This is a genomic window from Desulfosporosinus sp. FKB (genome assembly GCF_002196705.1).
In the GTDB taxonomy this organism is placed as follows: domain Bacteria; phylum Bacillota; class Desulfitobacteriia; order Desulfitobacteriales; family Desulfitobacteriaceae; genus Desulfosporosinus.
In genome coordinates, this window is record NZ_NADJ01000040.1 from 288358 (window position 1) to 346028 (window position 57671).

The following is a 57671-nucleotide window of genomic DNA, read 5'->3' on the forward strand; positions in this document are numbered from 1 at the left end:
GTCCAGTTTGAAATACAAAATATGAGTACTAAGAAAATACTGGAATCGCTAAAAATAGGGACAATTGAACTGGGAATTATCCGTTCACCATTTGAGACAAGCCTTTATGATTTTTATAATTTACCTGAACAGCCAATGGTGGCAGCACAAAATACTGAATACACTGATGTAAGTAATATCATTCAGCTTAGTGAACTTTCAAATAAACAGCTGCTCGTTAACTACCGATTTGCATCTATCATAGACGAAGCCTGTAAAGATGCGGGTTATGAACCCAAAATTTTATGTAAAGTTGATGATACACGATCAATTTTGACTTGGGCAAATGTAGGAATGGGTATAGCCATTATTCCGAAAGATTGGATTAATATTATTCCAGACTTAAATCTTTACTACAGGGAAATTAATGCACCATCTTTGAACACCCGTTCTGCTCTTGTATGGGTAAAAAAACGCACATTATCAGTTGTTGCACGAAATTTTATAGAGATTTTTAAAAATAATTTTTTAACCTAAATAGTATTAACCGGATTATGTTAAGCAATGCACATATTCAAGAAGTTGTTAACTACTTTTTTCTGTAACTTCATTTCAAGCATTCAATGTGTTACCAATATTCTTAGGGTAGAAGACCTCTTACACATGTCTAAGTGCATCAATCGGATTTAATCTACTCGCTTTTCTCGCAGGGGCTAAACCGAAAATAATTCCCACAACTGCCGCAAATCCTACGGCCAGTAAGACTGTCCAAGTTGTCAATATAAACGTAAAATTCATGAGTATAGATGCAGCTAAGGCAATCAAAATCCCAAGCAGCAATCCTAAAATGCCGCCAAATAAGGAAATAAAGATTGACTCGATCAAAAATTGCAATTGAATCTGTGCTGGCTCAGCTCCTAACGCCTTGCGCAGACCTATCTCCGTTGTGCGTTCCGTTACGGATACAAGCATCATATTCATAATCCCAATTCCACCTACAAGTAATGAAATGGAAGCAATCCCCGCCAATAAAAGGGCCATCATACCGGTAATATTACCAATCATATTTATGATATTCTGCATATTAATCACATTAAATGAATCCTTATAATAATTAAATGCTGTATTTAGGACGGTTGTAAGATCATTGGTAATCGCAACTGATTTACTGGAATCACTCATATAAACATCAACACTTTTTATGTACCCTATTTCCAATGTTTTCATAGCCGTAGTATAAGGAATCATGGCAAGTTTGTTGGTCGAACCCGCAATTGTGCTGCTTGAAGCTTTTAAAACTCCGACAATCGTAAATGTATTACCGTTAATCAGAATCTTTTGCCCAAGAGGATTGATTCCGAAAAAAAAATCTTTGACAAGATCGCTACCGAGAACAGCAACTTGATTTTTATCGTTCACATCCAGGATATTTATTCCCCGGCCAATTGCCATGATATCCGTTTCCTTTTTAAAGTATGTTTCATTTTTTCCTTGGACAGAAACGCCTGTTTCTACATGACTATCTTTCACAAGTGTAGCGATACCTGAAACCGTAGGTGAAACACCGCCGACCAGCTTGACCTGGGCAAGCTGCTTCAAATCCGCCTCACTAAGCCCTTGCTTTAGACGGGTACCCACGGCTTGAATGGTAATTTTATCTGCTCCAAGAGAAGAAATCTGGCTGGTGATACTTCCTGTAGCACCTTGTACAATAGTAATTAGGGCGATGATGGAGGATACGCCGATGACCACCCCCAGCACAGTCAAAAATGAACGCACTTTATTATGCGTAATATTACTCCATGACATTTTGATGCTTTCTTTCAGCACTGGCTCACACCCCCTCGCTTAAACGTCCGTCGAGTATATTGACAATTCTTTTGGCATGCCCGGCAATATCTTGGTCATGAGTAATCATAATAATTGTTCTTCCTTCAGCATTGAGGTCTTCAAACAATTCCATAATCTGCTTACCGGTCTTTTGGTCAAGTGACCCAGTGGGTTCATCGGCCAGCAGGATAGCCGGCTCGGTTACGACGGCACGGGCAATCGCTACACGCTGTTGTTGTCCACCTGAGAGCTGATTAGGATAGTTTTTCATTCTTTCTCTAAGGCCCACACGCTCAAGGATCTCTTCGGCCCTTTTTTTTCGTTCTTCCGGTGCTACTCTGGCATAAATCATTGGCAGCTCCACGTTTTCCAGGGCATTCAGCCTTGGCAGAAGCTGAAAACTCTGAAATACAAAACCGATTAATTTATTACGAATCCGGGCCAGTTCTATCTCATCCAAATCCGCAACATCATGGTCTGCTAAAACATATTTTCCGACTGTAGGAACATCAAGGCACCCTATGATATTCATCAAGGTGGATTTTCCTGAGCCAGAAGGCCCTAAAATAGAGACAAACTCTCCTTCATAAACTTTTAGACTGACCTCTTTAAGTACCGTAAACTCTTCAGCATCGAGATAATAGCATTTAACAATGTTCTGCATATTCAGTATTTCGCTCATTGCCCACTGCCACCTCCGGAGGTTCCTTGTTGTGCAGTGTTCGAACCTTGACGCATCTGTGAGCCCGGGCCGAAACCTGTGTTAGTGGTTGTCACAGGCGGTATTAGAATAATATCGTTTGTTGTCACACCGCTTTTGATCACAACATTGACACCGTTGTTAATACCAAGTGTAACCCCGACTTGTTTAGGCATATTACTGCTGTTTTTTAGCAGGACATATGGATTATTATCCACGTCGAACTGAATAGAAGACATGGGCAAAATAACAGCACCGGAAACACTTTGGTTTTTAATCTTTGCTTGCGCCGACATACCTACCCGAAGATCGCTCTCCTTGGGCAGGGAAATGGTCGCCGTAAAGGTAGAATAACCGTTTTGATAGGTACCTACTTGTGAAACATCCGTTATTTTTCCAGTGACATCTTTGTTCAAGGCATTAATGGTGACAGTGGCGTCTTTGCCAGTTGAAACAGCTGCTAAGTCGTTTTCATCAACCTGGGCTACCAATTGTAGATTTGAAAAATCAACGATGTCCAACAGTTTTGCCCCTGGCATCATTTGAGCATTAACATCTGCATAAATGGTTGTTATCTTCCCGGAAATATCCGGCTTTACTTCTATACCGTTTGTAGTCGTCATAAGTACAGTATCCGGCGTAACTTGGTCACCCTCGGCGACCTTTATATCCTTTATTTGCATAGCCTGACCCGCATAGACTGTCTGACTGTCCTTGGCTTCAACGCTGCCGGAAAAACTGTAGTAAGTTGTTAAACTGCCAACTATCGGTTTAATTTCGGTATAGTTCAATTTCTTGGGTAAAGCAAATCTTGCAACAACTAAAGCTACAACCACTATACCTAGGATTGACCAAATAATTGCTTTTCGATTTGACCTTTTCCTATTCTTCATTATCTTAAGCACCTTTCCAAGTTAAATTACATGGAATGACGAGTTTATACTATGGAAGATATTTTGCAGAGATTAATCGAAAATATGCATGACTGCTCTAATCTAAACGTAGCAAGTTTAGAATGATGACGCGTCCGACAAGAGTAGGGGTATTTTCGTTAATCGTAATTCTTTGCGGAAGGTAAGTTGGAAGTTTGATCGGAATTTTCGCGACACTATCTGCAAACGCAGAAGTTATCGAACCAAGTGCTATACTGAAGTTCGTTTTTCATCCGTTGGGTAGATAGGCTGTTTATATAAAGCCTTGTATCAAACACAAAGGAGCTGGATTTTCATCCAACTCCAATTATCTTTACGTGCCAGCTTTAAAAAATACCTTCAGGAATCACGTAAACGCTTGTCTATATCGCTGGCACTGTACAAAACGTTTGTAATGATTACCCGCTCTTCTCTAATATTAAAGAATACAGAAAAGTTATCAACAGACATTTGCCTGAGCCCCATCACATACTCTTCTTCTGTCTCCATTAACTTCACACGCTCCGGGAACGTAACAAGCGTCTCGATTGCGTCAGCTATTCTGTTATACTGTCCCATGGCTACTTCCGAGGCTTGTAGCTGTTCAGCGATATAATTATAAATCGCCTCCATATCGGCGAGTGCCCTGTTCGTTATTTGAATCCTATACTGCATCATGCATGTGTCTCTCGAAATCTCTGAAAGGCAGCAGATGCATCCAGTACATTACCTTTTTCGATATCGTTATATCCTTGCCTTAACTTCGCATAAATTTCGTCTGTTGTCATCAAATCAGCGTTTACGGAAATCGGTGCTTTCGGCAGTGTTACAGTAAAAGGTATTCCGCCGGTCATTGAAATCTGCTTCAGATAGATATCTATTGCTGTGGACATAGGGATGCCGAGTTGTGAAAGGACTTCCTCAGCCCTTCTTTTTACGTCAGGATTAACTCTTAGATTTAAAGTCGTAGTTTTTTCCATAGTAATCATCTCCCTATTATTATATTGTAACGCTCTCGTCGTTACCTTTCAATATAAAACATGGAGACAGTTTACAGGTTAGAGTGATCCTCATCTAATCTAAAATTTTCTCCACGGCCACTCCGGCTCATTAAATAATCTCAAACGCAAGATTTTCCAAATCTCTTTGAAACCCTCTTGAATACTTTCCGCACTATGGCCCAAGGCCCGTAAACAATAAACCTGTCTCTTAATTTCAGTTCCGGCGGTCAAAATCTTATAACGTTCAGAGATCTGTTCCAAAAAGCCGTCTTCATCTTCCGTGTGGCGCTGCAAAAGTTCAGCCATTACCCCCGGCAGATGCTGATCAATGGCCCAAAAGGTACCATAATGCGTATAGCCATGCATCGGGCCAAGAGAGCTGTTCCAAGTGTGTAAAAATAGAGGCAGCTTTGGCGGCTCCAGCTGAAACCGGTCACAGCAAATTAATTCACTATCCAAAAAAATCCGGGTCTGCTGATCCAGAAAATTATATTGAAAAAGCTCTTGGCGGGCAACCCGTCCAGGAGCCGTAATTTCCCAAAAAAAGGCTGATGCTTGACTGGAAATCCAGAGATTAGTGCGACTGAAAAAACATGCTTCGGCAAAGGGTATGACCACTTCCGGCATATATTCGAGTCTGGCCCCTTTCTCGACAATCAAGGTTGTTAATTGCCGGGAGAGATTTCCTTGCGGTGAGCGAAAGACCTTGGTCGCCCCTTGACCAAAAACAACGGCCTGTGCATCCGTCTTTACCCGTACAGAAATACTGTGCTGATCTCCTTGCAGAAGGCCGGCTGCAGGATTCATAATAAAGAAAAAAGCCGCTCTCTGATCATTGGCATAGAGGGGGGCTGAAGCATGCAGCGGCATTCTTTGCCGCAGAGAGCTGATATAACTCCTACCATTTTCTTGCTGAACTTCAATTTGAAGAATACCGTGTTTTAAGCTTGGAATCATAAAGCGATATCCTCCATAATCACGTTTTTCCGTATCCACAATAAAACTTGATCTAAACCTTCTTCTGTTTTTAGATTGGTAAACAAGAAAGGCCGTTCACCGCGCATGCGCAGCGAATCTTGAGTCATCACTTCCAGACTGGCCCCAACATATGGAGCGAGATCTGTTTTATTGATGATCAAAAGATCGGAGCGCGTAATTCCAGGACCTCCTTTGCGGGGAATTTTTTCTCCCTGGGCCACGTCAATAATATAAATCGCCACATCAACTAATTCCGGGCTAAAGGTCGCCGCTAAATTGTCCCCGCCGCTTTCCACAAAAATAAGTTTCACCTCTGGAAATCTTTCTTTAAGAATCTCAATCGCTTCCAGATTCATGGAGGCATCTTCCCTTATGGCTGTATGAGGACATCCTCCCGTTTCCACGCCAATGATTCGATCCGCCGGCAAAACCCCATTGCGGCAAAGGAATTCCGCGTCTTCTTTAGTAAATATGTCATTGGTTATCACAGCAACACTATAATCCGCTGCCAAATAGCGAGTTAGTTTCTCTACAAGGGCCGTTTTGCCTGACCCCACAGGTCCCCCTACTCCAATACGAATCGGCCACATAGCGAAATCCTCCTTTTATCCAGTTTTTTTAGAAAGCTCTTAAAGGCCTAAGACATAAAAATCCGGGAATATAATTGTTCATGAGCCATAGCGGCCCAATCGAAGGCCGGTGCACTGCCGCCCCAATCTTTTTCCGTAGCGGCAGCTGCCCACTGGATGCAAGTATTGAGCAAGGGTTGAAGCTGCGCAAGCACCTGCTGTCCGCTTGTTTGTCCCAACGGGACAGCCCGCACAGCGTTAGCAATCAGAGATGCTGTACTCATATGTGCAAAAGCAGCCAGCAGCAAGGGTAATTCGATTTTAGCGCTGGCTCCATAATGTCCCAGAATAATAGCATGATGACCAAAGGGGAAACTTAGGTCAACAGAGTAATCAGCATCAATTTCCGCAAGTAATTGGCGCAGCCTCTTCCCCATCTTGTGACTGCCTGCACGGCTTTCCGAGGGCAATTTCAGAGCATTTAACCGCCTGTCTAATAAAGCAAGCCGCTGCCTGTCAGATTGCCGGGCAGCATCCCAAGCAAGTTTTACCGCGAGTAAATCTGTAGGCCGCCAAGTGTAATATAGAAAGGTCCGCATAAAGCGGTTTAATTCTTCCTTGCTATTAATGTCCCCGCGCTGAATCAAAGTTTCCATTCCGAAAGATTGGGTAAACCCTCCTGAAGGAAAGGAGGAATCCGCCAGCTGCATCAAGCGCAGTCCTTTTTCCAAAGAAAATATGTCCATCATGGTGCGAAAACCCGGTTCTCTTTAACTGGGGACAAACCCAGCTTAATCAGCTGTTCGAAGAGTACCGAATTATAAGGGGTCAGCAAAGCATCGCTCTTAACCTCGATGGGGGCATGCATATTGCCGATGGCATGGGCAGCCAAACCCATTTCCTTCATATTCAGGACCGGAACATGCAAGACAGCTTCTTCCTTTACCCTTACAACAATGACGTGGTTATCTTCCCGGTGAAGAATATCCCCAGAATGCAGATGCCCGCTCTCCAGTTGGATTCCTATATCCCGGCCCACATCCGATATCTTGCGCAGAATTCTCTTCTGAAGTTCATCCCAGGAAAGGAAGACCTGTTCAACGGTTAAAGCCTCTTTTTCAGGCTGCTGATCTTCTTCCAAGTCTCTCAGCTTACCTACCACTTTCGTAACTATCATCAGCTTAAACTCCCTCCCATCCTAAAACATAAAGTAGCGCTGAGCCAGAGGCAGGACTTCAAGGGGTTCACAAGTCAGGTTCTCTCCGTCGGCAGTCACTTGATACGTTTCAGGGTCCACTGATATCTGCGGTGTCGCCGAGTTATGCTTCATATCGGCCTTGCCAATATTGCGGCAGTTCTTCACCGGAACAAGCTGTTTGGCCAGTTTTAACTCTCTGGCCAGTTTTTCTGAATCCGCTGCCCGAGATATAAACGTTAAGGAACAGGCGGCGATTGCTTGCCCAAAAGAAGCAAACATCGGCCGTTGGATCACCGGCTGAGGTGTGGGAATGGAAGCATTGGCATCGCCCATAGCGGCATACATAATAAATCCGCCCTTGATCACCATACTTGGTTTTACCCCAAAAAACTTCGGATTCCAAAGTACCAGGTCCGCTAATTTACCCTTTTCAACCGAGCCTACCAGATGACTGATTCCGTGGGTGAGGGCGGGATTAATGGTGTATTTGCTAATATAGCGTTTTATCCGGTTGTTATCATTCTCTCCGCTCTCAGATTCTAAAAAACCCCTCTGCAGCTTCATCTTATGGGCCGTTTGCCAGGTTCTGATGATCACTTCGCCAACCCGCCCCATGGCCTGAGAATCTGAAGACATCATGGAAATGACACCCAGATCATGTAAAATATCCTCGGCAGCAATGGTTTCCGGCCGGATGCGGGAATCAGCAAAAGCGATATCTTCCGGAACTCGTTTATCGAGATGATGGCATACCATGAGCATATCGAGATGTTCTTCCAGGGTATTCACCGAAAACGGCCGGGTAGGATTTGTTGAAGATGGCAGGACATTAGGCAACGAGGCTACTTTAATGATATCCGGAGCATGGCCTCCTCCCGCTCCCTCGGTATGAAAGGTATGGATCGTACGCCCGCCAATGGCAGCAATGGTATCTTCGACAAATCCGGCTTCATTCAGGGTATCCGTATGAATAGCGACCTGAATATCATAGTCATCGGCAACTTTCAGGCAGCAATCAATAGCGGCAGGTGTTGATCCCCAGTCCTCGTGCAGTTTGAGGCCCATGGCCCCGGCGTTTACTTGGGCTATCAAAGGTTCGGGCAGCGAATTATTCCCTTTCCCGAAAAATCCCATATTAATTGGAAAGGCTTCAGCAGCCTGCAGCATCCGGTACATATTCCATTCCCCCGGCGTACAGGTCGTAGCATTCGTTCCGGCTGCCGGGCCGGTCCCGCCTCCTAGCATGGTTGTAACGCCGGAAGCAATGGCCGTTTCAACTTGCTGCGGAGAAATAAAATGAATATGGCTGTCAATTCCGCCTGCCGTAACGATAGAGTTTTCTCCGGCAATCACCTCGGTCCCAGCCCCAATCGGCAGGTTAACTCCAGCCATTGTTTTAGGATTTCCTGCACGGCCCAAGCCATAAATCCGACCTTTCTTAATCCCAATGTCAGCCTTGATAATACCCCAATGGTCGATAACTACGGCATTGGTGATAACTACGTCCATAGCCTCGTTCAAGGCTTGAGGGTCCTGACCCATCCCATCGCGAATAACCTTCCCACCGCCAAATTTGGCTTCATCACCGGGGCTGGTCAAATCATCTTCTACTTCCAACCACAATTCCGTATCTGCCAAACGAATTTTATCGCCAGTGGTTGGTCCATACATATCGGCATGCTGACGGCGGGTCATATTCAATGTCACAGTTTCATTCCTCCTCACATTCTCAAGCAGGTCCTAACCATCACCTTATAAACCCTTGTTCTTTGGCCCGCTCTATACATGCTGACTTGTCCATACAGCCGGAACTTAAGTTATTAGCTCCCAACCAAGGCCCTTTACCCGAAAATTGAACAAGGTTTACCTTGCGGCTTTCCCCGGGTTCAAAGCGAACTGCAGTCCCGGAAGGAATATTTAAACGCATACCCCAGGCTAAGGCCCGCGCAAAAATTAAATACCTGTTTACTTCAAAAAAATGAAAATGCGATCCCACCTGAATGGGCCGGTCCCCGGCATTCTCAACGACCAGGGTTTCTGTTTTCAAACCTTGATTGGCCTCGATAATGCCTTTGGCCAATTTAACCTCTCCCGGTATCATTAACATTTACCTCCTTTAGCCAAAAACCTGGTCTCATCTTCAAACCCAAACCTGAATCTAAAGGATCGGATGATGAACGGTCACCAATTTCGTCCCGTCGGGAAACGTTCCCTCAACCTGAATTTCCTCAATCATTTCCGGAACCCCTTCCATAACCTGATCACGACTTAAGATCTTTAGCCCCAGTTCCATGAGCTGGGCGACGCTATAACCCTCCCGAATTCGTTCCAAGAGTTCGGCGCTGATCAAGGACACGGCTTCCGGATAATTCAATTTTAGGCCCCGGTTTAAGCGGTCACGCGCCACCTGTCCTGCAGTATAAATTAATAATTTATCTTTTTCGGCCGGACTAAGATGCATCCCCTAACCCCCTTTCCTGATCCGAATTTAAATGGCCAGGAGTCTCTGAATCTCCTCTTTATTGATTTCCCGAGTGAAACCTTTGGCCACGATGCGTCCTTTTTCCATGACGTAATAATAGTCAGAAACCTCCACGGCAAAGTCCAGATACTGCTCGACAATCAAGATCGTTAAGTTCTCATCCTGTTTCAATTGTTTAATGACCCGGCCGATTTCCTGGATCACAGAAGGCTGAATTCCTTCCGTTGGTTCATCGAGGATCAGTAATTTTGGCTTAGCTACCAAGGCCCGGGCAATCGCCAGCTGCTGCTGCTGCCCCCCGCTTAAGTCTCCCCCTTTTCGTTGCAGCATTGTTTTTAAAACCGGAAACAAGTCGTAAATCTTTTCATCAATACTTCCCTTGCCGCCAAGGGCCTCAAGACCAAGCAATAGATTTTCCTGAACCGATAACTGGGGAAAAATATCCCTCCCTTGAGGGACATAACTAATCCCTTGCCTCACTCTAAAATACGTAGGTTTCGCAATAATTTCCTGTCCGTTAAACTTAATGCTTCCCTTAGGGGTACGAACCAAGCCCATAATACTTTTTAAGAAAGTCGTCTTGCCCACCCCGTTGCGTCCGAGAAGGCAGACCACCTGCCCTTTAGGAACCTGCACATTTAAATGATTTAGGATGATGCTTTCTTCATAATTGGCCTCTAGTTTTGTTACATCAAGCATTCGCCTTCTCCACCCCGTCCAAGGTATACATCGATTACCTTTTGATTGCTTTGAACCTCAGAGACACTTCCCTCATCCAATATGGCCCCTTCATGCAGGACCGTAACCTTAGTGGCATAATCTCGGACAAATTCCATATCGTGTTCCACTACGATGATGGTACAATTTTGAGCTATTTTTTCCAAAAGTTTCCCGGTGGCATCCGTTTCGGAACGGCCCATACCGGCAACCGGTTCATCTAAAAGCATAAGCTTGGGCTCCTGGGCCAGAAGCATGCCAATCTCCAGCCACTGTTTTTCCCCGTGAGATAAGGCCTTAGGGGTGTTCAAGCGTTTTTTATATAAACCGATTGTCACTAAGATCTCTTCAATTCTCTCGTGTTGCTCTTTGTTCAGTTTGTGAAAAACAGACGAATATAACGACCTGTCTTTGACCACCGCAAGTTCCATATTTTCGTAAACGCTCATGTGCGTAAATACGGAAGGCACCTGAAACTTTCTGCCTATGCCGATATTAACAATCTCGTGTTCCGAATAGCGAGTAACGTCCAGATTGCCGGAAAACAAAACTTGTCCGGATTGAGGCTTAACCCGCCCACAAATGGCATCGAGCAACGTTGTTTTGCCGGCGCCGTTGGGTCCGATAAAAAAACGAATCTCACCTTTCTCAACCTCTGTCTTAACATGATTTACAGCCCTGAATCCGTTAAAACTGACCGTTAAATTATCAATTTGCAAAATGGAATCCATGTCCCCACCGCCTTTCAATTCTGTTGTTCTGCGGGTTAAGCCGCTTTATCGGTACTTAGGTGCTCGGTATGGTTAGGGGTTTGCTTAAATTTCCGAGCCATTTCTTTGACCAGCCCAACAATCCCCTGGGGCATTAACAAGACAACAAGGACAAAGGCTAAACCAATGAAGTACGACCAGACATCCGGAAAGCTGTCACTGATTCCGCTTTTCAAAGCATTGACCAAAATTGCCCCAATCACAGCGCCGATCAGTGTTCCGCGGCCGCCAATTGCCACCCAGATAACCATTTCAATCGAAGGCACTATCCCCATTTCCGCCGGAGAAATAATACCGACCTGAGGCACAAAGACAGCACCGGCAAGACCGGCAATGGCCGCAGACAAACAATAGACAAAAATTTTATAGGTAGCCGGATTATACCCCGAGAACCTTACCCGGTTTTCCCCGTCCCGGATGGCGACAAGGATCCTGCCGATTCTTCGTTTAACTAAAAAGTTGCAGAAGAGATAAGTCACAACAAGAAGAGCTAAGGAAATGTAATATAAAATAAGCTTTGTGGTATCGCTTGACAAAGAAAAACCCATGATGCTCCTGTAGTTTGTCAGACCGTTTGTTCCGCCGGTGTAAGCCTGTTGGCCAACAAAGAGCACACTAAAAATAATAGCCAAAGCTTGAGATAAGATAGAGAAATAAACTCCCCGAATACGATTCTTAAAGGTAAAAAAACCAATTACGAAAGCCAACCCAGTTGGAATCAAGATGGCCATGGCGAAGGCCAAAGCGCTGTTAGTAAAGGGTTTCCAAAACCAGGGGAGAGATTCCAAGCCGCTCCAGGACATAAAATCCGGCAGTTTCCCTTGGGCGGCTTCTAATTTGAGGTACATGGCCATACAATATGCTCCAAGTCCAAAGAAAACGCCATGTCCAAGACTGAGAATACCGGTAAATCCCCAAATCAAATCTAAACCAATTGCCAAAATAGCATACGCTATAAATTTTCCCAGTAGATTGATTCTAAAAATTGATAAAAATAAGGGAGCGAATACTAAAAGTAAAATAAGGAAAGCGAACACAAGCAACTCTTTAGATTTTATTAAACGTCGAAAATCAAATTGCGAATTTCGATCATTGGCCTCAGTCATTGTCATCCCCCTTTCCATCAGCAGCATCCTTAGTCATCTAAAGAACGGCTGCTGATATTGAACAACCCATTAGGCCTCCACTGTAATAAGGTAATAATTAAGATAAAGACCAGGACCTTACCCAGAGAAGCATTAGTCAAAAATTCAAGGGTCGTGTTCGCCGTCCCGATTAAAAGCCCCCCCGCCGCTGTTCCCACGAGGGTTCCTACTCCGCCCAGAACAACAACCATAAAGGTATCGACAATATAATTCGTCCCTAAGGTCGACCCTATGGAACCGAGCAGGGTTAAAGCACAGCCGGCAATTCCGGCAAACCCTGAACCAATAGCAAAAGTGTAAGCGTCCACTCTGCGAGTATTGATCCCCATACTCTCGGCCATTTCCCGGTTCTGCATGACTGCCCGGATTCTTCGTCCGGTTTTGCTTTTGTAAAGCAGGAGAAACATGCTGAGCAGACAAACAATGACCAAAACGATAATAAACAGCCGCTTATAAGGCAATTGCAGCCCTTGACTTAGAACAAGTCCGCCGTCCAGCCAGGCCGGACTTTTCACATCAACATTCGGTGCGCCAAAAATATTGCGGGCCAGCTGCTGAAGCACCAAGCTAACACCCCAGGTTGCCAGCAAACTGTCCAGCGGTCTATTGTAAAGGTGCCGTATAACTGTACGTTCCAGGACAAAGCCGACAAGACCGGAAACGATAAACGACGCAGGAATAGCCAAGATAAAGTAGAGTCCGAATAAGCTTTTAGGCAAATGCAGGAATTGATTCTGCATGAGATACGTTACATAGGCACCTATCATAATGAACTCACCATGGGCCATGTTGATGATTTTCATCAAACCAAACGTAATGGCTAGACCCAGTGCGGCTAATATAAGAATAGAGCTGACGCTGATTCCATTAAAAATTTGCAGGAGATAAGTTCCCATTCTTCCACCACCTTTTCCATCGCTTTTTCAAGGCAGAAAGTATAAGTCCAACTAGACGTTCGCCCTCACCAGAGACTCACAAGCGCGAAGGCAGTGTCTTCGGACGCCTGCCAAGTTTTCTTTATAAGGCTGGGGTTTAACGGCGGAAGGCAATAAGCCTGCACCGTTAAACCAACATTTAAACCATCATTAAGAACATGAATTCTTCTAATTGCTGAGTCCTTTAGCCCAAGGGTAGGATTTTAGATAAGGATCAGGTTTGACCGCCTTGCCGGTGCTCCAAATCTCCTTAATCGAGCCATCGGCGGCAACCTCACCAATTCTGACCGTTTTCCAAAGGTGTTGATTTTCACCCTCGATTTTAACCTGGCCTTCCGGTGCCTGGAACTCAATTCCTTTGGCAGCCTGCCGGACCTTATCCACATCGGTGGAGCCTGCTTTCTTGACAGCTGCTGCCCATAAATATACGGCATCATAACCTGCTTCAATCGGATCATCAGTTACACGGTCAGCCCCATATTTGGCTTGGTATTTCTTCACAAATTCTTTATTCTCCGGGGTATCGGTTGTTTGATAGTAGTTCCAGGATACCAATTGCCCGGCCATGTTGGCGGCGCCAATACCACGGACTTCTTCCTCAGCGACACTTACTGAAAGGGTTGTCAGGTCTTTAGAAGTGATCCCCGCATCCTTAAGCTGCTTAAAGAACGCAACGTTGCTGTCGCCATTCAAAGTATTGAAAACAACATCTGGTTTTGTGGCTTTAATTTTGTTGATGATGGTACTATAGTCGGTAAACCCAAGTGGTGTGTATTCTTCATCAACCACTTCGCCGCCTAAATCTTTAAGCTGGGCTTTAATAATCTTGTTGGCGGTTCTGGGGAATACATAATCCGATCCCAGCAGGAAGAATTTCTTGCCTTTATTTTTGAACAACCACTCTACCGCCGGAACGATCTGCTGATTAGGCGCAGCCCCGGTGTAGAAAATATTGGGGGATGATTCCATCCCTTCATATTGAACCGGATACCAAAGTAAGCCATTGTTTTCTTCGAATACAGGCAATACTGCTTTGCGGCTGGCCGAGGTCCAGCAGCCGAAGACAGTCGCCACCTTGTCTTGCTGCAACAGTTTCTTGGCCTTTTCAGCGAAAGTAGGCCAGTCTGAAGCGCCGTCTTCCACCACCGGCTCGATTTTTTTGCCTAATACTCCACCCGCCGCGTTAATCTCATCAATCGCCATCATTTCCGCATCTTTGACCGACACTTCACTAATAGCCATCGTTCCGCTTAAGGAATGAAGAATTCCAACTTTAATTGTGTTACCTGAAGTGTTCCCTGAACTTGTAGTTGCCGCCGGTTGACTAGTCTGAGCGGCTCCACAGCCTGTTAGCAGTAATCCGGCAACAAGTGTCAGGGAAATTACTCCCGTTAGGCGTTTTTTTAGTTGCGTCGCTAAAATCTTTTTCATATCTTCCATCCTCCCCTTGAGCTAAGACAGCATGATTGGCCGCGATCAATGCTGAAGAGTTGCGATAGCGCTATCGAACCAAGCAAAAAGGCGCTGTAAAAAATGTTTTCTCTACCTCGTAAGGTACAGAACATTTATTCTCAGCGCCTTTGCCAGTTAAACTATATTCATTTTTGCATTTATCCAAGAGAAATCAAACCTTACAAAACAGCTTTTTTTACCCTAAAAAAACGGTTAAAAAATTTTACTCTTCCAGCTTTCGAAACTGTAAAGGAGTAAAACCGGTGTAATTCTTAAATAGTCGGCAAAAATAATCCGGACTGCTGTAGCCAAGTTTTTCACTCACTTCATAGTTCTTATATTTGCCGGTTCCAAGCAAGTGCTTGGCATATTCCATTTTGACCTTTGTAGAGTAATCATTAAAGTTCACTCCAATTTTTTGTTTAAAAACCTTCCCTAGATAGTCTTTGCTCACGTGGACTTCATGGGCAATTGACTCGAGGGTAAGATCATCGCCTAGATGATCAATTAAGTATTGGCAGGCTTTTCTGAGCATACTGTCTCTCTGATGAAGCTCATATTTCTTTATCACATTGACCGACTCTTTAATGCGGTCCAGAAACTCCGATTTCAGTGCATACAAAGAATGGGTATCCTGAAGAACATGGTCAAAAGCCTCGTTTTCAACCTTCTGGAGCCAGGAGTATTCCTGAAATATGGTTCCGGTTAAGTTTAAAAGCATGATTTCCAGTAACTTGGCCGTCTTAAACAGGTCTTGATCTAGTAACTTACTTAAATCCGCAAAAGCCATTTCCGCTTCAGTCAATGCTCCCCAATTTCCTTGGAGGATAAAATCTGCAATTCGCTCTTCTCGATTTTTAGGGTAAAAGAGAGTCAGGCTTTCTTCAATCAGTCTATGTTCTTCCTCAGCCCTTATTCTTTGTTGGTTTCTTTCCTCCAAATATTCTTTCGTTCTTTGTAAAGCTTCGCTGAGAATCTCATCCTCCAGTGGTTTGGTCATATAATCAAAGGCCCCTAAGCGTATTCCTTGTTTGGCATATTCAAAATCGCTGTGCGTACTCAACAAAATGGTACAAATATCCCATTTCCGCTCCCGCAGTTCGCTGAGAAACTCTATCCCGTCCATCCCCGGCATCCTTATATCAGTTATGACAAGATCAATTTGACAATTTCCCAGTTTTCGCAAGGCTTCTTTGCCGTCACAAGCCTCTTCTTGCATTTGAAATCCATAATCCGCCCAATTTCTATATCTCCTTAACATGTACCTTACGGCTTTATCATCATCAACAATTAAGACTTTAAACACCTGCCTAACCTCCTTGTCTAGGCTGTCGAGGCCGCACCCTTTTGAGTTAAAACTTTCTTTAGCTGAACTGCGGCCTCTTCAAAATTGTACGTGAAAATTGTTTCACTCAGTTGGTTATAGTCCTGACTACTCAACCCTGACTTCAGAAAAGACTGACAAGCTGCAAACACAGTCGTCGCTTCAGCATCCCCTTCTTCCAGAAGCTTAACAAGTCTATCCAGCTCGTTATAAACAGTTTTATTTCTTACAGAAAATTCTTCTGCATCTAGGGGGGAGTCAGCAACAAACTGAGCTGCAGCTTTTAAAGTTGCTGCCAAGACTTTGGCATACTGATTTATTTCTTGAGCCATCATCTCTTCATTTCGGCTGCCTAGAGCATTTTCTAAGCGCAGGGATACTTCGTTCAGTTTCCTTGCTCCAATAGTTGCTGAAATTCCCTTAAGTGTGTGGATCAGTATTTTGGCTTCAGCAAAATCCCCCTTTGTCAAAAGTAAACTTAATTGATTATGATCATTTTTATGGGTAGCCAGGAATCTCTCCAGGATATGCTTATAGCCTTCCCGCTTGCCTTGTAAGCGCGCCAGGACACTTTCAAAATCGATCCATGTATCCGAATTATCTTCTTCTGTTACGGCTTGTTCCGCCAATCCGCTCGATTCAATCGATTCAGTTGATCCTTGGTACAGAAAGTTTCTTAACTCTTCAATCAGTTTCCCAGGGTTTAGGGGCTTCGTTAAGTAGCCGCTCATTCCTGCCGATTTGGCCCTTTCAGCAACCCCCTCAACAGCATCTGCCGATAAGGCGATAACCGGCGGAGCATCTATACCTTTAAGTTCTAAGATACGCCGGGCCGTTTCATAGCCATCCATTTCAGGCATTCGAATATCCATCAAAATGACATCATAACGGGTTCTTGCGGCCAGGGATACTGCATCAAAACCGCTCTGAGCTGTGTCAACTTCAAACCCAAGGTTTTCGAGAATCTCTTGGGTCATTTGTAAATTTATTTGATTATCCTCCGTCAATAGAAGTTTTTTAGCAGCAAACAGCCGCGAGTTTAGTTTTTCGCTTTGAGAAGATGCCGCTACATAACCGGCGATTTCTAATTTTGCCGTAAACCAAAAGGTTGATCCTTTTCCCGTTCTACTACGGACACTAATTTCCCCCGCCATGAGGCTGACAATTTTTTTGCATATAGCCAGCCCTAAGCCGGTTCCCCCATACTTTCGGGAAGTAGAGGCATCCCCTTGGGTAAATACCTCAAACAAATGCTTCATTTGTTCCTCAGGTATGCCTACTCCAGTGTCAGAAATACTAAAACGAAGGTAAACCTGGCTGCCGCCGCTTTTTATAACTTCAACTAAAACTTCCAATTTTCCCTTGTCCGTAAACTTAATTCCATTGGATAAGAGATTTAAAAGAACTTGCTTGAGTCTTGTCACATCCCCTTTTACATAGCGCGGAACATCCCCTTGTATTTCACAGTGAAAACTTAAGCCTTTGTGCTGAGCTTCAAGTTCAAACAAACTGCATATCTCCCTGACTGTCTCGTATAGGTTGAATTCCACAACTTCGAGAATCATCCGGCCGGCTTCAATCTTAGAAAAATCAAGAATTTCATTAATAATCCCCAATAGGCTCTTAGCTGCCATATTTACATTTTGCAGGTATTGCTTCTGTTTGAGCGTAAATTCGGTATGATCAAGTAAATAGAGATAACCAATAATTGTATTCAGCGGCGTCCTTATCTCATGACTCATATTGGCCAAAAATTCACTTTTAGCATTATTAGCTTTTTCGGCTTCTTCTTTAGCAGTTTTCATTTTTTCTTCGGCGTGTTTTCGCTTGACTAATTCCTCCTGAAAGGACCGGTATAAGTCATTAAAGGTATTGGCAAGCAATCTGAGTTCCAGGGAGCCTTCCGCCAACAAGCTGAAGTTTTCCTTGTTAAAGGAAAATACTTTTAACAATTCGGTATAATTCCTGATGGGAAACGTCACCTGTGTAAAGAGAATTCGCAGCAATACCGCAACCGCACCAATAATAATAACTGCTAAGATTGCCTGCAGGATCGCTGCCCTTTGGGTGGCATTCCGGGCACTTTCCAATTCTGCTTCCAAGCGGGTATTCATAATCTGCTGGAATTTGTCGATGGGGTCCATAATGCTCCGCTTGTCGGCATCGTATTTAGCATCAAACATGATGTCCCGTGCTTTAGCCAGCTTTTCCTCAGCACTCAGCTTTTGATCTTCGGCACTTAAACTGTAGGAAGCCACTTCTGGCGGCATTTGCGCCTCCGGTTCCTGCAAGGCATTAAGTACAAGCCGCATGGAATGTCTTTCCGTGTTCACCAGGGCATCTGAATTCTTTTTCGCCTCAGCCAACAAGGCCATTTCTTCACTGGGAGAGTGTAGTTCCGCCAGCCGAGAGATTACATGATCCCGTGTTTTGGTAACGTTGATCTCCTCCCAGTATTTGTTCATATGAGTCTTATCATTGGTTACCGCATACTTGCGCGCTTCATCCGTTAAATAATCCGAAGCATTGGCTAAATCAATGCCCAGTTGTTTAAATTCTGTTCTTCTTTTTTCGGCATTCTGTTCATCTTTAATGCTTGAACTCATGTAAACAACACTGCTTCCCAGCAGGATCGCAATTAGAAAAAAGATTCCTACCATTAAGGCACTAATTGTCGATTGTTTGATGATAATTTTTGATGGCATTTGACTCATCTCCAATGAACTCGTTCAGCTAAAGCTGAACATCGAGACTTCGTTGGGGGACTCTACCCCCACCGAAGCAGAGTACGGGGGACCCACTCCCACTTACAAGAAGTGGGAGTCTTACGATTGGATAAAAAAAGCAACGGAGCGAGTTTGATCCTTCAAACAGGCTCCGTTGCCTTAATACCCAATAGGTTAAATGTATTATATAATAGAATTAGACCCTAAGCAAGGACCGCTTTAGCCTCTGACTTGTTTTACCGGCTCGAACTTGCCTTATTAGTTATCACTTGTTTTAGCAGAACCCTTCCTTTAGAATTTTACTATCAAATCAATTGGAGCTGGTCTTTTTGGATTTTACCCAAGCAATGAATCAACCAGAAATCCTCCTGGTGGACGATACACCGGAACATATTGAAACGGCTGTAATGATGCTGCGGGAAAGCAACTTTAAAGTGCGCATCGCTACCAAAGGGAGTATTGCTTTTAAGTTAATTGAGCAGCATCCTCCGGATCTTATCCTCTTAGATGTCTACATGCCGGAAATGGATGGCTTCGACATCTGCCGAATTCTTAAAACCGAAAGTGATTTTAGCTATATTCCCATTATTTTTCTGACATCCAGCAATGATGCGGAAAGTATTAAAAAAGGATTTGAACTCGGTGCCCAGGATTATGTCGTTAAGCCTTTTAATACTTCAGAACTTCTTGCTCGAGTCCATACCCATATCAAGCTTAAAAAACAAACAGAATCCTTGATCAAGGCGAATCAAGAACTGGATAGTTTTTGCTATACCGTTGCTCATGACTTAAAAGCTCCGCTGCTCTCCCTCAGAAAACTCACAGAATACCTGGCTTTAGACTACTCAATTCTACTGGATAACGATGGCCTGGAACTAATTGATAACATTCAGCAAAAGTCGCAGGAAGTTGTCAAACTTGTTGACCATTTACTTGAGCTCTCAAGAATGAGTGAAATGCCGATGAACATCGAACCTATTAATTTAAAGCAACTATTTAAGAAAGTTTACGACGAGCTCATCAATCTTGAGCCTCCAAGAAATGTAAACCTTAGGATTAATTATATCCCCTTCATTCAAGGTGACCCAGTCATGATCAAACTCCTCGTTATCAATATTCTCTCCAATGCTTTAAAATACACTCGCATTCGCAAAGATGCTTGTATTGATATCTCATCTTCAGAAAATGAGACTGAATATATCATCTCTGTCAGAGACAATGGTGCAGGCTTTGATATGCGTTATGCTTCACGATTATTTAACGTCTTTCAGCGACTCCATTCGCAAAATGAGTTCGAAGGTTCCGGTGTCGGTCTTGCTATCGTCCAAAAAATTCTTAAGAGACATCATGGTTTAGCCTGGATGACAGGAAAGGTTGATGAAGGCGCAACGTTTTACTTCAGTTTGCCCAAAACCCAATAAAACAAAAATGCAGCTCTATCAGCCTATAGTGAACTTGCGTTAACGAAGGACCCGCCCCCACTTATAGAAGTGGGGGCCGACTTCAATTAGACCTGTCCACAAAGAAATTCTTGCATCAAAGATCACTCGACTGAAGATGTCCCGGCCAAAATTATCTGTACCTTCCAGTGAGCCGCACTTGGAACCTCAAGCTTGATCGCCGTATTTGCCTCCGATAAAATTCATATTACAAAATTCGATGTTGTTATTACCTCGTTCTTGAAAGCAATGACATATCCTTACACATTCCGGACATCGGAAATACATATAGGTTCTACCGTCGTGAAACGTATGAACCCCTTTCATCTCAAAATTACTAATCTTAATTTTATTGTTACAATGTTGGCACTTGATTTCATAAATAACTTCCATAATACTCCTATCTTTGACTGGCATACCCTGTTGCTTCCCAGTTCAAAAGGATAGCAAATTCAATTCTATCTGCATTTCTCAATGGCTGACTCTAAAATTTGCAATCCGCTTTCAAGCTGTGCATCAGTAACAACCAATGGGCACAAAAATCTTATGACATTTGCATAAATTCCCGCACTTTCTATGATCAAGCCGTTTGATGCCGCATACCTCACAATATCCGAAACCAATTTGGAATTAGGGTTCTTACTCTTTTTGTCAGAAACGAATTCAATGCCCATCATACACCCTATACCTCTTACGTCGCCAACCTCTTCATAGTTCTCTTTCCACAGGTTGAATTTTTCTTTACATTTTTCAGCAATATCTAGAGAACGGTCACACAAGTTATCCCGCTCAATAATTTCTATAACCTTTAGGGCAGACGCGCAGGCAATAGGGTTTCCGCCGAAAGTACCTCCGATAATACTGCTTTTAACACCGTCAAAAATTTGGGCGCTGGCTGTAACGGCGCTAAGTGGAATTCCGCCGGCTATAGATTTTGCAGTTGTTATAATGTCTGGAGCACAACCAGCCTCAGACCAGTAGTTTGAAACAAACATCCTGCCCGAACGAGCAAAGCCCGTCTGAACTTCATCGGCAATCATTAGTATACCGTTTTCATCACATATTTTTCGGATAGCCTTGACCCACTCTAAAGGTGCAGGAATAAAGCCACCCTCTCCTTGCACAGGCTCAAAAACAACTGCGGCCACATATTCTGGCGGTGATGCTTCTTCAAATACTTTTTGAAATTTATCCGCATAATAAGCTATTTTCTCTTCTTCCGTATATCCTTGCGGTCCTCTAAATAGATAGGGGAATTCTGCCCGGTATACCCCATCTGGGAATGGACCAATACCGAAGGAATAAGCCTTCTTGGAAGTCATAGCAGAAGCAAGCAGGGTTCGGCCATGAAAAGCGCCCGAAAATACGATGATGTTAGGCCGCTTTGTATAAGACTTAGCAATTTTGACGGCATTTTCAACAGCTTCTGCGCCGGAGTTTACAAACATTGTCTTTCTTTTTTCACCTTTGACGGGGATAATTTGGTTCATTTTTTCTGCAAGCTTAATATACCCTTCATGAGTCACTATGTTCATCATAGCATGGAAATATTTATCGGACTGTTCTTTGACAGCCTCTATTAGTTCAGGATGACTGTACCCTATATTCAGTACACCTACTCCTCCAACCCAATCGAGAAAAATATTACCGTCCACATCTTCCAGCATTGCACCTTCCCCTCTGCTGATTACGCAGGGATAAATACAGTTTATGGCGCTTGGAACAGCCTCTCCTCTCCTTTCTATTATTGCTTTGGCTTTCGGGCCCGGCAAAGGTGTATTTATTTTTGGCAAAGCATCTCTAAGCATAATAAATTATCTCCTTAAACTATAAATATTTTTTACGACTCCCATACCGTTTTACAGCACCACTGAGGTAAGGAAAATTAATATTCCTGGTAGAAAAACCTACGTTGTATACTTTTTATAAGGCTTTCCGGTAAATCTTTTTAATTTCTTCCAAACTAAATACAACCGGGTGATTGGCGATACCTGCTGCAGAAACTTTCAGGCAATTTTCCGCCATCCAATCCACATCTTCCAGAGTAACTCCTTGCTCGCCCAGGGTCGTTGCTAAATCAATTTTAGTAAGTAATTCTCTAATTTTCGGTACACAGTCATTTTCATCCTTGCCACCTAAAAGTTTAGAAATAACAGCAAATTTCTCAGGTGCACCACTGATTGATTCTTCAAAAATTACCGGGGCAAGGGCTGCCAGCCCCCTGCCATGAACAATATTTTTCAAACCGCTTGCAGGATGTTCCATTCCATGCGGTGCTGTAACACCGGCTGTATTAATAACCATTCCGCCAAGTGTACTGGCGAAACACAGCTGCTCCCAGCTGGCAAGATCTGACGGATCATTATATACCTTGCAAAGGCCATAGGCACTTAGGCGGATGCCTTCCAAAGCCTGCATTCTGGTCAGCGGTTGCGCTAGAGAGGACAAATACCCCTCCATACAGTGACAAAGGGCATCAAAACCAACGCCAGCCAGCGTGGATTTTGGCAGGGTAGTCATAAGCAGCGGATCTATTATGGAACAGGCAGGCACAATGGCCTTACAGCGCAAAGATTTTTTATCCATAGTTTCCGGATTGGTCATTACGGCAAAACCGTTTCCTTCACTTCCCGTACCGCAAGTGGTCGGTATGGCAATCACAGGCAGGGCTTGATCACTGAGTTTGCGGCCAAAAACATAGTCATTGATATCACCGCTGTTAACTATTTGAAAGGCAATACCCTTCGCAGCGTCAATACTGCTGCCTCCACCTACGCCGATTACAACGTCGCAGCCCTCCGCAGCTGCCAGTGCTGCCCCTTCGTAGATTGTGGTAGTCAAAGGATTCGGGGTGACCTTGTCAAATAAACAAAAGGAAACCTTGTTCTCTTGCAAAAGTGTTTCAATCTTATGCAAAAGGCCGGAGCGTTTGGTGCTGCTGCCGCCAGTGACGAGCAGAGCGCGCTTGCCCAGTGCCGCCGCTTTTTCACCAATGGTATCTGATTTTCCGCAACCGAACACGAGATTAACAGGTAAATGGTAATCAAATTCCAACATAAGTAATCCTCCAAAGGTGCGGGGAGAGAAGCTCAGCATCCCTCCCCATGATATTTCTGGTTTTGGTGCAAATCTGCTAAGATGTTCTCTTTCTCACATCGACCAAACCTTCCTTAAGATGATCGCACTTGCCTTAGGGGAGCGTTGATTATTAGAGCGCATCAATCTGCTTATCCGCTTCAGCAACTGCCTGCTCAAAGCGTTCGACAACGATGTCAAAATCCTCGTAAGAAGTGGTCGCCGCAGGCTCAAAGCGGATTACCTTAGAATTGTTGAGGGTGCCGGCTGTCATGACACGTCGTGCAAACATGCCTTTGGCCACAATATAGCCGATCTCCGATTTGGGGAACTCAACCCCAATCATCAAGCCAATGCCGCGGATTTCACTTAGAACGCGCGGATACTTGGCCTGGACCCCCTTAAGCTTGCTCATCAGATATTGACCTTTTTCTTTTGCCTGCAGCGGAATGTCATATTTGAGCATGAAGTTTATCGTTGCAATCGCCGCTGCGCAGGCCAGGGGATTGCCGCCGAAGGTTGGGGAGCCAAGTATCCAAGGATTATCCTGGAGCTCCTGAGTCCACAGATGAGGGCGGGCTATAATACCAGTGATGGGCATGATACCTCCGCCGAAGGCCTTGCCGTAGGTCATGATGTCAGGGGTTACTCCTTCTGCCTCGCAGCGAAACATAGAACCCGTCCGACCCATGCCGGTCTGGATTTCATCAAAGATTAAACAGACCCCATATTCGTCACAGATCTTACGAACCTCCTGGAGATAGCCTTCAGGTGGGAGGATAACACCGGCTTCGCCCTGGATCGGTTCGAGGATAACAGCCGCTACTCCCTCTCCCACAGCTGTGAGGTTTTTGATTGCTTTACGGATATCCGCTGCCACTCCATATTCCACGTGCTGCACCTGCTGCACTATAGGCAGATAGGGAATGCGGTAAGTACCTTTCCCTCCCATCGATAGTGCACCCATTGATTTGCCATGGAAACCTCCAATGGTGGAGATATACCAGCGGCCGCCCGTGGCAATACGAGCGAGTTTAAGCGCCATCTCAACAGCTTCAGCACCACCATTGGTGAAAAAGCAGTATTGCAAGTCACCGGGGGTAATTTCAGCCATCGCTTTGGCCAGATAACCGCGCAGCGGATCAAGCAGTTCTTGGCTGTGCAGTGCCTGCCGGTGAAGCTGTGCCTCGACCGCCTCTAAGATTTCCGGATTTCGATGACCGCACATATAGATGCCAAACCCACCTAAGCAATCAATGAATTCTTCACCATAAACATCGTAAAAATAAGAATCGTGATCCATCCACTCAACAAAGGCGGCATTTGTAGAAACGGATTTGCGGTATTTAAGCCAGCCGGGATTGACATAGTTGTTATAATTTTCTATCGCATCTTCGACGATTCTTCCCTTGTCTTCTATACTGAGCTCATGGCCAGTAATATAACCGAGTGCCCTGTCAAGTTCTTTTAGTGCCTGCTCTTTACTCATTCTAAGCCCCTCTTTCCCTTACCTAATAAATTCCTGCCTAATTGAATATAAGTTTCAAAGTATGCCAGACTAGCCAAGAAAAAAAACTTACCGCTCTTTAAACCAACCGAGGGGCAACGGTTCGAGATTGATGTTGATCTGTTTCACCTCGGTATATTCCTCAAAACCAAAGGTACCGAGTTCGCGACCCAAACCGCTCTGTTTGTAGCCTCCCCACGGAGCTTCGTTATACGTTGGATTGTAAGCGTTGATCCAGGTAATACCTGCCCGCAGCTTCTTAATGACTCGGAGTCCTTTAGCACCATCTTGGGTAAAGACTCCGCCTGCCAGTCCATAAATTGTGTTGTTAGCCAACGAGATGGCTTCTTGTTCATCTTTGAATTTCTGGACGACCAACACCGGTCCGAAAATTTCCTCTTGAACAATGCGCATTTCCGGTGAGGTGTCAGTAAAAATCGTAGGTTCTACGAAGTATCCCTTTTCAAAACTGCCCTCCAGAATTCGGTTTCCACCGCACACCAGGCTGGCACCCTCTTTTTTTCCCAGTTCTATGTAATCAAGTACCCGCTTCAGGTGCGTTTCACTGATCAGGGGGCCCATTTCGACGTCCTCCTCCATCCCCGGTCCGACCTTGATCTGCTTAGTCCGTTCAACAAGCCTCTTCAGGAATTGGTCATGGATGCTCTCTTCAATCAGGAGCCTGGAGCCTGCGCTGCAGACCTCACCTTGGTTTACAAAGATGGCAAAAAGAGTCCAATCCACAGCTGCCTCAAGATCCGCATCGGCAAAAATGATATTCGGTGATTTACCGCCCAGTTCAAGGGAGATATTCTTAATGTTGCCTGTTGCTGCCATCATAATCGAACGCCCTGTCTTAGTACCACCTGTAAACGCGACCTTATCAATATCGAAATTGGCAGCCATCTCGTGTCCCACTGTATCGCCGGCACCCAGCACAAGGTTTGCGACCCCCTTGGGATAACCCACTAGGTCAATAAGTTCAAAAAGCCTGATAACTGTCAATGGGGTTAGCTCTGAGGGCTTAAAGACAACTGTGTTGCCTGCCGCGAGGGCCGGTGCTAATTTCCAGGCAGCCATCAGCAGCGGATAATTCCAGGGAACGATCTGACCGCAGACACCGATGGGCTCGCGCACAACCAGAGTCTGCATAGGATCAGCTACATCGTAAGTCTGACCATGGGGCTTGGTGGCAAGACCGGCGTAATACCTAAAACAAGCGACGGCATCACTGACATCGCACTGGGCCTCGCGCAGGGCTTTGCCGTTGTTCTGAGTTTCCAGCTTGGCAAATTCCTCCGTCCGCTTTTCCAGGGCGTCAGCAAGTGCAAACATAAGCCTGGCGCGTTCAATTGGAGGCGTCGCCATCCAGCCGTCTTCATAAAAAGCCCTCTTGGCTGCTGCAACGGCAAGCCTCACATCTTCCGCAGCGCCTTCGGCTACGGTTGCCAGAACACTGGCGTCGGCTGGATTGATAACGTCTCGGGTCTTACCGGCAAGCGCCGGCACCCATTGACCGTCAATATACATTCTTTCGATACTTTCCATGCATAAGCTCCTCTCTAAATTTATTAATTTGGGAGTCCTTGACTCAGGCAAGTTTATAGGTATTAAACCAGACCTTTTTTAGAGGTTTTAGCCTCAAAAGTTCGCATAACCACGAGAATTAAGAGCGTGATAAGGATAATCACAGTGATTAAGGCATTGATATCCGGCGAGACTCCTGTTTTGACCTTATTGAAGATATAAATAGGCAGCGTCACGCTGTCCACACCGGTGGTAAAAAAGCTGACGATCACATCATCGAGGGACAGGGTGAGGGCCAGCATAGCGCCGGCGAGAATCCCAGGGGCGATGATCGGCAGCGTGATGCGCAAAAGAGTGTGCAGGCGGGTAGCACCCAGGTCCATCGCTGCTTCTTCCACCGACATGTCAAAGCCGGAGATGCGTGAACGCACCGTGACAACAACATAGGGCATCGAAAAGGTGACATGGGCAATAATCAGCGTCGTAATGCCTAAACTAATATTTAGGATGTGGTAAAAGGCGAGCAAGGAGATGCCCATGACGATCTCGGGGATAACAATGGGGATATAGAGGAAGGAGTCAACAATACTTTTACCCCTAAATTCATAACGAAACATTCCTATAGCGGCAAGGGTGCCAATGAAAACCGAGATGACGACGGTGGAAACGGCAACGATCGCTGTGTTTTCTAAGGCCGACATAAGATCCGTGTTCTGCAGCATGATGCCGTACCATTGGAGGGTAAATCCCTGAAAAACAATATTAAGCTTAGACGAGTTAAACGAGAAAAAAACAATAATCGCGATAGGCAGGTAGAGAAAGATATAAATCAGGGTCACAAAGACCGCCGACAGGAGCTTGGTTAACTGTTTGTTGCTTGAATTCATAACCTTACCCCCCTTAAGTAATATTTTCGAGACTACCGCCGAAGTGCTTGTAGACCCTCATCAAGACGATGGTGAAGACAATCAGGAGAATCGACAGGGCTGCACCGAAGGGCCAATCTCTTGCCGCAAGAAATTGGTTTCTGATAAGATTGCCAACGAGGACGGAATTTCCGCCGCCTAATAGGTCACTGATGAAGAAGTAGCCAAGCGTCGGGATAAAGACTTGGATGCAGCCGGCAAAGACACCCGGAACAGTGAGCGGGAGCGTCACCCGCCAAAAAGCTCGCCGCGGCTTGGCACCGAGATCGTTGGCGGCTTCCAGCAAAGAACGATCAAGTTTCTCGATTGAGCTGTAAAGCGGCAGCACCATAAATGGAAACAGGGTATAGACCATTCCGACCATCACTGCTCCGTTTGTATAAAGCATCTGGAGTGGCCGAAAAACCAAGTGCGTCGACTGCAGCAGGGTATTAAAGGTACCATTCGTCCGCAACAGAATTATCCAGCCATAGGTACGAATGAGTGAGTTAGTCCAAAATGGCAGCATGATCAGGGAAAGCAGAATACTTTTGTTGCGGTCTCTGGCCCTGGCAATGATATAGGCGAAGGGATAGCCTAGTACCAGGCAGAGTACAGTGGTTGCCAGAGCAATGACAATGGAAACAAAAAAGATTTTCAGGTAAAGGGGATCATAGATCCGCAGGTAGTTTTGAAAATTTAAGCTGGCAACTACCCCCCCATAAGTACCTTTTTTCATAAAACTGATGACAAGGATATACACCAGAGGAGCGGCGACAAAAATTAAAAGCCATAGGATGACCGGACCAACCATCAGGAAAAGCGGAATGCTTCGGGAAAGGGCCATTCGCTTCTCTGATGCGGTTGCCTCTGCTCTGAACGAAACTAGTGGTGGAGTCACGGTATTCATACACTCACCTCGATTTTCGGGACCTGCTCTATGAGATTATAAAGAGTTTCCTCATGGGTATGGAGAACAACGGTACCGTCCTTTTCCCAATAGACCCAAACGACCTCGCCTGGAGCAATCAGCGGCGTGCCTGCCAGCAAACTCATTTTAAGGTCCTGTCCATTAGGCAGCTCAATGATTGTCTTGATAATCGAGCCCACATAGATATGTTCTTTGACAGTGCCCCTGAGGTTGAAACCGGGCACAGCGGCAGCAGAGCATTTGAGCTTTTCAGGGCGCACTGAGATATACACCATCTCGTCCTGACTGAACCCGGCGGCGCTGACCTCGGCGCTGCCAGTTTCAAAGATAACGTTAAGGCTGTCGCCGTCGACACTTCCAACCGAAGCCTCAAGAATATTCGATTCACCAATAAAATCCGCGACAAATTTCGTTGCCGGTTGATTATAGATCTTATCAGGCGGACCGATCTGCTCCAGGATACCGTTGTTCATGACTGCGATGCGATCGCTCATGGTTAAGGACTCTTCCTGATCGTGCGTTACATAGACAAAGGTAATGCCCAGTTGGCGTTGGAGGTGCTTGAGCTCGACTTGCATCTGCTTGCGCAGTTTGAGATCCAAGGCGCCAAGCGGCTCATCAAGCAACAAAACCTTAGGTCGATTGACAAGTGCTCGGGCAATAGCCACACGCTGTTTCTGTCCGCCTGACAACTGGGAAGGCATCCGCTTCTCATAGCCATCCATCTGCACTAAGGAAAGCATCTCACCTACCCGCTGACGAATTTCCTCTTTCTTGACTTTTTTTTCAGTTAGCCCAAAAGCAATATTGTCATAGACGTTCATATGAGGGAACAAGGCATAATTCTGAAACACAGTGTTGACATTGCGCTGGTAGGGTGCCTTGTTCCCAACATTTTCACCCTCGATTATCACTGCGCCTGAGGTCACGGCTTCAAATCCGGCAATCATCCGCAAGGTTGTCGTCTTGCCGCAGCCGGAAGGCCCGAGCATTGTTAAAAACTCACCCTCCCGTATCTGAAGGTTTAGGTTTTTGACGACCTTGTTAGCACCATAAAATTTATCCACATTGCGTAGTTCAACCATGACCTTATCAGATACTTGTGCCATGCGGGCACCTCCTTATTGCTTGTGTCGGTTTATAGAGTTTTCTCCCCTCTCTCTCCGGTTCGTATGCGCATGACATCGCGGACATCCGAAATGAACACTTTTCCGTCTCCCACTTTACCCGTCGAGATTGTTTCGTGGAGCTCAGTGAGAATCTCCTCGACATCCTCATCCAAAACCACCGTCATCACCTGAACTTTAGGCAGTAAGTTTATCTCGAGGTTAAGTCCTTCAAACTCCTTGATTCTGCCCTTTTGGTGACCACAGCCCATAACGGCTGTGACTGTAAGGCCGATATAGTCATGCTTAGCTAGGATTTTCTTTACGTCGACGAGTTTCTCTGAACGAGTGATTATTTCAAGTTTCACCATTTTGTTCGCACTCCCTTTTTTGCGTTAGCTATGCCTGGAAGATTAATTAGCCCTTAAATTCTGTCCAGATCCTATCAAATTGGCTCAAAGAGGCCCCCACATCGTTAAGAAGTTCGCTGCTTTTGATCTTGTCGAAGGGGATATTGCTGGCTGAGTTGTCAAGATAACTTTTCCCTAACAATGAATGGGCGGCTTTGTTGGGATTGGTATAGGGGTACTCGTCGGAAATTAATTTACTAACTGTCGGATCAAGGATGTAGTTGATGAACATCTCTGCTTCCTTTTCATGCTTGGTACCTTTAACGACACAGAGATTGTCAATAGTAAGTCCGGAAATGCCTTCTTTAGGCCAAATAACTTTGATATCCGGGTTCGATTTAATGGCCAGGGCAGCTTCGCCGTTGTAAATAAGGCCAATGGAGCACTCTCCGGAAATTAAGGCGGTTTTAGGACTGTCACTGTCGAACACCTTAATATTCGGTCTGAGTTTCTTCAACCAACTTTCCGCATCTTTAAGATCATTTTCATTGGTGTCATTTAGCGAGTGACCTGTCGCGAGCAAGGCAGCTCCGATGATGGGCCGCTCATCGTCAACAACGACTATCTGATTTTTGAATGAAGGATCAAGCAAATCGTTATAGCTGGTAATGGTCTTAGTCACCTTTTTGGTGTTGACCGCCAGAACAACCGGACTGGAAAGGTATGGAACAGTGTATTTGTTTCCCGGATCGTAATCACGGTTTAGAAAACTGTCATCTATGTTTTGGAAATTAGGGATATTATCCTTGTTAATCGGCTGAATAAGATTTTGGGCTATCATACCTTTAACAGCGTAATTGCTGGGTACGACGACATCATACTGTGAGAGCCCGCCCGCTTGTAGCTTAGCTATCATTTCCTCGTTAGAAGAGAAGTTACTCATCTTGACTGTGATGCCATACTTCTGTTTGAAAGAATCGAGCACTGACTGCGGGGTATACTCAGTCCATTGGAAAAAGTTAATTTCTTTAGTATTGCTCCCGTCACTCGTAGTTTTACTGGAACCGCAGCCGCCGAGAGATACCACTCCAAACGACAAGAGCACCACCATAACCAGGGATAAGATACGTTTCATAAAAGTTCCTCCTTACTTTGATTTAGAATAATATTCGTGTGGGTTATCTCTATATAAAAACTTAACAATAAATACAGTTGTTAAGCCAACACCTACGTCAGAGCAAGAAAAGGGGGTTGTCTCGCCTGTAGCGAAACAACCCCCTTGTTGTTATGAGATAAAAAAATCTAGCTCTAACAATTTGTTGCATCATTTTTGATATTTAACCAGAAATGCCCCATTGCATATTTTTTTGAGATTCTATCTTGAGATCCTGTTATTGCAAATTGAATCTCTTCCTTATAATTTCTACGAGCACATCACAGGTTCCCTCAACTCCCAGCAGACTGGAATCCAGCATTACATGCTTGAAGTCTTTATCTGACATGGAGTAGCCACAGTAGTGTTTGTGATATGCGTCCCTGGCTTTGTCTACAGCAGCAATCATCTTCTTTGCCTCGGCGGGTTGCATATCGAGTATCTCCACACAATTACAAAGTCTTGCGCTATAAGGTGCATAGATAAAGACATTAATAATATCCGTACAATCTTTGAGAATATAATCTGAGCACCGACCGACGATAATACACGGTCCTTTTTCCGCGAAATCTGTGATAATTTTTCGCTGAACAGCAAATATTTGATCCTGAATTTCGTTAGTCCCCATACCCAACGGGAAACTCATGTTGAAAAATGCAGATGATTTTGCGCTTTCCTCTTCATCACTGATGGTTGAAACCGGAAGATTCAGCTTCTTTGAGGTAAATTCCACGATCTCTCTGTCGTAATATTCAATGCCCAACGTTTCACTGACTTTTCGAGCAATTGGCCGGCCTAGACTGCCAAACTGCCGTGCTATTGTAACCACAAATTTTTGTCCCGTAGTTAATCATCCCTTTGGAGAAATCTTGTTTTGTTTATGTTAGTATTTTAGCACACACAAACTAAAATCCAATGGCCCCACGCTACAAACATTTCGCAGCTTTTTGTATTACCGGTACAATTAATTCTTTAATTAGTAATATTAGTATGATATACTCTAAAAAATCTACCAAGGAGGAAAGCCCTATGCGGACACAAGTAAAAACTTTATATGAGTCTGCAAAAACAAAATACATGCTGACCATCCTTGGTGGGCAAAGCGGATTGAACAATGCTGCTTCCTGGGTATATGTTACTGAAGATATTCAAACCGTTTCATTTTTAAAGGGTGGAGAGCTGGTTATTACCACGGGGCTTTTTACTCAAAATAACATTAATCTGTATAATTTCATCCGAACGATCGCTTTACACAATTGCAGCGGCATCGTGATTAATGTAGGTAAGTATATTATTAAGGAAGATATTACTCCAGAAATTATCGAATTTTGCAATATCAACGGATTCCCGCTCTTCACTATGCCTTGGGAGATCCATTTAGTGGACATTTTACAGGATTTCTGCAAACTCCTTCTATATGACAACAATTGGGAAAATCAACTCAGTTCAACATTTCAGAACGCCATTAATCAGACGCCGGTACAAGACAATACTCTCCGCACTCTAAATCAGTTTGGGTTCGAAACTATAGGGGATTACAGAGTTTTCGTAATCCGCAATTTAATGGAGACAACGATCATTACTTCTCCACTGAACAGCTACAGTCTGAAATATCACCTGTTCCAATATGACAATATGCACATTCTTGTCTATAATACGGCGCAGAAGCAGCTTTCCTTGGACAGGGTAATTACACTGATTTGTTATTGTGACAGTATTATCCTGGGTATCAGTGATACTGCACATTCTCTTGCCCAAATTAGTCTAAACTATAAACGCGCTCGCTTTTCTCTGGCTGCTGCAGAATTCTACCAACGGCAGTGTGTGCGTTTTGATGAGCTTGGATTGTTTCAGATATTTTTCAGTTTATCTGATCCAAGTTTGCTGGAAACACTTTTTCTGCAGCATCTGGGTAAATTGGAAAAATACGATCGCGATCACGATTCAGATTACATGAACACACTTCATATTTACCTCTTATCAGATTGCAGCCTGCTCGATACGGCCTCCCGGCTGCATACACATCGAAATACGATCGTCTACCGCATCCGGAAAATTAAAGAAATCCTTAATATTGAGCTGGACAATTCTTCGATTAAATTCAATCTTATGATGTCATTTTGTATTAAAGAATATCTTTCTATGTTGTAACTTATTGTTGATTGAACACAAATAGGGTACTATCCCTTAAAATTATTAGTGACTGTACCCCTACTCAATTGTATAAATAATGCCCACAAGCCCTTGGTATATAAGGCCTTGCGGGCATTATTTATACAATCTTTAGACTTGAGTTAATACGAATATTAATCACCCTAAACAATATATCAGCATATAAGTTTGTTTATGAACAATATTACTATAACCCGATTAATTTCTAACTACACATTTTCCTACACATGCGTCATAACGTATTTTCAATATTTTACCGCTCTTCGGCTCAAATTACCCGCATCTGAAGCCTTCATGAATCACGTAAACGCTTGGCTATATCGCTGGCACTGTACAAAACGTTTGTAATGATTACCCGCTCTTCTCTGATATGAAAGAATACAGAAAAGTTATCAACAGGCATTTGCCTGAGTCCCAGCGCACATTCTTCTTCTGTCTCCATTAACTTCACACGTTCTGGGAACGTATCAAGAGTTTCGATTGTGTCAGCTATTCTGTTATACTGTCCCATGGCCGCTTCCGGTGCCTGTAGCTTCTCCGCGATATAATTATAAATCTCCTCCATATCGGAAAGTGCCATGTCAGTTATCTGAATCTTATACTGCTTCATGCGTGTGTCTTCCGAAATCTCTGAAAGGCAGCAGATGCATCCTGCACATTACCTTTTTCGATATCGTTGTATCCTTCCTTTAACTTCGCATGAATTTCGTCCGTTGTCATCAAATCGGCATTTACGGAAACCGGTACTCTCGGCAGCGTTACAGCAAAAGGTATTCCGCCGGTCATTGAAATCTGCTTTAGATAAATATCTATCGCTGTGGACATAGGTATGCCGAGTTGTGAAAGGACTTCCTCGGCCCTTCTTTTTACGTCAGGATTAACTCTTAAATTTAAAGTCGTAGTTTTTTCCATGATAATCATCTCCTTTTAATATCATTGTAACGCTTTTGTCGTTACCTTTCAACAATATGCAGCTGTAGCTAGCAAAATAGACCAGTTGCAGTTTTTACCATTATAAACATCATTTTATAGAAGGTTTGTTCTTTAAGGGCAATAGCACCAGCATTCTTATTGGCGCAGTTGCAGCCCCAAAAAATGTTTTCCAAGATTATAAATTGACTAATCTTGCGTTTCATTATACCAAGGAGGGAATACAAATGTTCCATTTCCTAAACTAGCAAAAAGTCGACTTAACTTATGTTTTTGTCACATCACGACAAATATATACTGTGACGGAAAAAATACCCAAAATGATGAACAAATGAAAATGGGTATTGTCTTTGATAGAATTACCAAAAGACAATACCCTTCTTTTCTAGTATGAAACTGTCCAACCTTATTTGCACCAACTAGGCTTATTCCTACTATTTACCTTACTTCGATCGGCCTTTGTTGATAACAGCCGCCTGAGCCGCTGCAATCAAAATAGGCCATTCACTATTATGGAACACTTTATAATTATAACATCTTTTAAGATTTAGCATTAGCGATGTCCTCGGGGTGTAGCTCCTCTAAATTCGTAAGCAACTGCTTGGAGTATTCTTTCATGTAATCGCGTTACTGGAATAACTCAATCGCGACAGCGCCCGGCAATAGAGCTTAGCTTATATTAACTACGTCTATGGAATATCCTTCTCCAACATGGCTATTTCGACTTCGTTATCCACGAGCGCTCTCTCAATAATCTCATTACCAATCAGCGCTTCATCAAGCGTATTGCCAATAGCCACATTTTCTGTCGTTTTAACCAAGGCGGCTTTTCGCCCGTGGATATAGTGATAAAGGAGAATACACGCAATCAAAACAATAGACATCATCAAGTACATTCCGCGATACTGTAAAATTGGTATAAAGTAGCCCAGTATGTATGGTCCGAGGCCAACGCCTAAATCTTGAAAAATAAAGTTTGTGGAGATTGCCAAGCCCATCCGGTTCTTTGGCGAAGCTTTGATAGCAATAGCCTGAACGCTGGAGGATGTGGTGCCGTAACCAATGCCTAATAATGCCCCCGACACCAAAAGCAGAAAAGAAGTGTTCGCGCGCGCCAGAACGAAAAGTGCCAGAGCAATTATCGTGATTGCAGGATACATTACTATGTTTTCTCCTTTGCGGTCGAACATCCTGCCCGTAAATGGCCGTGACACCAGAACAAAGATGGCGTAAATGATAAAGTAAAAGCTGCCTGCGTTAACTAAATCTAGCTCTTTGGCATTTGTTGTCACAAAAGTGAGAATACTTGAATAACCCAGTGCGATGACAAAAGCAACCACAGAAATCGGGAGTGCCTTTATCTCAATAAAATTATGCAGAGAAAAATGCCGCCTGTTCTGATTTATTGCTATTTTGAGTTCAACTTTTGGAATTCTCACAAAAAACACCGCAATAAAGCTAAACGCCAGAAAGATAATGCATACCAGAAAATTATATTGGAATGACGCTCGATTGGCAATAAACATACCGATAAAAGGTCCTAGCGATGCTGCAATAGTCAGACTGAGCGCATAATATCCCGTACCTTCGCCTCTCCGCTCATCTGGGATAATTTTGGATACAATAGTTCCGGTCGCGGTAGAAGCAATACCCATAGCAAAGCCATTGAGCAAGCGGATAACCAAAAGGAAACCAATACTGTTTACGGGCATATACAGGCAAGTCGTCAACAAAAACAGAATAAATCCGATGTAAAGTGTTTTTTTCCATCCGATATAGTCAATATACCGCCCTGTAAGAAACCGGGCAAGGAGTACGCCTATAACAAATATACCTGACGCCAGACCGGCCTGGCTTGGCGTGGTATGGAATTTCTCAGTGGCAAAGATTGAGATGGTCGCCATAAGTAAATAAAACGTGAAATACAGAAAAAAGTTCGCTGTCGTGATGATTAAAAAGTTTTTGGTCCATAGCTGAGGTTTGTTCATTTTATAAGTCCTTTCCATTTATAATATTGAGCTGTATTTTAGGAAGCGCCGTATAGACCGCCAACTGTTCTTCTTTCGTAAGTCCGATAATCGCCATATACTCAAGTTCGGTTATTCGCTCCCTGCATATTTTGTATAAATCTTCTGCCTTATCAGTTAGCTGAATGACCTTCTTCCTCTGGTCTTTGCCGTCTGCCGTCTCTTGAATAAGCAGCATTTTTTCAAGTGCATGAACCCTGCGCGTAATACTTGGCTTTTCTATATTATAATAGCCGGCAATGTCCACGAGTGAAGACTTCCCATTGTTTTTTAGGTAAACAATAACCTGCCACAAGGAATAAGAAAGGTCATATTCACCGAGAAGTTCATTCAGTTGGTTGACAAGTGGCCGATATAGGCTGAAAAAACGTTGAAAAAATCCTTGCATTTGCGGCCTCCTTTAAAAATAATTAGTTACCTTAGGTAACCATATTACTCTGTACTTTCTTCGTTGTCAAGGATTATCTTATTTTGTCGGCACTTAAAATAAGCGACTTTGCTAAAAACATAGGGTGTTGGAGCCCAAAATCACTTGAGATTTTAGCTACCAACACCCTATATTTTGGTCTTGTGAAATTACTTCAAGCCCTTATTCTGCAGGCTTTTCACGCCTCTAACATAGCCTTCAGCGATAGGGAACCATTGAGTATTTATTATTAGCTTTTACATTTCCCTACTATAAACAATTACCTACTAAAGTAAAGTACAAAAAAATACACCCTTATATTCATAACAAAATATCAATAATGCTCGCTACACATTAATACCTAAAAAATAAGGATTATGGAGCTAGAATTATATTAGTAAATGCCCATTGAGTTGAAGAATCATAATCCCGTAACACCGCTATAATATTAAGACCCATTTCTTGTTCCAGCTTCTGTCTCAACATACTTTTAAATAACTTACTTAAATGAAAGTCCACTTCTTCCTTTAGCAAAGGGATCTCTCTCTCCAACGCTTCTGAACGTTGTGCCCGCCTATGCTTGGAACGAATAGTCAAGACATCCTCTCTTATATTCGCCTTCAATATGACAGTACCATAACCAAATAATTCTATAGAGACTTCATTATAGATATGACAAATCGTTTTTCTATTCTCAGTCGAATCAGTTAAGTACACTTTACCACCTGCTATCATTCGTCATCGTTATAATTCTGGCATAACAAAATTTTAACGATTTTTAAGCCCGAATTCAATGGGACGTTGCTAAAAGACAGCAGAAAATCCGGTATGTTGAACATTAACTCAATTCATTCCAGAGTAAATACATTCCATTTTAATTTTTAGATTTAGAGCCTTAAGTTCCTGTTGGATCTTTTCAATTTCGTATTCAATAAAGCATTTGTTCCTGACCAAAACCTTGCCATTAACAATCACCGTATCTACATTGCCAGCATTGGCAGCATACACAAGGGTAGAGTAATAATCGTAGATGGGTTGCATATTCACTGAGTCGGTTTCAAGAATCACCAAATCCGCTTTTTTACCCGGTTCTATAGAGCCTATTAAGTTATCGAGTTTTAACGCTCTGGCACCGCCTAAAGTAGCCATTTCCACGATGTCCCTTGCAGGAAATAGTGTCCTGTCATGGTTAAACAACTTGTGTATTTTAGCTACCAATGACATTTGATTGATAATATCCAGTGTATTTCCGCTCATCGGTCCGTCACTGCCAAGCCCTACCCTCATCTTTCTATTCACCATTTCCTTGAGAGGAGGAACACCTTTTCCCGCTTTAGCATTGGCACCGATATTATGAGCGATACCGATATTTCTCTTATCAAGAATATCCATATCATCCATCGAAACATGGATCAAGTGAGCAGCAATAAACCTTTCATTTAGTGCCGATAAGCTCTCAAGATATTGCACTGGGGTCATATTATACTCGTTTCGGTATTTCTTTATTTCATCTTCCATCTCCGCCACATGCATCATCATTGGAACATTGAATTTTTCAGCTAATGCGGAGGCCTTCTGAATATGAATACTGTCATTGGTATAAGTTGCATGAGGAGCAATAGCCGGTGTGATCAGATCATCCCCTAACCACTTTTCAATAAATTGTTCACCGACGTCTAAACCACCGTATGGTACTTTAGAGTCCGGAGATGGAAAATTAACCACAGTTTCTCCAAGGACTGCTCTAATTCCCATTTCCTTTGCCGCTTTTGCCACTTCATCCTCAAAGTAATACATATCTGCAAATGTTGTCACACCGGATAACAGCATTTCCGCAATACCATATTTAGAACCGAGTGACACCAGGTTCTTATCGACCAACTTTTTTTCTAGTGGGAAGATATACTTTTTCAGTCTATCTGCAAAATCATCTCCCAGACTTCTAAAAACCACCATTGCGGCATGGGTATGTGTATTTACCATACCGGGTATTAAGATGCCATTATTACCATCGATGACTCGGTCAGCTTTATATTTCTCATGCAACCCTTTGTCTCCTACTGCCTCTATGGCATCACCTTTAATAACCACAACACCATTTTCGAAGATCTTTTTTTCCGAATTCATCGTAAGTATAGATACATCTTTGATAATCAACCTATCCAAGAGAATACCTTCTTCTGACTACATTAATTTTATAAAAGTAAATCAACAAATTTCTGTTCGCTTACTTTGATTAAGCCTTGGTCGCTAATTTTTAAGGATGGACTGACAGGAAGGGTGAGAGTGCTCAGCGACATAATTTCATTATGATGCGTATAACCTAATTTCTTTAGAGCTTGTCTAACATCTTTTAACTTTTGGGCTAATATCTCTAGTGATTCTTCAGACAAAATACCACCGACCGGCAGTTCCAAGGCTGAAATGATTTCACCCTGATCTGCGACACAAATACCGCCCTGATGATCAATAACCCAATTCGCAGCTAATACCATATCTTCTTCAATTCTTCCCAGGATCATTAGATTATGACTATCGTGGGAATAACTACTGGCTACAGCACCACGCTTAAGTACATCTCCACCGACCAAACCGTAAGATCTTTGATTGTTTTTTCCATACCTTTCAAAAACTGCAATGAGACAATAGTTTGAATTTTGCCACAGTAAGTGATCTCGATCAACCTCAAACCAATCAAAACATTCCTCAGTAAACGTGCTATCGTTGTGCACATTGATGATTCTGCATAAAGTTCTAGTTCTATTATCGGATGTATATACTCTAAAATCGGATGAAGATAACCTAGAAAGCTTTATACTATTATAGAAATGAGCGGGGAAACATCGTTTTTGCTCTACAAATTCACAAGTTTCATTTCCAACCTTCACTCCACGCTTGAAAACTGAATGGATAATGAACTCATCCAGATCACTGAGCAATATAAAATCAGCAACTTTCCCCGGTGCTATGCTTCCTCTATCAGCTAACTTTAGTCTTCTTGCCGGTGTATAAGTGGACATATATATGGCCATTTCTGGCCTCATACCCATTTTAATTGACTTTTTTACTAACAGGTTTAAATGTCCTTCTACAAGTTTATCCGCCATTACATCATCTGTTACCAACGCAACATGATCATATAGATCATGTTGTATAACATAATCTATAATTGGCTGAGTTAAAGACTTTTCCTGTATTTCCATGAACATACCTTTTTGTATCTTTTCCTCAAGGGACTGAACAGTCTGTTGAGTATGATCTCCATCTACACCACAGAAAATATACTTTGAAAGTTCCAAACCAGAGATTTTGGGACAATGTCCTTCGATAACAAGTTCTGGCCTTTTCTCCTTGATTATCGAAATAATCTTGTTAATTTCGGAATCCCGATTTTCCACTAAATTCCTAAAATTCATTACTTCTCCGAGACAGAGCACATCTTTCCTTTGAAGGAGTTGTTCCACTTCTTGTACACCGATGTTTCCGCCTGAAGTTTCCATTTCAAAAGAAGTCGAAGGAACAGAGCTGGGAATGCCATAAAATATATCGATGAGCTCGTTATATTTCATATCCATCATAACTTCTATTCCTTCTAGTCCAAATACATTTGCTATTTCGTGCGGATCTGCCAAGACAGTTGTTACCCCATGTGTAATAACTGTCTTGGCAAATTGTATCGGCGTCGTCATGGAGCTTTCAATGTGCATGTGCATATCTATCAATCCTGGAATAAGATACATTTCGTTTCCGTCGATTACATTTTTTGCATTTAACTGCATACCGCCTGCCTCCGATATATGGAGAACTCTTCCCTCGAAAACAGCCACGTCCTGATAAAAAAATTTCTTAAAGTATGCATTATATACGTGCACATTTTTAATAATCAAGTCTGCATCCATGCCTGGCCCTCTTTTATAATTTAGTTATTAAACAATCTATTCCATTGATCAATCCATGTCTTTGACTGCTTGTTTACAAAGCTATAATCTAAAGTATTTGCCTTATTTACAGCCTCACCATAGGATAAGTTTGCAGCATCCTTTTCAGATAACTTAACATCCACGTTGATCGGTGAATCACCGACATTTGGAGCAGTATTCGATTGGACTTCTGCACTTAACACATAATTGATAAACTTAGTTGCCAATTCTTTATTTTTAGAGTTCTTAGTAATGTTAATGGTGTTAAAATTGAGGAACGCTCCCTCTTGCGGATCAACATAGACGGCATCTGGCATTGCTTTTTTAAGGGAACCTACCACGTAATCTGCAGCAACTGCTGCTGTAATTTCACCATTTGAGAACATATTGACCAAATCAGATGATTTGGTGTAGGTTTTTACCACATTTGGCTTGAGAGCCTCTAATGCTTTAAAAGCTGCAGCACCATTGTCACTCTTTACATCTGAACCCGCATCTAATCCAGCTGCGAAGATCATGGAAGGCCCAAAGGTTGTCGTGATATCAGGAATTGCGATTTTTCCCTTTAAGTCTGCTCTCCATAAATCCTTCCAGGAAGTAATTTTCCCACTCACCGCTTTGGGGTTATAAACAATCGCTGTCCGATTGAGAGTATAAGCAGGGCCATAACCCGCATCAACAAACTTTTGTGCTACAGGCAAAATCTTTTTAGCATTAGGTACTTTACTATAGTCTATTTTTGCAAACAACCCATCATCAATGGCCTGTTGCGAGTAAGCTTCTGCTAAATACATTACATCTACCGTACTGTTTGGATTATTTTTTAGCTTTGCTAGCCTTTCGTCATTATTTCCGGTTTCAACAACGATCTTTACGTTATTGGCTTTTTCAAAAGGTTCAACAACATATTTCATGTACTGGTCCTGATTTAATCCCCAGGTTGATACGACTAGCTGTGTTGGAGTTCCTGCATTACTGGACGTGTTATTGGATGAGCTTGTTTGAGTACCGCAGCCAGTAAACAGAGTCGTTACCATAAGAGCTGCCAAAACTAATGCTACTTTTTTCATTAAATTAATCCTCCTTTGATTTTAGGATAAGTACTTTATTAGATGGCAAATGCAACTTTACCTTATCCCCTTGATGATACATGCGTTCCTTACTGCTGTTGACGATCATTGCCCCCACTTCCGTGTCCACACTGTATTGATAATCTTTGCCAACAAAGGTTCTTACTTCAATACTTCCTTGAATCACATTATCAGTCTGATTGCTGTCACTTGGCAGCAGTTCAATATTCTCGGGTCTTATGGTTCCAGTAAACACTTCTTCTCGGTCTGAATATGTTTCTTCCTCATCAATATGTATTGAAATACCACTATCCGTTAGAAATATGCCATTTTCTTGTTTTTTAAGAGAAAAGAAATTTTCAAACCCAATAAATCTGGCAACAAACTCTGTCTTAGGACGGGAATATATCTTTTCCGGCGAATCATACTGCTCAACAACACCTTTATTCATCACTGCCACCATATCCGAAACAGAAAAACATTCCTCTTGGTCATGAGTTACGAATAATGTTGTTATACCCATCTTTTGTTGAATTTTTTTGATTTCCACTCTCATTTTAAGACGCAGCTTTGCATCAAGATTACTAAGCGGTTCGTCTAAGAGCAGCAAATCCGGTTGAATGACCAAAGCTCTTGCTAACGCCACTCTTTGTCTTTGTCCTCCTGACAGCTCCTTCGGATATCTTTTACTATAGGCTGATAAATCCACTACCTCCAAAATTCCTTCAACGGATTCCTTGATTTCTTCCTTACTCGTTTTACGCATTCTCAGCCCAAAGGCTACATTATCAAACACAGTCAGATGTGGAAATAATGCGTAACTTTGAAATACCAATCCAAAATTCCTTTTATGAACGGCTAACCTTGTATAATCACTGCCATTAAATATAAATTCTCCTGCCCGCGTATCTATGAAACCGGCGATAACCCTGAGAGTCGTGGTTTTCCCACATCCGCTAGGACCAAGCAGTGAAACAAACTGACCTTTTTCTATATTCAGATTTAACTTTTTTAAGATATCTGATTTTCCATCATAGGAAACACAGATATCTTTCAAATGGATTAATGCCATACTTTTCCCCCTACTCATTTTGTGAAATGACTAAGACCTAAAGTTTTTTCTATAATAAACATAATTAATACAGTCATAGCCATAAGGATCACCGACAGTGCAGAAATTGCCGGATCGTAGTTGTATTCCACATAGCTCATCATACTAATAGGCAATGTGCTCACTCCAGGTCCTGTTAAAAATAACGAAGCAGGTACATTATTAAAAGAGTTAATGAAAGCCAACATGAATGCCGCTATTACACCCGAAGTTATATTGGGAAGAACAATTAAGAAAAAAGCTCGCAGCTTCGTAGCACCTAAGCTCACCGCCGCCTCTTCTATGGAAAAATCAAGATTATCCAGACTCGATCCTATAACGCGAATGATATATGGAATGACAATAATCACATGACCAATCAGCAAGCTTAAAAAAACCCCAAATTGCAATTTAATGATTAGAAAACGAAAAAAAGCAAAGCCAAGTACCACTCCTGGTACAATAATTGGTGAGATAAAAATATTTTGAACAATATTCTTTCCGCGATAATTCTTCCTGCTAAGTGCATAAGCGGCAGGTATACCTATAATAAGAGCAATAAGTGTAGCGAGAACTGCAACCTGGAAACTAATACCCAGTGTTGTCATAAAGGTTTCCGACTGAAATACCATAGCAAACCATCTAAAGCTGAAACCTTTTGGCGGAAAAGACATAATATTACCCGAGTTAAAGGCTGTGGCGCCAATTATTAGCAAAGGCCCACATAAAAACACATAAACCAAGATAACAACCAAGACCAAAATCTTATTATTTTTCAAGCTATACACCTCTTACATAGAATCTTGAGGCTACTTTGTTAATACTAAACATCACTGCAAGTGTGATCAGTATCATCACCATTGAAAGAACAGATGCCTGTGTCCAATCGCTCAACGTCATGGCTTTCTGGTACAATAGCGTTGCGAGGACCGTATTTTTATTACCTCCCAAAAGTTGGGGGGTTGTATATGCCGTAAAAGTACCTGTAAATACCAAAACGCTTCCAACAATCATTCCAGGCACACTTAGAGGAAAAATTATCTTAAAGAAAGCAACAACCTTGTTTGCGCCCAAGCTTTCTGCCGCTTCAACCAAGTCATCCTCAATACTGTCCATAACCCCTACCATAGAGATGATCATTAAGGGTAAAAAAAGATATACAGAACCTACAATAATCGCTGATTCTGTATATAGAAACATATGAGGTTCAGTAAACAGATGAGCAGAAACAAGCAACGAATTGACAATACCATTCCTGCCCAATATCGTCATCCATGCAAAAGAACGTACAACTGAATCTGTTAGTTGTGGAAATATTGCAGCAGCAAGTAATAACCCTTTAATCTTAGGACTGCTTTTAGCCACATAATAGGAAACGGGTACCCCAAGAAGGATACAAATTAGAGTCGTTATAATACCAATTCGCACCGTCCGCATAAGTATACTCATATAATAGGCATCTTTAAAAAAAATAATATATCTGCTTAACGTTATTCCTTGATCACCCTTTAATGTAGGAACGATGATCATTAGAATGGGTACAAATAGAAAAAATACAACCACAATAAGTCCTGGTATAAGCAATAAATAAATACTTTTAGCCTTCATTTTTTAGTTAAATCCTTTCTCTTAAATGTGGCTAATTATCTCATAGCCTCGTTGTCGAAGTAAGATGAAATCAGTCGAATTTGTCGTCTATCAACACTTTTTAGTTCTCAATTAGCCTATAAAAATGTGTAAATAAAAAAGAAAGTGTTTTTTGTTAGTATAAAATATCTAACAAAAACACTTCCCTCTGTAAACAAAGTAAAATGTATCCGTTACAAAGTGAACCTCTTATCCCTTAAGATAGATCAAAAGAGATCGAGTTAGAATTCACATAAATTTCTTTGCTAATCATGGTACCAATATTAGTTCAAAGAGTCAATAGTCTCACTCAGATTTTCTATCCGTTCGTAACTACATAGAAAATAATTAGTTTCATATAGAAGCCATGATCTTGTGTGAGATTATGCTGTGATTTATATTCTCAATATGCTCATTGATCATTTTCAAATCACCCACACCCTGTCCCCTTGTTCTAATGTTTAAAACGTTAATTCTTTTTTTTGCACTTCTGAGATTCGATGATGGTTTTATTTACCGAAGTAAATATTACCGTGTATAGTTGATAGAATTTGTAATAACCAAAACGACGGTCGCCGTTTTCATCTAAGGCTAGTACACCGCTAAGGCCGCAAAAAGCATGCTTGCCAACATAGCTATTGATTTCCTGTATGTCTGCGGATGTCCCCTTCTCCAGATAAGCACAGCCCAAAAGCCATAGACCGTCAAAGACGCTGACGGAACTTTCTTTAGACGGTTCGGCCGGCTGTAGTTTGTTGTTGAGCACCGCATAGAGTGGGGTAAAATAGTCGCCGTAAGGCGTATAGTCCGGCGCCGTATAGCTGAGTTGAGCCGCTTTGGCAGCCGTTTCCTGATCAGCCTGGAGCGCATGGGACAAGGCTGAGCCGTCGGAACCGTACCAGCGAACTCTCAGCAAGGTGCTATCTGCCGGAATATCTTTGAGCACAGTGACAATTTCATCATAGGAAACAGCCAAAACGGCCGTTTCGGAGGAGATACCCTTTTGCACGGTCTGCCCAGCTTGCTGCAACAAAGCGGAGAAATCCGGATGAGCAGGATTATAGGCCAAAGGCGTTACCTTTCCTTGAAAATTGCTCTGAAAACTCTTGACTAAGTCCTGACCATAAGTATCGTCGCGATAGAGGACCACGACGTTCTTTTTGCCGTCCTGCTGCATCAGTTTGGCCAAGGCTTTGGTTTGAGCGGCATCATTCAGCACCAGCCTGTAAATGCGGTCTTTCGTGCTTAAAGAGGGTGCCGATGACGTCGGGGAAATGACGATTGCGCCTGCGGCATCAACGAGCGGCTTGACTTCAGCCAATTCCGAACTGCTGATCAAGCCGATAATGTTCTTGATGCCTTGGCTCAGAGTTTTCTTGATTACCGCCGCTGCTTTATCCGGGTCGCCGGCCGTATCTTCCACTACCAGTTCCAAATGGAGATCAGAGCCGCAGGACTCGGCATATTGGTTAAAGTGCTCGGCAGCATAGCGGAGAATTGAGAGCATTTCTTGGCCGTCATGGGCCAGATCCCCCGTTAGGGGCAGCAGGACAGCGATTCGGACATTTCCGCCTTCTTTGGCGACAGTCCATTTAATGGTCTGAATGATCGGCTTTCCAAAACCGGGGTTGACGTATTGCCCCAAACACCGCCAGTTGTAGCCGTCCCCTTGAGATTCGATCTGGTAGAGCATAAAGCGTGCCCCGAGGGTATCACCGTTTTCATCCATGACATTAATGGCGGCGCTGGCGTTGCGGTAACGCTGTGCTGTATCAACAATCGTCTTTTTCAGAGAATCAATATCCCTCTGGGCGGTTTCTCTATAGGTTTCGGCAAGCAGCCAAAGGCACGCTAGACCAGCTGTACTTTATACTTCGGCTATAAAACTCTTCGAGATATCCCTTTTCGAATGTATTCTTGCAAACTTCTATAGAATCTATTCTGTCAAGCCTGGATATTATGCACCTATTCTGCAAATCATAGGACACTAGATAAAATCTCCCGCAGCTTATGTCATACCGTATTTTATACGGTTTCAACAACGGTCTATTATCAACTTTCGTTTTGGCTGCCGGAAGAATATAATCTAGTCTCACATATCTTCTTTCATGGATTGCCTTTAATATTTGGCAGAGTACCTGCTCCTCAATGACAGGATGAAAATGTAGATTTTTGTATTGAAAATCATCCCTTAATGCCAAATCCATTCTTCTCTCATACCTTGCATAGTCCTTTAAGCTTTGTTCAACGTAGTACCCATCTCTATCCGTCTTTATAAATTCAGTTTCAACATACTGTTGTATTCTTCTGATTTCATAACTTATCTTCCTTGAACTAAGCTTTCTCTTTTCCCCTAAACCTTCTCTTGAAAAACATCCATAAAGGAAGACATCCCTAAGTATTGACCTTATGATGTTATAGTGCTTAATAAAATCGTTAAACAATAGGAGCCCTCCTTAAGATGAATTAATTCGATTGCAACAGGGATAAACCTATATTAAGAGTGTAAACTAAACCAATAATGTTTCACAGACAAAAAGCTTGCTATAATTAGAATTTCAATCTCTCGCAGCAACTTGCAAGTTGATACTTATTTTGATTCATTATTCAATCTTAATATAAGCAAATTAAACCAAATACAAAGAACATCTTCGATCTCAGCAGAACCTTCTTTGTCTTGACAAAATAGCATAACTTATTCCTCTAAACCACCGTTCACATATAAAAGAGATAAACTCAAGCCCATTAGAGCTTGAGTTTATCTCTTTTATATAGAATATCCGTTCAATTTTAGACCAATTAGCTTTTTTACTATTTTGGAACACTATAAAACTATTTATATTCACTTATTTATTAATGTCAAAATATCCATACTGCAACATTATAATTTCTTAATTATTTATCACTTTACCTTCATGCTTTTAAGAACTGCAACTAAGAATCCAGAGAACCATGACAAGAAATCACCTCATGGATTCGGCTATTTTTATTAACGTGTCTCGATCAGCGCTACTGCAAAAAATTCTGAACCAATACCTACCATCAGACCAGTTGATAAAAAGAGGTAAAGAGCTTTTTGTTTGCAAAACAATTAAACCATCGTTTTCACCAATTTTTACCTTCTCTACAGTATATCCTTGGTCAGAACCAACCATAGTTACGTCAGTTGCACTTGTTTCCCTGATATCTAGTAATTCAGACTCTGCAGAAATTGTTCTTCCTGAACCATCCAGGGTAAGGAATTTCTGGGTAACCCTGATCGCAACCGTTTCAGCCGATCCGAAACGACCGACTAAAGTAGGAGTATCATCGTTTATAGTTATTCCTTCCGGAAGGTAGGTTGGAAGTTTGATTGGGATTTTAGCAATTTGTTTTGCATGGGAAAGCGTTGTTGGCATGAACAGGTCAGGGGTTATTTCTGCTACCTTCTCACCAATATTTTGCACAAACGTTATTGTAAACGTACCCACCCCATTTCTCAGAAGCCAAGATTTCTCAGCATCATCTGCAAACGCAGAAGTTATCGAACCAAGTGGTATCGCAATAGCTATTAATAGCACTGTGGCCATTAAACCAACTCTACGTAGATATAGTCGCCTATTTCGTCTAAATACATGCTTCTTTTGAATACTCGCCCACAAATGTTGTGGTATCTCAATACCGTCTACAGCCCTATGAAGCCCTGCTCTAACAAAGTTTTCAGTCATGATAGACACCTCCTAATAGTTCCACTGTCTTAGGGAAAATCCTTCGCAACCCTTCCCGTCCTCTATTCAGGCGAGATTTTACAGTGCCCAACGGAATATGTAGCGTTTTTGCAATTTCATCTTCACTTAGGTCTGCATAATATCGAAGTACTAAGGGTACTCGCAATTTAGGTGAGAGCCTTTGTACTGATTCCCAGATTTCAATGCACAGTTCTTTACTTACAGCTGCAGTTTCTGGATTGTTTGCTGAAGGCGACCATTTTTCGGGAATTTTGTCCGTTGGAATTGGCCATCTTATCATCCTTCGCGTCAAGCGCATTGCTTCATTAATAAGTATGCGATAAAACCATGCCCGAAATGGTTCACCGTCTCGAAAGCGCTTTATGTTCTGAAAAACCTTTAAGAAGGCTTCTTGACAGACATCCGTAGCAACATTCGGGTTTTTCACCAGAATCAGTGCTGTCCCATAGGCAAATTGAATGTGTTGTTGATAGAGTTCTGCAAATGCCGCCTCATCATGATTTTTACATCTCCGAATTAATTCTATCTCTGCACTAGGCATTTATGAACGATTCCCCCCTTGTTTAAGGACTCACTAATAATACACTTACTAAGTGGATTTGGTTCCAATCTTTAGAAAATCTTTTTAAAGGCTTTATATTTATCAGTCACTTGAAACCCGTTGTTCCATCGGATTAGAAACTCTGTTGAGTATCATAAATCTATATTTCGAAACTAATACCAGGGGTTTCCTTCCCTCAAGAAATAAAATATAGCAAATTAGCCGGCAATAAAAATAGGGCACTGTCCCCTAAAGATTTGGTGACAGTACCCTTCTCTATATTTTTACAGTTGCCTACAAACCATGTATATAAGGCTTTGGCACCTATATTAATGCTTACATATGCCTTACTTTGATTGGTCCTTATTGATAACCGCTGCCTGGGCGACAGCAAACACTTTAAGACCAATCCCATTTTTCACTATTACGGAACACTTTTAGCAATAGAATTTAATATCGTTAACTTTAAAATGATTCTTCCACTCTGCGCAAATCATGAAATATTGGGCAGCGATAATATCGGATAACTCATTCAACTCTTTTTGAGGTATCCTGCTTCCATATATTAGCAATGATACATCCACCGGAGGCTGTTAGCCATATCTTAGTAGCATTAGCACTCGGCTTTCCTTTTCCGACATGAACATGAATCGCCTCATTATTTTCATTCGACCAAAAATACACCAGTTATTCGCCAATACGAAACAAACTAGGCAATCTGGATACCTTCCGCAGCAGCATACTTATACAAGAGATGAGCATTGCTATGCAGGAATTGGCTAAAGTTCTCAATCTCTTTATCTGAAAATCCGTCTCTCTTTATCCAAGTATAAGCAGGTAACGCACATCTGGCCACATCAAATCCGCCTTCTTTCGGACGCTCGAAATGAACTTCCAAACACTGCATGCCATCTTCTTCAATGAGGTGAGAATGTGTTATTTCAGTTTCATCCGCCAAAGTCATATATGGATACATCATGGGCACTAACCCCCTTACTTTTTAGGCCTATAGTATACCACAAATTGGATTTCTTTGTTCATTGGAGCAGGTATGCATCCTTTAAAAATTGTCTTATCCTTTAAAATAATAGTTTTCAATCTTTCCCGTCAAACTCCCAGTCCCTTCTTCAGCCTCTAAACCACTTTTATATAGAATATCCGTTCAATTTGACTTGAAAAATTAGGTTCCCGGCCTTACTTTGATTGCCCCTTGTTGCAAACGGTCGCCTGAGCAGCAGCTATCAAAAAAGACCTATCTCATCTTTTGGCATATTGGAACACTTCTTGCAGCCGTTAACTCCAGCCACATTCTGAACAAGTTACTACGAACAAGAAGAAAGTGGTTTGTGCCTCCGATAGCTATTTAAATAGACCGACAGGTTCCTCGACTTCAGGACAAGTTCTATAAAGTTCTAAAGGATCAAGATCTAAACACTCTGTTTCGTCAAAACTGCCTTTTATATCCCAAGCTAAGGTGTTATTTAATACCCTGCACGTTCTCACAAATTTCCCTTTATCACTTAACTGTTTAAAGATTCCCTTGCTAACTAATTCTTTTGCATCAAACAATTTAATACTACCATCATCAAAATAAACATATACCTTATATTCTTCGGTAGGAATAACCTGAATTACTTCCGGATAATAGTTCATAAATCTTTCACCTCTATACAAGCGGAGCTATTTTATTCAAGGATTCCATTGCTCTAGCTAATTCCCAGTTTTGCATAAGCTCGTCTCTGTGGATTTCATTCCAGGCAAGGACAAGCTTTAACTGCCTTTTCGGAAATCCACCTTCGAGAACTCTTCCATTAATAATGTCAATCAATGCGTGATTTCCGTTATATTCTGCATGAAAATGTGGAGGAACATGATCACTCCAATTCATAGTTATTCTAATACCGTAGAATATGCTGATTTCTGGCATCGCACCAACCCCTAATTATAATATACATATTGTACCATTTATCAATATATAAATAAACTTCCTATGTATATCCGGATAAATCCTTAATATCGATCGTTCCTAACTAATAACTCAACACACTAGCAAGCTGTGGCATATTAATTATTATCTATACTATTGCATAATAGCGAAAACCTTCTTATAATAATACCTAGATACTCGATGCATATATGGGCGATGTATTTTGAAAGAAGGAGTGAATTTATGCAGACAAATAATGAAATGCTTAAAGGTACTACAGTAGTTTTAGTTTTAAGTATGCTGAACCGTGAGCCTATGTATGGCTATCAAATGATTAAAGAAATTGAAAAGGAATCAAACAGTATCTTTAGTTTTAAAGAAGGGACACTTTACCCTATTCTCCACTTATTAGAGTCAAAAAATATGATTGAATCTTACTGGTGGGGTAACGAAGGCAGCAGACAAAGGAAATACTATCGTCTAACCACCAAAGGAAAATCTGAATTAAAAGAAAAACAGCAAGAATGGGATATATTCCGTTCAACGGTCGATAAGATTTTAACGGGGGAGGTTTTTGCATGGAATTAGATCCCAATAAAAAAATCAAAGATTATATAAGCGGGGTATGCTCACAAATAAGATTTCGTGACATTCATCAAGATGTAAAACTGGAACTTGAAGCTCATATCCAAGAAATTTCAGAAGAACTTTTATCACAAGGATTTTCCGAAAAGGAAGCTGTCGAGAAGGCACTTGCTCAAATGGGGGATGCTGACATTGTCGGAAAACAGCTGAATAAAGTTCATAAACCGAAGCCTGAATGGAGCGTCTTACTATTTTCCTTTCTTTTTATATCTATAGGATTATTAGCATTGTATTTAATCCAGAGAAAGGGGTTTCTTACTTATCATATCCAAATATTTGGAAACAGTTTACTCTTTTCATTTATGAGTTTAATTTCAATTATCGGTTTGTACTTTTTTGATTATAGAAAGCTTGAAAGATATTCCAAATATATTTATCTAGGAACCCTTTTAATTCTTACTTTTACTATTTTATGGGGAAATCAAGCAAATGGTAGTAAGAGTTGGTTAACTCTAGGTCCATTTAACATTAACGTTGTAGCAATTGGCCCATTACTATTTATGGTGGCCTTATCCGGAATCTTTAATAAATGGGACTGGGACAACAATTTTAAACTCCTGCAAGGTTTGGTCTTATTCGTAGTACCATTGATTTTAATTTTAAAGGCACGTCCTCCAATTTCAACGGGATTTATATATAGCATAGCCAGTATAGTTATTATGATAGTATCAGGTGCAAAACTTAAAAAACTCTTCGTATTAGTTGGTTCATTTATGACTTTACTTATCCTATCTATTGTTACTGAACCTCGAGGATTAGAAAGAATCCTTGCATTCTCAAATCCTGCGGCAGATCCACTAGGAAGTGGGTATTTAAACATCCAGTTGAATAAAATAATTTCAAATTCAGGGCTTTGGGGACAAACGCTCACCTTCGATCCCCATGTATTACCCGATCTCCATACAGATTTCATTTTCGCCTTTATCACCTATACTTTTGGTTGGATTGCAAGCATCTTACTTATTACTTTTATTTTTATATTTCTAATTCGTATTGCGAATATAGCGCGCCAAGTAAAGCATAATTATGCGAAGTTATTAATAAGTGGTTTCATATCTATTCTAGCAATGCAGTTTTTATGGAATATAGCTATGAATTTAGGGCTGGCACCAATAAGCGGCTTGGGATTACCTTTTATAAGTTATAGTGGTTCACAGCTTATCATTGATTCAGCAACTGTTGGGATCATATCAAGCATTTATCGCAGAAAAAATATTTCTCAGAGCTACAATTGAATCATTAACGTTAAATGCGGGAATCTGAAAAATGCTAATATGGCACATCCTGAATAGCTCTTTTATATATAAGAATGGTCTAAGATTTGGAATTAATAAGAGGGTAATGTCTCGTAAATTAAGAGACATTACCCTCTTGTAGATCCATACAAGTCTTTCAAGGCCTCAGCATATTAATCCTGTCATAGTTTCGACCTAAGTATTTATACCATACTACTTCGATAGGTCCTTGTTGCTAACCGCGGCCTGAGCAGCTGCTAAACGTGCAATCGGAACCCGGAACGGAGAACAGGAAACATAATTCAAGCCTACGAGATGGCAGAATTCCACAGAATTCGGCTCCCCACCGTGTTCACCGCAAATTCCCAAACTAATATCCGGGTTAGAACCTCGGCCGAGTTTCACAGCCATATCAATTAACTTCCCAACTCCGTCGCGGTCAAGTACGACGAAAGGATCTGATTTCAGGAGGTTCTTTTCCAGATAAACGGGCAGGAACTTACCTTGAGCATCATCACGGGATAAGCCCATAGTCATCTGGGTTAAGTCATTCGTACCAAAGGAGAAGAAGTCGGCCACTTTACCGATTTCATCTGCCAGAAGGGCAGCCCGCGGCACCTCGATCATAGTTCCTACGTGATATTTAATTTGAACATTTTGTTCACTCATTACCGCTTGAGCCGTATCGTCAACCAGTTTGCGCATCATCACAAACTCTTCTTTGCCCATAGTCAGCGGAATCATGACCTCAGGATGAATATCATAACCTTCCTTGACCAGGCGCGCACTGGCTTGGAAAACGGCTCTTGCCTGCATCACTGTGATTTCGGGGAAGGAAACTCCCAAACGGCAGCCGCGATGGCCTAACATGGGGTTAAGCTCGGAGAGAGCACGGACTTTGCGTAATAAACCCTCTTTTTCATTTAAAGCTTTTAGGTCACTCTTAGACATACGAAGTTTCGTAATCTCAACAATCAGCTCTTCAGAGTGCGGCAAAAACTCATGCAAAGGTGGATCCAAGAGACGAATGGTTACAGGGAAGCCTTCCATCGCTTTTAAAATACCATAGAAGTCTTCTTCTTGCATAGGCAGTAATTTAGCCAGAGCAACTTCACGTTCTTCCAAAGTTTGAGCCAGGATCATTTCCTGCACGATGGGAATCCGTTCAGGATCCATAAACATATGCTCGGTTCGCGTAAGGCCGATTCCCACGGCGCCAAAATTCCGGGCATTAGTTGCTTCGGTCGGAGTATCAGCATTGGCCATAACTTTCAAGCGAGAAATTTCATCAGCCCAGCTTAAGAACTCTTTAAACCCTTCGCTTAATTCCGGATCAACCATTTTAACCTCGCCTTTAATGACTCGGCCTGTTGCCCCATCAATTGAGAAAAGAGTTCCTTCAGGATATTCAACACCGTCGATAGCAACCAGCTTTTGGGCATAGTCAATTTTTAAAGCATCACAGCCGCAGACAGCCGGTTTTCCCATATGACGGGATACTACCGCTGCATGACTAGTCATACCGCCGCGGCTGGTTAAAATTCCTTGAGCCGCCAAAATTCCGCGGATATCATCAGGGGTTGTTTCAGTACGGACAAGAATAACCTTTTCGCCTAATTGTCCTAAACGTTCTGCCTCTTCAGCGCTAAAAACGATTTTGCCGGAAGCGGCACCTGGTGAAGCCGGAAGACCCTTGGCCAGAATTTGGAGTTTTGCTTCACCATCCATCCTGCGATGAAGCAGATGATCCAGTTGCTGAGGTTCTATGCGCATGACTGCTTCTTCTTTCGAAATCATACCCTCATGGTAGAGATCGACTGCCACTCGGATAGCTGCCGAAGCCGTTCTTTTCCCATTGCGGGTTTGCAGCATATACAACTTGCCCCGTTCAATGGTAAATTCAATATCCTGCATATCACGATAATGAGACTCGAGACGTTGGGAATTTTCTACGAATTGTTTGTAAATATTTTCGTTTTCTTGGGCTAAGGTAACGATAGGCTGGGGCGTACGTATCCCTGCTACCACATCTTCACCCTGGGCATTCATCAGGTATTCCCCGTATAAAGCCTTCTCCCCGGTCGAAGGATTGCGTGTGAAAGCGACCCCGGTTCCTGAATCTGATCCCATATTGCCAAAGACCATGGACTGTACGTTAACAGCCGTTCCGATATCGTGGGGAATATTATTAATGATACGATATACATTGGCCCGGTCGTTATTCCAGCTTCGGAAAACGGCTAACACGGCCAGTTGCAGCTGTTCTTTCGGATCCATCGGAAAAGGCTTTCCTGTACTGCGAAGAATTTGCTTTTTGTACTCGCCAACCATCCATTTAAGGCTTTCGGGGGAAAGCTCCGAATCAAAACGAACTCCCTGTTTATCCTTAGCAGTCTCTAATATTTGTTCAAATAAGTAATGTTCAACCTCAAGGACCACATCGCCGAACATTTGAATAAAACGACGATAGCAATCCCAGGCAAAGCGCTCATTTTGCGTATTAACAGCCAAGGCTTCCACAGTATCATCATTCAAACCAAGGTTAAGTACGGTATCCATCATGCCCGGCATGGAGAACTTTGCTCCAGACCTTACCGAAACAAGAAGCGGATTTTTCTTATCGCCAAAGAGCTTTCCGGTCGCTGCTTCAACCTCAGCCAAGGCCGGCCAAACTTGATCCCAAGTCCCATCCGGAACATTTTCTCCGTTGGCATAATACCCATTGCAAGCCTCCGTGGTAAGTGTAAATCCTGGAGGCACCGGCAGCCCAATTTGGGTCATCTCCGCTAAGTTAGCGCCTTTTCCTCCCAACAAGTCGCGCATGGATGCTTTCCCTTCTCGGAATAAATAAACATACTTCTTAGCCATTTCGCTCCCCCTTAAACAATATTTCTAACACGATGCTCGCAGTTTCTTCAACTGCTTTGCCTGTTACCTCAACGATTGGACAGCCTATACGCTTCATAATCCCCCGCGCATACTCTAGTTCCTGCATAATTCGCTCTAGGTTTGCGTAATCTGCCGAAGCACCTAAACCGAGAGTTTTTAAGCGCTCAGTACGTATCTGGTTCAAAAGTTCTGGCCGTAGAGTCAAACCAATTATTTTCCGCGGCGATATTGCATAAAGTTCATCCGGAGGAATTACTTCCGGAACCAACGGAATATTCGCTGCCTTAAGTCCTTTATAAGCTAAATACATACTCAGAGGAGTCTTGGAGGTTCGAGAAACCCCAATCAATACTACATCCGCATAAAGAACTCCGCGGGGATCTTTCCCGTCATCATATTTGACGGCGAATTCAATGGCCTCAACTTTCCGGAAATACTGCTCATCCAAACGATGAATAATATTAGGAGTATGAGTAGGTTCCATACCCGTCTGCTTAGAAAGAGCCTCAATCAGGGGGCCCAAGATATCCACCGTTTTCAGTCCTCTCTCAGCCGCTCTTCGCTCTAAATAATCTCTAAGACCTTTCAATACCAAGGTATAGACTAGAATAGCCTCTTCCGCCACAGCTTCTTCTAAAATTTCCTCCAGATGCGCTTCATCCCGTACATAGGGAACCCTTCGGATTCGAGTTTTTATACCGACAAATTGTGCTGCAGCCGCTCGACCTACAAACTCGGCCGTTTCACCGAGGGCATCTGAAATTACATAGATTACAGGCATTGGGCCCGTTACGTCCACACGACTACACCTCCGTCTTATTCCTGATTTTCATAAAGACCCCGCCTACTCCTGATCTCTGGATATGTATCGCAACCCAAACTCTGAATACCCAATATAGCAGATGACCAATCTCACCCATTTTGATCGCTCATAGTCATTGCCTCTATGCTTTTGTCTCAGCAATCTGCACAAAGAGTTTCGTTACATTAGTCTTTGTGAAACGCCCTACAACCTCATAGCATTCTTCTCCGTTTTCGTCAATGAAACTTTCAACAACCGGCAAGCTGTCAACCTGATGCTGAACAAGCTTTTTGGCTGCACTATACACTGGTTCATCCGGAGTCGTCATAAAAATATTGGGCATCCTTGTCATAATAACCCCGACTGGAACCTGCTGAAGATCTCCCTTGCCGAGAGACGCTTTCAGGATATCTTTACGTGAAATCATTCCCAAGAGCACCCGCTCCGACCCAACAACCGCTAGACTTCCAACGTTTTGTGTAAACATCGTCACAGCTGCTTCATAGATACTTGCACTTTCCGGTATAGTTACCGCCATCGACTTAAAAGAACAAACTCTTAATTGAAGCAGCCTTTCCATCATCGGGGATGGTCCAAGATCATCTCGGTACGAATACCCGACACGCGGTCTGGCCACTAAGACCCCGGACATCGTCAAAATAGTTAAATCCGGGCGGAGGGTGGCTCGCGTCAAATCCAGCTTTTCCGCAATTTTTTCACCGGTTATGGATCCTGCTTCTTTAACGATCTCCACAATTCGCTGTTGACGTTCCGTCCATTCCAACCCATCTCACCTCTTAATGATTCTTTCAATCTTTAATGTGACATACTAAATGAGGTTTACGCGTACAATTATACCACATTATATAATCTATTTACTAGATAGTGTTTATATTTTATCGCAATAACTACCTAACCTGTTTAATTGGAATATCCTTTTATTTAAAAAGCTTAAAACAAATAATCGTCACTAGGAAACAGCGATCAGAAAACATAGTTTAAGTCGGACATATCTGAAGGAAAAGCAGGATCTCACTCAAAACACTTTTGTTAAAGTTATTTCCCGGTCATTAATCCAATCCGATTAATCATATATTTACTTTAATTAAAGCTAAGGATGGAGCGACGAGCCCCATCCCTAAGTCCTTAATCCAAAGGAAACCGGCTTTACCGAGCCATAGCAAAAGCAAAGCCATTGATGCACTTATAACATTGAATCTTAAGCTAAAACACTCAATTCACCTAAGCACCCTAACATTTTAACGCATTCTCCCAACAAGGCGAGTCGATTGTTCTTCAAGTTCACATCCTCAACCATAATCATGACTGCTTGGAAGAGAGCTTCAATCAAGGGAACAAGCTCTCCGGCCAATTGGTACGCTTCCTCAAAGCTGCCATCATTCAGGGCTTTGGCAAAACGTTCTCGGCGCTGAGCAATCCCTTTTTCTAAAGCCACTTCGCTCGCATCAACCAATAAATTAGGGTCTAGTTTTTGTTCAGATTCTTTTTTCGTCAGATTGAAACAACGGGTATAGGCTTGAAGGTAAGATACAAAGCCTTCCTCTTCACGTTTTTCCGCAAGTACCTGTGCTTTTTGCAGAACACGGTTTAATTGGTCTCCGCCTTGAGCCAAAACGGAATCCACAGTATCATAACGCAGTCCCTGTTCCTGGAGCACAAACCTTAACCGTTGTTGGAAGAAGTCCTGCAGGAGCTTCATGATCTCCTCCAGCGGCAGCAGCGAAGTTCCCTGCTCCCCAAAGGAACGATATGCTTCCTGCAGAAGCTCTGTCAAAGAAAGGTTCCAGCCGGACTCTAAGAGTATTGCCACAATCCCTTGTGCTTGACGTCTTAAGGCATAAGGATCCTGGGAACCCGTCGGCTGAATTCCAATCCCAAAGGCTCCAACGATGGCATCCAGTTTATCCGCAGTACTGACGACGCGTCCTGCTT

Annotated in this window: 58 protein-coding genes (2 of these 58 only partly in view); 5 read left to right on the forward strand and 53 right to left on the reverse strand. The window is 42.6% G+C overall.

Annotation, left to right across the window (positions count from 1 at the left end; genetic code table 11):
• On the forward strand, positions 1 to 516 hold the 3' portion of the coding sequence (locus B5Y67_RS22890) for a LysR family transcriptional regulator (protein WP_088228693.1). The gene continues 357 nt to the left of window position 1, outside the view; the window shows 516 of its 873 coding nt (coding positions 358–873); its start codon lies off the left edge, out of view; its stop codon occupies positions 514 to 516.
• A gap of 120 nt (positions 517 to 636) precedes the next feature.
• On the opposite strand, the gene B5Y67_RS22895 is transcribed toward B5Y67_RS22890, so the two are convergent.
• The 19 genes from B5Y67_RS22895 to B5Y67_RS22980 form a co-directional block, all read right to left on the reverse strand.
• Positions 637 to 1809, reverse strand: coding sequence for an ABC transporter permease (locus B5Y67_RS22895; RefSeq protein ID WP_088228694.1), 1173 nt, complete (start codon positions 1807 to 1809; stop codon positions 637 to 639).
• 4 nt (positions 1810 to 1813) lie between these two features.
• A complete protein-coding gene (locus B5Y67_RS22900; protein ID WP_088228695.1) occupies positions 1814 to 2491 on the reverse strand; it encodes an ABC transporter ATP-binding protein in 678 nt (225 codons plus the stop codon).
• Positions 2488 to 3402 (reverse strand): HlyD family efflux transporter periplasmic adaptor subunit, encoded by a 915-nt coding sequence (locus B5Y67_RS22905; protein ID WP_088228696.1) that lies wholly within the window; start codon positions 3400 to 3402, stop codon positions 2488 to 2490. Before B5Y67_RS22905 ends, B5Y67_RS22900 begins: the two co-directional genes overlap by 4 nt.
• 378 nt (positions 3403 to 3780) lie before the next feature.
• A complete protein-coding gene (locus tag B5Y67_RS22910) occupies positions 3781 to 4098 on the reverse strand; it encodes a type II toxin-antitoxin system RelE/ParE family toxin (RefSeq protein WP_088228697.1) in 318 nt (105 codons plus the stop codon).
• Positions 4095 to 4400, reverse strand: a complete 306-nt coding sequence (locus B5Y67_RS22915) for a type II toxin-antitoxin system RelB/DinJ family antitoxin (protein WP_088228698.1) — start codon at positions 4398 to 4400, stop codon at positions 4095 to 4097. Before B5Y67_RS22915 ends, B5Y67_RS22910 begins: the two co-directional genes overlap by 4 nt.
• Positions 4401 to 4499: 99 nt before the next feature.
• A complete protein-coding gene (locus tag B5Y67_RS22920; RefSeq protein WP_088228699.1) occupies positions 4500 to 5378 on the reverse strand; it encodes an urease accessory protein UreD in 879 nt (292 codons plus the stop codon).
• Positions 5375 to 5989: an urease accessory protein UreG gene (gene ureG, locus B5Y67_RS22925; protein WP_088228700.1), complete on the reverse strand. Its 615-nt coding sequence runs from the start codon at positions 5987 to 5989 to the stop codon at positions 5375 to 5377. The genes B5Y67_RS22920 and ureG overlap by 4 nt, the downstream gene beginning before the upstream one ends.
• 47 nt (positions 5990 to 6036) lie before the next feature.
• Positions 6037 to 6717 (reverse strand): urease accessory protein UreF, encoded by a 681-nt coding sequence (locus B5Y67_RS22930; protein ID WP_088228701.1) that lies wholly within the window; start codon positions 6715 to 6717, stop codon positions 6037 to 6039.
• Positions 6714 to 7145, reverse strand: a complete 432-nt coding sequence (locus B5Y67_RS22935; protein ID WP_088228702.1) for an urease accessory protein UreE — start codon at positions 7143 to 7145, stop codon at positions 6714 to 6716. The genes B5Y67_RS22930 and B5Y67_RS22935 overlap by 4 nt, the downstream gene beginning before the upstream one ends.
• A gap of 21 nt (positions 7146 to 7166) precedes the next feature.
• Positions 7167 to 8873, reverse strand: coding sequence for an urease subunit alpha (ureC, locus tag B5Y67_RS22940; protein WP_088228703.1), 1707 nt, complete (start codon positions 8871 to 8873; stop codon positions 7167 to 7169).
• 40 nt (positions 8874 to 8913) lie between these two features.
• A complete protein-coding gene (locus tag B5Y67_RS25495; protein WP_170932782.1) occupies positions 8914 to 9267 on the reverse strand; it encodes an urease subunit beta in 354 nt (117 codons plus the stop codon).
• A gap of 57 nt (positions 9268 to 9324) precedes the next feature.
• Positions 9325 to 9627, reverse strand: a complete 303-nt coding sequence (locus B5Y67_RS25500) for an urease subunit gamma (protein ID WP_170932783.1) — start codon at positions 9625 to 9627, stop codon at positions 9325 to 9327.
• A 27-nt stretch (positions 9628 to 9654) separates the two neighbouring features.
• Positions 9655 to 10347 (reverse strand): urea ABC transporter ATP-binding subunit UrtE, encoded by a 693-nt coding sequence (gene urtE, locus B5Y67_RS22950; RefSeq protein WP_088228704.1) that lies wholly within the window; start codon positions 10345 to 10347, stop codon positions 9655 to 9657.
• Positions 10335 to 11096, reverse strand: coding sequence for an urea ABC transporter ATP-binding protein UrtD (gene urtD / locus B5Y67_RS22955; RefSeq protein WP_088228705.1), 762 nt, complete (start codon positions 11094 to 11096; stop codon positions 10335 to 10337). The genes urtE and urtD overlap by 13 nt, the downstream gene beginning before the upstream one ends.
• Before the next feature lie 35 nt (positions 11097 to 11131).
• On the reverse strand, positions 11132 to 12241 hold the full coding sequence (urtC, locus tag B5Y67_RS22960; protein WP_088228706.1) for an urea ABC transporter permease subunit UrtC: 1110 nt from the start codon (positions 12239 to 12241) through the stop codon (positions 11132 to 11134).
• 29 nt (positions 12242 to 12270) lie between these two features.
• A complete protein-coding gene (gene urtB, locus B5Y67_RS22965; RefSeq protein WP_088228707.1) occupies positions 12271 to 13176 on the reverse strand; it encodes an urea ABC transporter permease subunit UrtB in 906 nt (301 codons plus the stop codon).
• Positions 13177 to 13383: 207 nt separating this feature from the next.
• The gene (gene urtA, locus B5Y67_RS22970) at positions 13384 to 14646 is read right to left on the reverse strand and encodes an urea ABC transporter substrate-binding protein (protein WP_088228708.1); all 1263 of its coding nucleotides are present in this window, start codon (positions 14644 to 14646) and stop codon (positions 13384 to 13386) included.
• Between the two features lie 244 nt (positions 14647 to 14890).
• Positions 14891 to 15973, reverse strand: coding sequence for a response regulator (locus tag B5Y67_RS22975; protein ID WP_088228709.1), 1083 nt, complete (start codon positions 15971 to 15973; stop codon positions 14891 to 14893).
• 17 nt (positions 15974 to 15990) lie between these two features.
• Positions 15991 to 18696, reverse strand: coding sequence for an ATP-binding protein (locus B5Y67_RS22980; RefSeq protein WP_242976090.1), 2706 nt, complete (start codon positions 18694 to 18696; stop codon positions 15991 to 15993).
• A 350-nt stretch (positions 18697 to 19046) separates the two neighbouring features.
• Between B5Y67_RS22980 and B5Y67_RS22985 the strand changes: the two genes are divergently transcribed.
• A complete protein-coding gene (locus tag B5Y67_RS22985) occupies positions 19047 to 20138 on the forward strand; it encodes a response regulator (protein ID WP_242976091.1) in 1092 nt (363 codons plus the stop codon).
• 186 nt (positions 20139 to 20324) lie between these two features.
• Here the strand turns inward: B5Y67_RS22985 and B5Y67_RS22990 are convergent, their stop codons facing one another.
• The 11 genes from B5Y67_RS22990 to B5Y67_RS23040 all read right to left on the reverse strand — a co-directional run bounded on the left by B5Y67_RS22990 (position 20325) and on the right by B5Y67_RS23040 (position 31539).
• Positions 20325 to 20573: a hypothetical protein gene (locus B5Y67_RS22990; protein WP_088228710.1), complete on the reverse strand. Its 249-nt coding sequence runs from the start codon at positions 20571 to 20573 to the stop codon at positions 20325 to 20327.
• A gap of 41 nt (positions 20574 to 20614) precedes the next feature.
• Positions 20615 to 21964: an aspartate aminotransferase family protein gene (locus tag B5Y67_RS22995; protein ID WP_088228711.1), complete on the reverse strand. Its 1350-nt coding sequence runs from the start codon at positions 21962 to 21964 to the stop codon at positions 20615 to 20617.
• Between the two features lie 115 nt (positions 21965 to 22079).
• Entirely contained in the window at positions 22080 to 23210 is a 1131-nt protein-coding gene (locus B5Y67_RS23000; protein WP_088229057.1) for an iron-containing alcohol dehydrogenase, read from the reverse strand.
• A 154-nt stretch (positions 23211 to 23364) separates the two neighbouring features.
• Entirely contained in the window at positions 23365 to 24720 is a 1356-nt protein-coding gene (locus tag B5Y67_RS23005; protein ID WP_088228712.1) for a putrescine aminotransferase, read from the reverse strand.
• Between the two features lie 87 nt (positions 24721 to 24807).
• Positions 24808 to 26286, reverse strand: a complete 1479-nt coding sequence (locus B5Y67_RS23010; RefSeq protein ID WP_088228713.1) for an aldehyde dehydrogenase family protein — start codon at positions 26284 to 26286, stop codon at positions 24808 to 24810.
• Between the two features lie 62 nt (positions 26287 to 26348).
• A complete protein-coding gene (locus tag B5Y67_RS23015) occupies positions 26349 to 27152 on the reverse strand; it encodes an ABC transporter permease (protein ID WP_088228714.1) in 804 nt (267 codons plus the stop codon).
• Between the two features lie 13 nt (positions 27153 to 27165).
• The gene (locus B5Y67_RS23020; protein ID WP_088228715.1) at positions 27166 to 28080 is read right to left on the reverse strand and encodes an ABC transporter permease; all 915 of its coding nucleotides are present in this window, start codon (positions 28078 to 28080) and stop codon (positions 27166 to 27168) included.
• Positions 28077 to 29210, reverse strand: coding sequence for an ABC transporter ATP-binding protein (locus tag B5Y67_RS23025; protein ID WP_088228716.1), 1134 nt, complete (start codon positions 29208 to 29210; stop codon positions 28077 to 28079). The genes B5Y67_RS23020 and B5Y67_RS23025 overlap by 4 nt, the downstream gene beginning before the upstream one ends.
• A gap of 29 nt (positions 29211 to 29239) precedes the next feature.
• Positions 29240 to 29578, reverse strand: a complete 339-nt coding sequence (locus B5Y67_RS23030) for a P-II family nitrogen regulator (protein ID WP_088228717.1) — start codon at positions 29576 to 29578, stop codon at positions 29240 to 29242.
• Positions 29579 to 29624: 46 nt separating this feature from the next.
• The gene (locus B5Y67_RS23035; protein ID WP_088228718.1) at positions 29625 to 30692 is read right to left on the reverse strand and encodes a spermidine/putrescine ABC transporter substrate-binding protein; all 1068 of its coding nucleotides are present in this window, start codon (positions 30690 to 30692) and stop codon (positions 29625 to 29627) included.
• A gap of 256 nt (positions 30693 to 30948) precedes the next feature.
• Entirely contained in the window at positions 30949 to 31539 is a 591-nt protein-coding gene (locus B5Y67_RS23040) for a cytidylate kinase-like family protein (protein ID WP_088228719.1), read from the reverse strand.
• 200 nt (positions 31540 to 31739) lie between these two features.
• On the opposite strand from B5Y67_RS23040, the gene B5Y67_RS23045 reads away from it, so the two are divergent.
• On the forward strand, positions 31740 to 32861 hold the full coding sequence (locus B5Y67_RS23045; RefSeq protein WP_170932784.1) for a PucR family transcriptional regulator ligand-binding domain-containing protein: 1122 nt from the start codon (positions 31740 to 31742) through the stop codon (positions 32859 to 32861).
• Positions 32862 to 33174: 313 nt separating this feature from the next.
• Here B5Y67_RS23045 and B5Y67_RS23050 read toward each other — a convergent pair whose 3' ends face one another.
• The 19 genes from B5Y67_RS23050 to B5Y67_RS23140 all read right to left on the reverse strand — a co-directional run bounded on the left by B5Y67_RS23050 (position 33175) and on the right by B5Y67_RS23140 (position 50147).
• Complete coding sequence (locus B5Y67_RS23050; RefSeq protein ID WP_088228721.1) at positions 33175 to 33492, reverse strand: type II toxin-antitoxin system RelE/ParE family toxin; 318 nt, start codon at positions 33490 to 33492, stop codon at positions 33175 to 33177.
• Positions 33489 to 33794, reverse strand: coding sequence for a type II toxin-antitoxin system RelB/DinJ family antitoxin (locus B5Y67_RS23055; RefSeq protein ID WP_088228722.1), 306 nt, complete (start codon positions 33792 to 33794; stop codon positions 33489 to 33491). Before B5Y67_RS23055 ends, B5Y67_RS23050 begins: the two co-directional genes overlap by 4 nt.
• A gap of 707 nt (positions 33795 to 34501) precedes the next feature.
• Positions 34502 to 35800, reverse strand: a complete 1299-nt coding sequence (locus B5Y67_RS23060) for an MFS transporter (protein ID WP_088228723.1) — start codon at positions 35798 to 35800, stop codon at positions 34502 to 34504.
• Between the two features lies 1 nt (position 35801).
• Positions 35802 to 36227, reverse strand: coding sequence for a MarR family transcriptional regulator (locus tag B5Y67_RS23065; RefSeq protein WP_088228724.1), 426 nt, complete (start codon positions 36225 to 36227; stop codon positions 35802 to 35804).
• A gap of 393 nt (positions 36228 to 36620) precedes the next feature.
• The gene (locus B5Y67_RS23070; RefSeq protein WP_088228725.1) at positions 36621 to 36962 is read right to left on the reverse strand and encodes a DUF2294 domain-containing protein; all 342 of its coding nucleotides are present in this window, start codon (positions 36960 to 36962) and stop codon (positions 36621 to 36623) included.
• 126 nt (positions 36963 to 37088) lie between these two features.
• Positions 37089 to 38411 (reverse strand): amidohydrolase, encoded by a 1323-nt coding sequence (locus B5Y67_RS23075; protein ID WP_088228726.1) that lies wholly within the window; start codon positions 38409 to 38411, stop codon positions 37089 to 37091.
• 29 nt (positions 38412 to 38440) lie between these two features.
• Complete coding sequence (locus tag B5Y67_RS23080) at positions 38441 to 40144, reverse strand: adenine deaminase C-terminal domain-containing protein (RefSeq protein WP_088228727.1); 1704 nt, start codon at positions 40142 to 40144, stop codon at positions 38441 to 38443.
• Positions 40145 to 40164: 20 nt separating this feature from the next.
• The gene (locus tag B5Y67_RS23085; protein WP_088228728.1) at positions 40165 to 41235 is read right to left on the reverse strand and encodes an ABC transporter substrate-binding protein; all 1071 of its coding nucleotides are present in this window, start codon (positions 41233 to 41235) and stop codon (positions 40165 to 40167) included.
• 4 nt (positions 41236 to 41239) lie between these two features.
• A complete protein-coding gene (locus tag B5Y67_RS23090; protein ID WP_088228729.1) occupies positions 41240 to 42307 on the reverse strand; it encodes an ABC transporter ATP-binding protein in 1068 nt (355 codons plus the stop codon).
• Between the two features lie 14 nt (positions 42308 to 42321).
• Positions 42322 to 43104, reverse strand: coding sequence for an ABC transporter permease (locus tag B5Y67_RS23095; protein WP_088228730.1), 783 nt, complete (start codon positions 43102 to 43104; stop codon positions 42322 to 42324).
• A gap of 1 nt (position 43105) precedes the next feature.
• Positions 43106 to 43933, reverse strand: a complete 828-nt coding sequence (locus tag B5Y67_RS23100; RefSeq protein WP_088228731.1) for an ABC transporter permease — start codon at positions 43931 to 43933, stop codon at positions 43106 to 43108.
• A 487-nt stretch (positions 43934 to 44420) separates the two neighbouring features.
• On the reverse strand, positions 44421 to 45644 hold the full coding sequence (locus B5Y67_RS23105) for a penicillin-binding protein activator (protein ID WP_170932785.1): 1224 nt from the start codon (positions 45642 to 45644) through the stop codon (positions 44421 to 44423).
• Between the two features lie 127 nt (positions 45645 to 45771).
• Positions 45772 to 46395, reverse strand: coding sequence for a WYL domain-containing protein (locus B5Y67_RS23110; protein WP_088228733.1), 624 nt, complete (start codon positions 46393 to 46395; stop codon positions 45772 to 45774).
• Positions 46396 to 46914: 519 nt separating this feature from the next.
• Positions 46915 to 47658, reverse strand: coding sequence for a DUF4367 domain-containing protein (locus B5Y67_RS23115; RefSeq protein WP_088228734.1), 744 nt, complete (start codon positions 47656 to 47658; stop codon positions 46915 to 46917).
• Positions 47651 to 48220, reverse strand: a complete 570-nt coding sequence (locus B5Y67_RS23120; protein ID WP_088228735.1) for a sigma-70 family RNA polymerase sigma factor — start codon at positions 48218 to 48220, stop codon at positions 47651 to 47653. The genes B5Y67_RS23115 and B5Y67_RS23120 overlap by 8 nt, the downstream gene beginning before the upstream one ends.
• A 528-nt stretch (positions 48221 to 48748) precedes the next feature.
• On the reverse strand, positions 48749 to 48904 hold the full coding sequence (locus tag B5Y67_RS26070) for a DUF4160 domain-containing protein (protein ID WP_242976092.1): 156 nt from the start codon (positions 48902 to 48904) through the stop codon (positions 48749 to 48751).
• A 25-nt stretch (positions 48905 to 48929) separates the two neighbouring features.
• Positions 48930 to 49199 carry a hypothetical protein gene (locus tag B5Y67_RS23130; RefSeq protein ID WP_088228736.1) on the reverse strand — a complete coding sequence of 90 codons (270 nt, stop codon included), beginning with the start codon at positions 49197 to 49199 and terminating at the stop codon, positions 48930 to 48932.
• A gap of 380 nt (positions 49200 to 49579) precedes the next feature.
• Positions 49580 to 49873 carry a DUF2442 domain-containing protein gene (locus B5Y67_RS23135; protein WP_088228737.1) on the reverse strand — a complete coding sequence of 98 codons (294 nt, stop codon included), beginning with the start codon at positions 49871 to 49873 and terminating at the stop codon, positions 49580 to 49582.
• 13 nt (positions 49874 to 49886) lie between these two features.
• A complete protein-coding gene (locus B5Y67_RS23140) occupies positions 49887 to 50147 on the reverse strand; it encodes a DUF4160 domain-containing protein (protein ID WP_088228738.1) in 261 nt (86 codons plus the stop codon).
• A gap of 243 nt (positions 50148 to 50390) precedes the next feature.
• On the opposite strand from B5Y67_RS23140, the gene B5Y67_RS23145 reads away from it, so the two are divergent.
• Positions 50391 to 50735 carry a PadR family transcriptional regulator gene (locus tag B5Y67_RS23145; RefSeq protein WP_088228739.1) on the forward strand — a complete coding sequence of 115 codons (345 nt, stop codon included), beginning with the start codon at positions 50391 to 50393 and terminating at the stop codon, positions 50733 to 50735.
• Positions 50726 to 52027, forward strand: coding sequence for an FtsW/RodA/SpoVE family cell cycle protein (locus B5Y67_RS23150; protein ID WP_088228740.1), 1302 nt, complete (start codon positions 50726 to 50728; stop codon positions 52025 to 52027). Before B5Y67_RS23145 ends, B5Y67_RS23150 begins: the two co-directional genes overlap by 10 nt.
• Before the next feature lie 213 nt (positions 52028 to 52240).
• Here the strand turns inward: B5Y67_RS23150 and ppdK are convergent, their stop codons facing one another.
• The 4 genes from ppdK to glyS all read right to left on the reverse strand — a co-directional run.
• A complete protein-coding gene (ppdK, locus tag B5Y67_RS23155) occupies positions 52241 to 54895 on the reverse strand; it encodes a pyruvate, phosphate dikinase (protein ID WP_088228741.1) in 2655 nt (884 codons plus the stop codon).
• Positions 54888 to 55697, reverse strand: a complete 810-nt coding sequence (locus tag B5Y67_RS23160; RefSeq protein WP_088229058.1) for a pyruvate, water dikinase regulatory protein — start codon at positions 55695 to 55697, stop codon at positions 54888 to 54890. Before B5Y67_RS23160 ends, ppdK begins: the two co-directional genes overlap by 8 nt.
• 163 nt (positions 55698 to 55860) lie before the next feature.
• Positions 55861 to 56502 (reverse strand): helix-turn-helix transcriptional regulator, encoded by a 642-nt coding sequence (locus tag B5Y67_RS23165; RefSeq protein ID WP_088228742.1) that lies wholly within the window; start codon positions 56500 to 56502, stop codon positions 55861 to 55863.
• 435 nt (positions 56503 to 56937) lie between these two features.
• Positions 56938 to 57671, reverse strand: partial view of a glycine--tRNA ligase subunit beta gene (gene glyS, locus B5Y67_RS23170; protein WP_088228743.1) — the 3' end only. It continues 1342 nt past the right edge of the window; the window shows 734 of its 2076 coding nt (coding positions 1343–2076); its start codon lies off the right edge, out of view; the stop codon is at positions 56938 to 56940.

Excerpts from the sequence above, each read along its gene's own strand:
- urtD (WP_088228705.1), bottom strand. The coding sequence starts at position 11,096 with ATGGATTCCATTTTGCAAATTGATAATTTAACGGTCAGTTTTAACGGA.
- B5Y67_RS23115 (WP_088228734.1), bottom strand. The coding sequence starts at position 47,658 with ATGACTGAAAACTTTGTTAGAGCAGGGCTTCATAGGGCTGTAGACGGT.
- B5Y67_RS23055 (WP_088228722.1), bottom strand. The coding sequence starts at position 33,794 with ATGGAAAAAACTACGACTTTAAATTTAAGAGTTAATCCTGACGTAAAA.
- B5Y67_RS25495 (WP_170932782.1), bottom strand. The coding sequence starts at position 9,267 with ATGATACCGGGAGAGGTTAAATTGGCCAAAGGCATTATCGAGGCCAAT.
- B5Y67_RS23135 (WP_088228737.1), bottom strand. The coding sequence starts at position 49,873 with ATGAACTATTATCCGGAAGTAATTCAGGTTATTCCTACCGAAGAATAT.
- B5Y67_RS23035 (WP_088228718.1), bottom strand. The coding sequence starts at position 30,692 with ATGAAACGTATCTTATCCCTGGTTATGGTGGTGCTCTTGTCGTTTGGA.
- B5Y67_RS23020 (WP_088228715.1), bottom strand. The coding sequence starts at position 28,080 with ATGAATACCGTGACTCCACCACTAGTTTCGTTCAGAGCAGAGGCAACC.
- urtA (WP_088228708.1), bottom strand. The coding sequence starts at position 14,646 with ATGAAAAAGATTTTAGCGACGCAACTAAAAAAACGCCTAACGGGAGTA.
- B5Y67_RS23105 (WP_170932785.1), bottom strand. The coding sequence starts at position 45,644 with ATGCTCTACCAGATCGAATCTCAAGGGGACGGCTACAACTGGCGGTGT.
- B5Y67_RS23060 (WP_088228723.1), bottom strand. The coding sequence starts at position 35,800 with ATGAACAAACCTCAGCTATGGACCAAAAACTTTTTAATCATCACGACA.
- B5Y67_RS23005 (WP_088228712.1), bottom strand. The coding sequence starts at position 24,720 with ATGAGTAAAGAGCAGGCACTAAAAGAACTTGACAGGGCACTCGGTTAT.
- B5Y67_RS25500 (WP_170932783.1), bottom strand. The coding sequence starts at position 9,627 with ATGCATCTTAGTCCGGCCGAAAAAGATAAATTATTAATTTATACTGCA.
- B5Y67_RS23015 (WP_088228714.1), bottom strand. The coding sequence starts at position 27,152 with ATGAATTCAAGCAACAAACAGTTAACCAAGCTCCTGTCGGCGGTCTTT.
- ureG (WP_088228700.1), bottom strand. The coding sequence starts at position 5,989 with ATGTGGCCGATTCGTATTGGAGTAGGGGGACCTGTGGGGTCAGGCAAA.
- B5Y67_RS22935 (WP_088228702.1), bottom strand. The coding sequence starts at position 7,145 with ATGATAGTTACGAAAGTGGTAGGTAAGCTGAGAGACTTGGAAGAAGAT.
- B5Y67_RS22930 (WP_088228701.1), bottom strand. The coding sequence starts at position 6,717 with ATGATGGACATATTTTCTTTGGAAAAAGGACTGCGCTTGATGCAGCTG.
- B5Y67_RS23100 (WP_088228731.1), bottom strand. The coding sequence starts at position 43,933 with ATGAAGGCTAAAAGTATTTATTTATTGCTTATACCAGGACTTATTGTG.
- B5Y67_RS23085 (WP_088228728.1), bottom strand. The coding sequence starts at position 41,235 with ATGAAAAAAGTAGCATTAGTTTTGGCAGCTCTTATGGTAACGACTCTG.
- B5Y67_RS23130 (WP_088228736.1), bottom strand. The coding sequence starts at position 49,199 with ATGATGTATCCATATATGACTTTGGCGGATGAAACTGAAATAACACAT.
- B5Y67_RS22990 (WP_088228710.1), bottom strand. The coding sequence starts at position 20,573 with ATGCCAGTCAAAGATAGGAGTATTATGGAAGTTATTTATGAAATCAAG.
- B5Y67_RS22980 (WP_242976090.1), bottom strand. The coding sequence starts at position 18,696 with ATGCCATCAAAAATTATCATCAAACAATCGACAATTAGTGCCTTAATG.
- B5Y67_RS22905 (WP_088228696.1), bottom strand. The coding sequence starts at position 3,402 with ATGAAGAATAGGAAAAGGTCAAATCGAAAAGCAATTATTTGGTCAATC.
- B5Y67_RS23150 (WP_088228740.1), top strand. The coding sequence starts at position 50,726 with ATGGAATTAGATCCCAATAAAAAAATCAAAGATTATATAAGCGGGGTA.
- B5Y67_RS23140 (WP_088228738.1), bottom strand. The coding sequence starts at position 50,147 with ATGCCAGAAATCAGCATATTCTACGGTATTAGAATAACTATGAATTGG.
- urtB (WP_088228707.1), bottom strand. The coding sequence starts at position 13,176 with ATGGGAACTTATCTCCTGCAAATTTTTAATGGAATCAGCGTCAGCTCT.
- ppdK (WP_088228741.1), bottom strand. The coding sequence starts at position 54,895 with ATGGCTAAGAAGTATGTTTATTTATTCCGAGAAGGGAAAGCATCCATG.
- B5Y67_RS23025 (WP_088228716.1), bottom strand. The coding sequence starts at position 29,210 with ATGGCACAAGTATCTGATAAGGTCATGGTTGAACTACGCAATGTGGAT.
- B5Y67_RS23090 (WP_088228729.1), bottom strand. The coding sequence starts at position 42,307 with ATGGCATTAATCCATTTGAAAGATATCTGTGTTTCCTATGATGGAAAA.
- urtE (WP_088228704.1), bottom strand. The coding sequence starts at position 10,347 with ATGCTTGATGTAACAAAACTAGAGGCCAATTATGAAGAAAGCATCATC.
- B5Y67_RS23160 (WP_088229058.1), bottom strand. The coding sequence starts at position 55,697 with ATGCCTGTAATCTATGTAATTTCAGATGCCCTCGGTGAAACGGCCGAG.
- B5Y67_RS23030 (WP_088228717.1), bottom strand. The coding sequence starts at position 29,578 with ATGGTGAAACTTGAAATAATCACTCGTTCAGAGAAACTCGTCGACGTA.
- B5Y67_RS22915 (WP_088228698.1), bottom strand. The coding sequence starts at position 4,400 with ATGGAAAAAACTACGACTTTAAATCTAAGAGTTAATCCTGACGTAAAA.
- urtC (WP_088228706.1), bottom strand. The coding sequence starts at position 12,241 with ATGACTGAGGCCAATGATCGAAATTCGCAATTTGATTTTCGACGTTTA.
- B5Y67_RS23145 (WP_088228739.1), top strand. The coding sequence starts at position 50,391 with ATGCAGACAAATAATGAAATGCTTAAAGGTACTACAGTAGTTTTAGTT.
- B5Y67_RS23080 (WP_088228727.1), bottom strand. The coding sequence starts at position 40,144 with ATGGATGCAGACTTGATTATTAAAAATGTGCACGTATATAATGCATAC.
- B5Y67_RS22910 (WP_088228697.1), bottom strand. The coding sequence starts at position 4,098 with ATGATGCAGTATAGGATTCAAATAACGAACAGGGCACTCGCCGATATG.
- B5Y67_RS23010 (WP_088228713.1), bottom strand. The coding sequence starts at position 26,286 with ATGGAAAGTATCGAAAGAATGTATATTGACGGTCAATGGGTGCCGGCG.
- B5Y67_RS22920 (WP_088228699.1), bottom strand. The coding sequence starts at position 5,378 with ATGATTCCAAGCTTAAAACACGGTATTCTTCAAATTGAAGTTCAGCAA.
- B5Y67_RS23120 (WP_088228735.1), bottom strand. The coding sequence starts at position 48,220 with ATGCCTAGTGCAGAGATAGAATTAATTCGGAGATGTAAAAATCATGAT.
- B5Y67_RS23050 (WP_088228721.1), bottom strand. The coding sequence starts at position 33,492 with ATGAAGCAGTATAAGATTCAGATAACTGACATGGCACTTTCCGATATG.
- B5Y67_RS23045 (WP_170932784.1), top strand. The coding sequence starts at position 31,740 with ATGCGGACACAAGTAAAAACTTTATATGAGTCTGCAAAAACAAAATAC.
- B5Y67_RS22995 (WP_088228711.1), bottom strand. The coding sequence starts at position 21,964 with ATGCTTAGAGATGCTTTGCCAAAAATAAATACACCTTTGCCGGGCCCG.
- B5Y67_RS23065 (WP_088228724.1), bottom strand. The coding sequence starts at position 36,227 with ATGCAAGGATTTTTTCAACGTTTTTTCAGCCTATATCGGCCACTTGTC.
- B5Y67_RS22900 (WP_088228695.1), bottom strand. The coding sequence starts at position 2,491 with ATGAGCGAAATACTGAATATGCAGAACATTGTTAAATGCTATTATCTC.